We start from the raw sequence: 55,079 nt of genomic DNA, 5'->3' as shown, positions 1-55,079 counted from the left end.
GTGAGCAACGCGATCAGCTACAACGTCCCGGACGGCTGGGTCTCGATCGTGATCGGCGCGACGCCCGCGCTGAGCGTGCGCAATTCCGGGCCCAATGTGGACGGCGGCGCGGTGGCGGGCCTGTTCGAGCCGTTCCGGCGCGGAAAACCGGATCGCACCGGTGCCGCGGACCACTCCGGGCTCGGGCTGTCGATTGTCCGTTCCGTTGCCCGCGCGCACGGCGGGGAGGTGTCCGGAAGGGCAAATCCGAACGGCGGGCTGACCGTAGAGGTGCGGTTGCCCGCTTGATCCTTATCTCGCTTTTATCGTCGTTCAGGGCATGATGATCGAATGCGGGTACTGATTGTCGAGGACGAACCGCTCCTGGCGGATTCGATCGCCGAGGGGCTGCGCCGCCATTCGATCGCGGTGGACGTCTGCTACGACGGCGGCGAAGCGCTCGAACGCGTCGCCGTGCACTCCTACGACGTCGTCGTCCTCGACCGAGACCTGCCGACCGTGCACGGCGACGAGGTGTGCGCCGCGATCGTCGAGGCGGGCGGCGAGACCCGGGTCCTGATGCTCACCTCGGCCGCCGACGTCACCGACCGCATCGAAGGCCTGAACCTCGGCGCCGACGACTACCTCACCAAACCGTTCGTGTTCGCCGAACTGGTCGCCCGCGTGCACGCGCTGGCCCGCCGCGCGCGCCCGGCGCTGCCGCCGGTACTGGAAGCGGCCGGCCTGGTCCTGGACCTCCCGCGCCACCAGGCGTCGCGCGATGGCCGGTTCCTGCCATTGTCGCCGAAGGAATTCGCGGTGCTGGAGGTGCTGATGCGTGCCGACGGGACCGTGGTGAGTGCGGAACAACTGCTGGAAAAGGCGTGGGACGAGCACGCCGATCCGTTCACCAACACGGTCCGGGTCACGGTGATGACGCTGCGGCGGAAGTTGGGATCGCCACCGGTGATCGAGACGGTCGCTGGGGCTGGATATCGGCTGGGTGCTTCGGCTGGTCCCGTTCCGTGAAGGACTCCTTGAGGGAATCTGGTTCCCCCAAGGAGTCCTTCACGGCTTTCGGGCCGGGCGGGCCGTGAGGGGGCCCTTCACGGACCTGGGTTTTGGTGGGTGCTGCTCGGACGGGGTTGAGGCGTGTCTGCCCAGGCCGAAGCGACTGGCTGGCTGCGTTGGCTCGTGCCGGGGCCGTCGCGGGTGGCCGGGAGCGGGGTTTGCCGTCCGTGAGGGGAACCCTGAGGGAATCAGAGTCCGTCAGGGTTCCCCTCACGGACTTGAAGAAGCGGGCATACCGGAATCAAGCGGGCATTTCGCCGACTTTGGTGTCCTTTGTGGACGATCAGTGGGCTGAAACCACGCAGCTTGAGTGCCCGGCATGGGAATTTGATCCCCCAAAGAGTCCTTCACGGACGTTTCGGGACCGGTCCCGCCCCCGCTGCGCTATCTTGGCCGCCTTCTGGTGACGGAGGAGGCATTGGTGGCAGAGCAGACAGTCGAACGGACCAGGCGGATCCCGGTGGGCGCGGTGCTCGCGATCGGGTTCGCGTTGCTGGCGGCGGTACGGGAGACCGTGTTCCTGATCTGGCCCTCCGGCACCGTCCACTCAGTCCGCCCCGGCAACAGTTGGGACGCCCTCGACGCGCTGTCCCTCATCACCATGTACCTGCCCGCCGACGACGGCACCATGTCGGCCAGCATGCTCGGCGGCCTGGTCAGCCAGGTTTTCTGCGGCGTGTGCTGCCTAGCTGGCGCGATGCTGCTGGCACTGCGCAACTCGCTCGGCCGGGCCCTCGTTCTCCTGGGCGCGGGCAGCAGGCTGCTGGTCGTCGTGGTCGCCCTTGTCTTCGCGTTCGTCCCGATCGACGGTACCCGGGTGCTCGACACGTCGGCCGTCGACAGTTCGTCGCTCGTCGGGTTTTTCTTGATCTCGGTCGACTGGGTACTGCCATTCCTGGTGTGTGCCTTCGCGACCGGCCGCCGCGCGAAATCCTGGCTGCGCGCCGGCTAGACGGTCTTGAAGGTGGCCATCATCCCCATGTCCTCGTGCTCGGCGTTGTGGCAGTGGAACATGTACCGCCCGCGATACCCGTCGAACCGGGCGATCACCTCGACCGCCTCGCCGGGCTGAAGGTCCACAGTGTCCTTGCGGCCGACGTCGCGCGGGGCGGGATCCTTGCCGCCGCGGGAAAGCACCTGGAAGTGCACCAGATGCAGGTGGATCGGATGGTGCAGATCCGCGACGAACCGCCAGATCTCGACGTCGCCGAGTTTCGGCTGGGCGGCGATCTTGGTCGGGGTGAAGGCTTCGCCGCCGATGGTCCAGCCGTGCCTGCCGTTGAACTGTCCACTTCGGAACGCGAACTCGCGGGTCACTGTCGCTTGTGTACGGTCGAGTCGTTCCACTTCGGACAGTTTGGCCGGGATATGGCTGTCGTCCTTCGCCCGGCGCGCGACGCGAAAGCGCATTACCTGTGCGGTAGTCCCGGTCCCGAGGCGATTGACCAGCGTGACCTCGGTACCAACGGGATAAGCACCGAAATTGACCACCACGTCGTACCGTTCGGCGGGCGCGATCGGCAGATGCGCGTGGCCGCGCGGGGTATCGAGCAATCCTTGGTCCGAGCCGATTTGCGTGAACATGGGCCCGCTCGGCGGCGGAGGGTCGAGCGCGAGGTCGTAGCGGCGGGCGTTGGAGCCGTTGAGGAATCGCAGCCGGTACCGGGTCGCCGACACTTCCGCGATCGGCCACGGCGCACCGTTCACCAGCAGTACGTCGCCGAGAACCCCGGCGGCGTAAGCGTCTTCGACGCCGGGGACTGTCCGCAATGAAGGGTCGAGCGACGGGTACCGCATCGAGCCGTCCTCGGCGAACGCGCGGTCGGTGATCATCAACGGCAGTTCTCGCTCGCCGCGCGGCAGTGGCAGGGCGTCCTCCTCGTCGTCGCGGACGATGTGCAGTCCGGCGAGTCCTCGATACACGGCCGGACCGGTGAAATCCATCCGGTGGTCGTGGTACCAGAGCATCGCGGCCTTCTGCTGCAACGGATACGTGTACTCGCGGCTGCCGGTGGTGACGACGGCGTCCGGATCGGCCATTCCCGAATGCCCGTGCCCGGCGCCGGCCAGATACCGGCCGTCGGCGGGCAGGACGAGGTCGGTGGCGTATCCGTCGGACTCCGCCGGGGTGCGTCCGCCGTGCAGGTGCACGACCGTCGGCACCGGAAGTTCGTTGCGGTGCCGGACGATCGTGGTCCGGCCGCTGCGGGACTCGATCGTCGGACCGGGGAAAGTGCCTTGATAGCCCCAGATCGGCGTGCGCAGTCCGGGCAGGATCTCCGCGGTGCTCGCCCGTTGCACGATCTCGTACCGGTCGATGCCGCCGTCGCGCGCCACCGGTTTCAGCACCGGCGGCAGCGGCAGCGGGACCTGAAACGGTTGCGGCAGCGGCACTTCGCTGGTCAGCAGCTCCCCGGTGGCGGCGGCGGGCCGCAGCAGCCGCGGGGTGACGAACCCGGCGGTGAGCACCACTCCGGCACCGCCGGCCAACCCGAGAAACCGCCGCCGGGACATCCCGCTCATCGCCGCGCTCCCGTCCGCCAGATGCCGAACAGCGTGCCGAGCGCGATCGCGACCAGCGCGACGCCGAGCGGAATGTGCAGGTCAAGCGCCCCGGCCTGACCGGCGAAGTACTGCGCGGTCTCGCCGCCGGCCAGCAGCAGGCTCGCCCAGAACGGCCATTGGACGCCGCCGCGCCACCAATACAGCGCGGCGGGCACGAGCTGTGCCAGTGCGACGGTCGACACGATGTTCGCGCCGAGTTCGTGCATCGCGAGCATGTCGTAATCGCCGATCAGGTACCGCCCGGCGAACACTGGCTGACCCAGGATCGCGACGGCGTGCACCGTCACGAAAGCCCGCATCACCACCAGCAAGGTTCGCCCGCGTACGTGCTCGGCTCGGGCCGCTTCGGCCACCGTTCCCCCTTGTGCGCGTAAGTCTTCCCCCGAACAGACGCTAAGCTGAAGTTCTCATGCCGTCCAAGACCAAAATCGGCATATACTCATGACCTGGGGGCTATGAGATGGACCTGCTGCAGCTGCGGTACTTCCAGGCGGTCGCCTACCGCGGCCACCTCAGCCAGGCGGCGGCCGAACTGCACATCGCGCAGCCGTCGCTGAGCCGGGCGATCGCGCGGCTGGAAGCGGATCTCGGCGTGCCGCTGTTCGAACGCGCGGGGCGGGGGCTGCGGCTCAACCACTTCGGCTCCGCGTTCCTGCGCCGCGTCGACCGGGCGTTGCGCGAACTCGACGACGCCCGTCAGGAGGTCGTCGACCTGGCCGGTCTGGACCACGGCCGGGTCGCCGTCGCGTCCGAAACCCTGCTCACGCTCACCGGCCTGGTGAGCGCCTTCCGAGCGGAGCACCCCGGCGTCGATCTCCGGCTGTACCAATCGTCGGCGGAAACCATGGCGCAGCAACTGTGCGCAGGCGAGGTGGATCTGTGCTTCGCCTCGCAGCCGCTGCTGCTGCCCGGTTTGCAGGCCCGCGAAGTGCTGCGCGAGGAGGTGCTGGTCGCCGTGCCCGGCACGCATCGGCTGGCGAAGCGCAAACGCGTGCGGATGGCGGACCTCGCGAACGAGCCCATCGTGACGACCCGGCCCGGCTACTGGCCGCGCACCCTCGCCGATCGCCTCTTCGCCGAGGCCGGCCTGGAACCGAACTACGCCTGCGAGAGCGACGAACCCGGCGCGACCGGCCAGCTGATCTCGGCCGGGCTGGGGATCGGCTTCGTGCCGGAGGTCGCCCGCCGCGCCACCATCGGGGACGTCACGGCGGTCGGGCTGGTTCTTGACGTTCCGGACTGCTCCCGGAGCCTGTCGGTGGTCCAGCGTTCGGACTCGTATGTTTCCGCGGCGGCACAGCGCCTCGCGGAGTTCGCGGCGGACTACTTCGCCAACCCCAGTTTCGCGGTGTGAATCATCTTGGACTAATCGTTCCAAGATGGCTACCCTCGAACGCATGACAGCGATCCCGGACGGCTTCCGCAGCGAGTTCGTCACCACCGCCCGAACGCGGCACCACGTCGTGACCGGCGGCGACGGTCCGCCGCTGCTGCTGATCAACGGCTGGCCGCAGACCTGGTACGCCTGGCGGCACGTGCTGCGGCCGCTCGCCGGGCACTTCACCGTCGTGGCCGCCGAACCGCGCGGGATGGGCAAGTCCGCCAAGCCGCGGGACGGCTACGACGCCGGTTCGCTGTCCGACGACCTGGTCGCCGTGATGGCGGAGCTGGGCCACGAGAAGTTCGCCGTGCTCGGTCACGACATCGGGATGTGGATCGGCTACGCCATGGCCGTCGACCATCCCGCCCGCGTGACCCGGCTCGCGGTGGCCGAGGCGGCGATCCCCGGGATCTCCCCGGAGGCCCCGTTCTTCAGCTCCGCCACCACGAACAACCGGCTGTTCCACTTCAGCTTCAACCGGCTCGAAGGCATCAACGAAGACCTCGTCCGAGGCCGTGAGTCGCTCTACTTCGGACACCAGTTCGCCACGAAATCCGCGCCGGACAACGAACTTGAGCCAGCCGCGGTTGCGCACTACGTCGCGTCGATAGCCGAAAGCCCCGACGCGCTGCGGGCGAGCTTCGAGCCGTACCGGGCCATCGAGGTCACCATCGAACAGAACCGGGTCCGCCGCGAGACCCGGCTGACGTTGCCGATCCTCGCGATCGGTGGCGAGACCTCGGCCGGAGCGGCGGCGGGAGAGACGATGGCCTCGGTGGCCGACAACGTCGTGTCACACGTCATCGAAGGCAGTGGCCACTACCCGGCGGAGGAACGTCCAGAAGCCTTCCTGGCTCTGGTGCTGCCGTTCCTGGCCGCCGGGGAGTGAATTCAGGCCGCCGGGAGGAACCGGACGGCGGACTCGAGCGCGACCTGGATTCTCCCGTGCACCCGTGGATTCAACAGCACGGTGCCGTCGAAATCCCCGCCCGAGGCGAACACCGCGACCGGTAGCGTCAGCGCCTGGAAGAACCCGAACAACGGCCGCAGCGCGTGTTCCAGCACCAGTGCGTGGTGGTCGCCGCCGCCGGTCGCGGCCAGCAGCACGGGCTTGTCGACGAGGGCGTATTGGTCGACAAGATCGAAGAACTGCTTGAACATTCCGGGATAAGAACCGCGGAACACCGGCGTCGCCGCGATCAGCAGATCGGCTTCCTCGGCGGTCCGCAACGCAGCCTCGACCTCCGGCGGTGCGTCGGAGCGCTCGATCGTCCCGGCGAGACCCAGCCGGTACACGTCGATCCGGGAGACCTCGATGGGGGTCAGCCCGCCGAGGGTTTCCAGGATGACGTCCACCAGCCCCATCGTCTTGGACGGCTGGCTCGGGCTTCCGTTGACAACGGCCACCCGCAGCCCGCTCACGCCGCGACCTCGCGCCGCACGACCGGGGCAACCTCGGTGCCGAGCCGCTCGATCGCTTCGAGGTGCTCCTTCTGCGGCATCCCGCCGAAACCCAGCTGGATCAGCGCCCGGTTCAGCCCGTAAACCTCGTGGTAGGCAAGCAGCTTCTCGATCAGCTCCGCCGAACTGCCCACCAGCAGCCCCGACCCGGGCGAGGCCTGCGCTTCAAAAGCGGACCGGGAGATCATCATTCCCTCGCCGCGCTGATGGTTGTTCTCCAGCATGCCCTGCGCGAAGTAGGGATACATGGTCTCGCGCGCTTCCTGGCTGGTGCGCCCGACATACCCGTGCACATTGATGCTGATCGGCCCCGGTTCGTGCCCGGCTTCCTGCGCCGCCTCCCGATAGAGCTCGGCGGTCTGCTCGTGCTGGGTCAACCGTCCGAGCAGCAACGCCATCGCCATCGGCAGCCCGCGCCGTCCGGTGCTGACGGCCGAAGCCGGGGACCCGCCGACCCCGACCCAGATCGGCAGGGCGTCCGCACGCGGCGCGATGTCCGCGTCGACCAGCGGTGCGCGGAACTTTCCCTTCCAGGTCAACGGGTTCTCCTCGCGGATCGCCAGCAGGAGGTCGAGCTTCTCGCGGAAGAGATCGGCGTAGTCGGCGAGGTCGTAGCCGAAGAGCGGGAAGGATTCGGTGTACGACCCGCGGCCGGCGATGATCTCGGCGCGGCCGGCGGAGAGCAGGTCGATGGTCGCGAACTGCTCCCACACCCGCACCGGGTCCTCGGAACTCAGCACGGTCACCGCGCTGGTCAGCCGGATCCGCTCGGTGCGCTCGGCCGCCGCGGCGAGCAGGATCGCGGGCGCGGACCCGACGAAGTCGGTGCGGTGGTGTTCGCCGACGCCGAAGACGTCCAGTCCGACCTGGTCGGCGAGCTGCGCCTGTTCGATCGTCTCGCGCGCCCGCTGCCGCGGCGAGGGGAGCGCCCCGGAAACCGGGTCCCTGGTGAGTTCTCCGAAGGTCAGGATGCCGAGTTCGAACGGCCGCTTGGTCTGCGGTTCAGCCATGGTCGGTGCTCCTTTCCGGCATCCGGTCGCGGGCTGCGGCCGGGCCTGCCTGAATTAACCTGTCTGCGCAGACAACTATTTCCGGCGGTGGTCGCGGTCACCCGTTTGCCCGGTCCCGGCTACCGTGTCGCCATGGCGAGCGACGGGCTGCGGGACCTGGAACAGGAGGCGTGGAGCGGGTTCCTCTTCACGCACGAGCGGCTGTGGCGTGCGCTCGCGGAAGGGCTCGCGCCGCTGAACGTGAGCATGGCGGAGTACAGCGTGCTAGCCCTGTTGGCCGAAGCGGGTGATGCCGGCATGCGGATGACCGACCTCGCTCAGCGTCGCCTGATGTCCACCGGCGGCTTCACCCGGCTGGCCGATCGGCTCGTCAGCCGCGGGCTGATCGAGCGCCGCCAATCGGAGGCGGACGCCCGCAGCTTCGACGCGGTTTTGACCGCGCAGGGCCGCGCGCTGATCCGCAAGGCCCGCCGCCGGCACCACGAAGACCTGCGGACGCTGTTCTTCGACCGGCTGGACGACGAGCAGTTGCGCCTTCTGGCGGGCATCTGGCGGGACCTCGGGGACGGCTGAAGCTGCGCAAACCGGGGGAAATGTCCGATTCTCGACCATGGACGGTTGTTGCCCGGTCACGAACTGCTCATGCTGAACAGTTATTCCGCACGAGCAGGGGAAGCCAGATGCAGCAACAGAGCTTGGCGGTCCGGTGGTCGTCGCGAACTGTCCGGTCCGGGCCGTTTCACCGCGCGTTGTCCGAGGCCGTCGATCGGCGCGGGCTGTCCCTTTCCCGGTTGCGCGCGCACCTCGCCGCGCACGGGGTTTCGGTCGCCGAGTCGACGCTGAGTTACTGGCAGCGCGGCTTGCGCAGTCCGTCCGCGCCACGATCGCTCGATGTCGTGCGCGCTCTGGAGTCGGTGCTGAACCTGCCGCCGGACAGCCTGGTGGTGCTGATCGGGCCGCACCGGACCGTCGACGCCGACCGCCGCCCGTCGCTGCCGGAACTCCAGCAGAGCTGGGCCGAGACGTTCGCGCTGCGTGATGAATTGGGCGGGATGCCCGGCGGCGAGGAGAACGCGGACCTCGACGTGGCGACCGTGGTCGACGTGCTGACGCTCGGCGCGCAGGGCCGGACCGAGGAGATCTCGTCGACCATGGTGGTGCGCGCCCGAAGATCCGGACAGGACAGTTTCCTGGTGACGCACCAGGACGAGGACGGCAGCGACGTCACCGCGACCGAGATCGTCGCGGTCGACGGCTGCCGGGTCGGGCGGGTGCGGCGCAGCGTGCAGTCGGCCGGGATGGTGTTCGAGGTGCTCTTCGACCGCGGCCTGGCCGAGGGGGAGACGCACACGTTCGGGTTCACGCTGCGTCCCGCCGCCTCGGTCCGGCCGGGGAGTTTCCACCGGATCGTGCGCTCCCGGATGTCGGCGTACCTGCTGCGGCTGCGCTTCGACCCGGCCGCGCTGCCCGCGCGCTGCCTGCGGACGATCCGGCCCCGGGAGGACCTGGAACTGCTGGTCCGCGAGCCGCTGTTCTGCGGGCCGGGGAACACGATCAGTGCCTACTTCGAGGAACTCGGCGTCGGGATCGCCGGGGTCGATCTCATTTGGGATTGATCCGCCGCCTCGTCCAGCGCCACGCCAGGAAGCCGCCGCCGAGCACCACGGCGGAGCCGAACACGATCAGCCCGACGGTCAGCGATCCGGCCGGGCCGGTGTCCCGCTGCTGGACGGCCTGTTTGAAGCCGATCCCGCCGCCGCGCTGGTATTCCGAACCGGGCAGTTTGTCGGCGTAGCGTTCGTGCACCTGCTGCTGGTAGCTGTCGAGCGGCGTGAACTCGCCGACCGGAGACTGGGGAAGGCTGGCCTGCAGGAGCACGACGCCGTCCCGGCCGAGGTCGTACCATCCGTTGATCTGCGGTTCGTTCAGCAGCACCGAACCGGGGCGGAGCCGGGCGCTGAGTTTTTCTTCGTCGTTGCCGGACAACACGTTCCCGACCGACCAGCCGCTCGGCGCGGCCTGGTCCGGGGCGGAGCGGAGGGTGGCTTTCGCCCCCGTCGCGGAGGTGGCGGTCACCGCGATCGCCCGCAGCACCCCGGCCGGGGCTCCCGGCTTCGCGGCGACGAAGTCGGGATTGAGCGTGTAGACCGGGATTCCCTTGTGCTCCAGCGTGATCCGGCCCGGATCGCCGTGCCCGACCTGCCGGAAGTTCGACTTGGCGAAGCTGATCGCGCGCGCCGTGGCCGCGGCGTTGACCGCGGCCGCGACGTCCTGCTCCGACGGCGGCGCGACCCACGAGGCCCCGGCGGCCTCGGCGGGACCGGCGGACAGGAGCGCCGCGACCGCGATCGCCGCGCCGGCGGCGAACTTCCGGCAGATCTCACCCATGGCGGCTCGTCAGCCCTTCTTGATGTTGACGATGGTGTCGTTCCAGGTGAACTGGCCGTTGCGGCGGTACTGGTTGTAATCCCAGGTCTGGTACCGCTCGTAGGTCGGCCACGGGTCGCCGACCATCAGCGACTGGTTCGAGCTGTCGTATCCGTAGATCACCTCGGCGTGCCCGCCGCCGGAGGTCCAGTAAATGCCGGTCAGGTTCAGGATTCCGGAGTTGACCTGGTTCTGGATCGACGAGTAGCTGATCGGCCCGTTCGCGTCCTGCGCGGAGAACCCGGTGCCCTGGAAGCCCTGCACGATCTCGTAGATCTGCGCTGCTTCGTTCGGGCAGTACCCGCCCGGCGAACCCTTGCCCGCCGCGCAGAACTCCTCCTGCGAGGCGGAGCCGCCCTGCGACTGCTCGATGCTGGCACCGTCGGCGGCCCAGCACCACTGGTCGTTTTCCTGCACCTGCTGGCTGTAGTCGAGCTGCTTCGACGCGGGCAGCGCGTGCGAGGTACGCGCGCCGAGCGGCTGGATCTCGCGCACCTGGGTGTGCGTCGCGGTCTTGATGAGGCCGTTCGGCTGGCTCACGTCGCCGGACGACTGGGCCAGCGCGGCACCCGGCAGCAGCGCGGTGGCAAGCGCGGCCGCCCCGGTCGCCACCGTAATCCGGACAGTCCGCCGGGTGGGTCGGTAAGTCATCGAATCTCCTTGTGCCAGACGGGGAAGGGGAGCTTGCCGGGGTCGACCCGGCCGAGCATCACTGTGTGCTCGCCCGTTCCCGCAGAGCAACGGCCCCGGCACGCGGTGTGAGCGTTCACAGCGGGGTTCGCGGGGAAACGACTAGCACCGCCGCGGTTTCATGTGTCGCGGCGGTCGGTAATTCGCAATATTCACAACGCGTTCACACTCGATGAATCGCGCTGGACGGGGTTGGTCCACAAGGGACCCGGGTTACGGAAGGCTGTTCCGCAGCGCGCTCCGGAGCAGTTCGGGCGGCGTCGATTCCGGCTGCAGCACGGCCTGCATGGTCAGCCCGTCGAGCAGAGCGGACAGCCGGACTGCTTCGACCGTCAGGTTCAGTTGTTTGGGGAGTCGGCCGAGCGCGACGGCTTCGCTGAGGATTCGCGTGATCAGGTCGCGCAGGAACTGGTGCTGCGCGTCGGCACTCTCGCGGAATGCCGGACGCGTACGGGCGGCGACGGTGAACGCCAGCCACGCCACCGCTTCGTCCCGGCGTTCGTCGTCGAGCGGGAGGAATTCGGCGAGCAGATCCTCGACGAGGGTCCGGCGATCGGAGTCGGCGGCGAGCAGCCGTGTCACGCGGACCGCGACGCGCTCGCCGATCCGGTGGCCGAGCTGATCCATGGTGAAGATCATCATCGCCTCGTGGTCGGCGAAGTAATGCCGGATCGACCCGATCGCGAGGCCCGCCTCCTTGGCCACGCTGCCCAGCGTCGCGCCCTCGACGCCGGCCCGCCGGACCACCCGGACCACGGCCTCGCTGACGGCCTTCCGCCGGTCTTCCGGCACCACGATCTTCGGCATGGTTGCGTTTATAGCACGATGGTGCCACGATGGTTTTGGCATGGACGTGCCAAATAGCGGGGGGTCGTGAGTGCTGGTGCCGGTTCTTGCCGGTGCCAGCACTCGCGGGGGCGGGGCGGTGGGGGCTTGCGAGGCAGGGGTCGGTCAGGAGGTGGCTGGGGGTCGTGAGTGTTTGTGCCGGTTAGAACCGGCATTGCCACTCACGAGGCGGTAGCCGGGTCCGGCGTTGCTGTGGCTGGGTCGCGGGCGGCGTGCGGTGCGGGGGGCGTGAGTGGCGGCGCCGGTTCTAACCGGCATTGCCGCGCACGAGGGGGCGGGCCCGGCCCGGCGTCGCTGCGTATGGGTCGGGAGGGGGAGGGGAGCGGGGGCGTGAGTGCTGGTGCCGGTGGGAATCGGTGTGGCCGCTCGCGAGGTGGTGGCTGGGTCCGGCGGTGCCGCGGATGAGTCGGGCTGCGAGCGGAGCGGGGGTGGTGCGTGGCAAGGCCGGTTCCAACTGGCATTGCCACGCACGAGGAGCTGGCCTGGCCCAGCGTCGCTGCGCATGCGCCGGGCGGTGGGCGGAGTGGGGGCATGAGTGCTGGCGCCGGTTGGAGCCGGTGCCAGCACTTGCGAAGGGCGGGGCGGAAGGGCCTTGCGCGGCAAAGCTCGGCCAGGCGCTGGCTGGGGGCGTGAGTGTTTATGCCGGTTAGAACCGGCATTGCCACTCACGAGGCGGTGGCCGGGCCTGGCGTTGCTGTGGATGGGTCGGGGTTGTGTGCGGAGTGGCGGTCGTGAGTGCTGGTGCCGGTGAGAACCGGCGTCAGCACTCACGAGGCCTTGAGCCGGAGGGGGTCCGTGATGAGCGGGTGGGTGCTTGCGGGGTTGGTCGTCGGCGTCGTGGTGATGCTGGTGTTCCGGATGGTCGGGGAGCCGCTGAACTGGCGGGACACGGTCGCGCCGCCGGTGGTGCTGATCGCTATTGGCGTGGCGGGGGTGGTCGGTTACCAGGGGCTGACCGGCACTGACGTGTGGTGGATCGTCGGCAGTTGCCTGGTCGGTCTGGCCTTCGGCGCGGCGCGTGGCACGACTATCCGGTTGTACGAGAAGAAGGGCGAACTGTGGCAGCGCTACCGCAAGTCGAGCCTGGCGCTGTTCGTGCTCGGGGTCGGCGTATCGGCCGGATTCACGGTGCTGGCGGTGAAATGCGGCATGCACGAACAGGCGCGGCCGTATCAGCTCGCGATCGGGGTCAGCTTCGCCGGCGAAGCGCTGGTGCTGATCCCGCGCGGGCTGCTCTCCGACGTGCCGTTCGCGAAGGACAAGGAACGGCCGTGGGACAAGTGGCTCCAGTCCCGGGTCCGGTGAAGTCCGCTCAGAAGAATCGCCCGGAAGAATCGCTCAGGAGAGTTCGGCCTGCCGCCTCCTCAGTTCGTCGATGACCTGGTCGAACACCGCGCGGTGCGCTTCCAGCCGGGCGAGGGTGAGGCTGATCGACTCCTGGACCTGCTCGACGTCCTCGGCGGCGATTTCTAGGTGGTCCGGCCGTTCGGCGGTGGCTGTCCCGGCTCGCACCGGGCGGTCGACGCGCGGGAGGAGCCGGCCCTGCGGTTCCCGGTCGAGCCAGGACGCCATGTCTCGCATCTCGTCCTCCAGCCGCACCGTCCACGACTGCCGCCGCCGGGCGTCGCGGCCTGGGTCTCGGCGTTCCCAGCCTGCGACGACCATGCCCTCGATGGCCTCGGCCGCCTGGTGGCACGCGTGTTCCAGCCGCGGCAAGGGGTCCAGTCCGATCGCCGAGATTTCTTCCAGCAGCGCGCCGCTCGCGGGCCACACCCCGTCGACGGTGTGCGTTTCGGCGACGTCGTGCGCGGTGGCGAGCAGGACCTGGATCGCCTCGCGCACGTTCGCCACGTCCGCCGGGGCCAGGTCCTCGTCGGAGAGCCGGTGCGGGGACTCGGCGCGCGGCGGGCGTTCCCCGACCGGCCAGGAACGCTTCCCGCCGCGCCGCCGATAGTGCTGCTGCATGGCCTGTTTGGACCGGTTCCCGTACTCCGCGCCCAGCTGCTCCCAGGTCCAGCCGTGGTCGAGCACCGATTCGATCAGCGTGACCTCGGCCCGGTCCAGGTCCCGGCGGACGTCCGGGACCAGGTGCAGCGCGTCCGCCGCGTCTTCCGCGCCGAGGTCTTCGCGCTGCCCGTTTCTCGCCGCGCGCAGCAGTTCGTCGAGAAACGGGTTCCGGCGTTGCCGGAAGTATCGGGTGGTCATCTCCTGTACGGGGTCGTCGGCCATAACGTCAACGTACCCGTTGACGCGGCCACCTGTCAACTAATACGTTGACGCCGTCACCAGGTCACCGGCAGCGCATGGACGCCGTAGATGTTCATGGCGGTCCGGAGCGGCACCTCGTCGGCCGGGACGGCGAGTGCGAGCGTCGGGAAGCGGCGCAGCAGCCCGGCGAAACCGGCGCGCATTTCGATCCGGGCGAGCTGCTGCCCGAGGCATTGGTGCACGCCGTGGCCGAACGACAAATGCGTGCGCGCCTTCCGCTCGACATCGAGGGTTTCGCCGTCCGGGAAATGCGAAGGATCGCGGTTGGCGGCCGCCATCGAAACGAGAACGGTCGACCCCTTGGGAATCTTTTCGCCGCCGAGTTCGAGATCCTCGGACGCGTAACGGAAGACGATGTCGACCACCGCGAGATAGCGCATCAGTTCCTCGACCGCGCCGGGAATCAGGTCCGGATCGGCATGCAGCGCGGCCAGTTGCGCGGGGTTCTCCAGCAGCGCGAACGTGCCGAGCGCCAGCATGTTCGCCGTCGTTTCGTGCCCGGCGAGCAGCAGCAGGAACCCGATGCCGACCAGTTCCTCGATGCTGAGGTCGTCGTCGCGGGCCAGGTCGGACAGGATGTCCGAACCGGGTTCCGCGCGTTTGCTCGCCGCCAGTTCGCCGAGATACGACGTGATCGCCGTCCAGGCCGCGATTTTGTCCTCGACGGACTGGTCCCGCTGCATGAATTGCGCGGAATTCTTCTGGAACATGTCCCGGTCCGCATACGGGACGCCGAGCATTTCGCAGATCACCAGCGACGGCACCGGAAGCGCGAATTCCGCCACCAGATCGACCGGCTTCGGACACTGGGCCAGATGATCGAGCTGCCGTTCGGCGACCTCGACGATGTGCTCCTCGAGCCGTTTCATCCGGTTGACGGTGAACGTGCCGGTGAGCTTCTTGCGCAGCCGCGTCTGGTCCGGCGGGTCCATCGTGATGAACAGGCCGGGCACCTGCGGCGACGGGTCGAACTCCTCTTGCGCCTCGGGCATGCTCGGCGTTTCGTAGGGCACGTGCACCGGGCCGAGGTCCTGGCGCGAGCTGAACCGCGGGTCGGCCAGCGCCTGGCGGACCGCGTCGTAGCCGGTGACCAGCCAGCCGTCGTGCCCGTCCGGGAACTTCAGCGGGCTGACCGGGCGGTCCTCCCGCAACCGGGTGATGGCGGACGGCGGAGCGAACGGGCCTGCGTCGCGGTCGAGCGGCAGGCCGGGCGGGCGGGTCATCTTCGGATCCCCTCTCTGTGGTGGTGCGACCAGCGTCACCGCGGCGGCTGACATCCCGCTGATACGGGCCTGCCGAGTCAGCAAGTCCGTTTCGATTACGATCCGGGCATGCCGGATACGCAGTACGAAGACCTGCTTCAGCACGTGCTCGACACCGGGGCCGAGAAGGGGGACCGCACCGGTACGGGCACCCGGTCGATTTTCGGGCACCAGCTGCGCTACCGGCTGGCGGACGGATTCCCGCTGATCACCACGAAAAAGGTGCACTTCAGGTCCATCGCCTACGAACTGCTGTGGTTCCTGCGCGGCGACTCGAACGTGAACTGGCTGCGTGACCACGGCGTCACGATCTGGGACGAATGGGCCGCTCCGGACGGCGACCTCGGCCCGGTGTACGGCGTGCAGTGGCGGTCGTGGCCGACCCCGGACGGCGGGCACGTCGACCAGATCAGCGACGTGCTCCGGACGCTGCGCGAGAACCCGGATTCGCGGCGGATCATCGTGTCGGCGTGGAACGTGGGGGAGATCCCGCAGATGGCGCTGCCGCCCTGCCACGCGTTCTTCCAGTTCTACGTCGCCGAAGGCAAACTGTCCTGCCAGCTCTACCAGCGCAGCGCGGACCTGTTCCTCGGCGTGCCGTTCAACATCGCGAGCTACGCCCTGCTGACGCACATGATCGCCGACCAGGTCGGCCTGGGCGTGGGCGATTTCATCTGGACCGGCGGCGACTGCCATATCTACGACAACCACCTCGACCAGGTGCGCAAGCAGCTTTCCCGGGACGCACGGCAGTTCCCGTCGTTGAGCCTGAAGCCGGCGGACAGCCTGTTCGAGTACCGCTACGAGGACATCGCGATCGAGGGGTACGACCCGCACCCCGGGATCAAGGCTCCGGTGGCCGTCTGATGATCGGGCTGATCTGGGCGCAGTCGGCGAACCGCGTCATCGGCCGCGACAACGCGCTGCCGTGGCACATCCCGGAGGACATGAAGCACTTCCGCACGGTGACCGCGGGCGCGACGGTGCTCATGGGACGACGCACGTGGGAGTCGTTGCCGGACCGCTTCCGGCCACTGCCCGGACGCCGGAACCTGGTGGTCTCGCGCACGCCGCAGGAGGGGGCGGAGACCTTCCCGTCCCTGGAGCAAGCGTTTGCGGCTGCCGACGGCGACGTCTGGGTGATGGGCGGCGCGCGGATCTACCAGGAGTCGCTGCCGTACGCCGACCGGATCGAGGTGACCGAACTCCGCGAGTCCTTCGAGGGCGATGTCTACGCACCGGAGATCGGCCGGGAACCGGACATCGTCGGCGAGTGGCAGGAGTCGAAGAACGGACTGCATTACCGGCACCTGAGCTGGGGGTCGTGAGTGGCAATTCCGGTTAGAACCGGCATCGCCACTCACGACACCACCGGCCCCACCCTCAGCGTCCCGGCCTCCGCGTCCAGCTCCGCCTCCGGCCCCAGCGGCACCGACAACGGCGCGTAACCGTGCCCCACGTCAATGCCCCCAACCACCGGAACACCCAACACCCCCAGCCGATCGCGCAGCACGTCCAGCACCGTCCAGTCCCGGTCCGTGTAGTCCTCGAACCCCGGGAACCGGCCAAGCGCCACCCCGCGCAGACCGCGCAGCGAACCGGACCGCATGAGATGCGTCAGCTGCCGATCGACCTGCCCTAACCCAATCGCGCGTGGGGCTTCGAGGAACAGGATCGCGCCGTCCAGACTCGGCAGCCCGGCGCCGATGAACCCGATGATGGTGCCGAGATGCCCGCCGACCAGGTTCCCGGTGGCCCTCCCCGGAAACGCGATCGCGGCCGTGAGCGCCTCCGGATCCCGGTGCAGCGTCGTGGGTTCGGTCTCGAACAGCAGCCGCCGGGTCGATTCGGCTGAGCGCGCGTCGGCGAGGAAGCCGTGGATCCCGGCGATCCGGCAGTGCCGCCACAACGCGAGGTGCAGGTTGGTGATGTCGCTGAACCCCATGAGCGGCTTGGGATCCGCGCGCACGGCCGCGAAATCGATCCCGTCGGCGATCCGGTACGCCCCGGCCCCGCCGCGCGTGGCGATGACCGCGCGCACGCCGGGGTCGCGGTAGGCGTCGTTGAGGTCGGCGAGCCGGTCCTCGTCGAGCCCGGCCAGGAACCCGTGCCGGTCGAGAGCGTGCTTGCCGATCTCGACGGTCAGCCCCCAGCCTTCCAGCGTCCGCACGGAGTCCTGGAGCATTTCGTCGGTCGGCCAGCTCGCCGGGGACACGAGCCGGACCCGGTCCCCAGCCTGGATTCGCGGCGGCAGCACGACGTCGGTCACGGGTCCACTCTGGCAGACGGCGAAGTAGCGGACACTGGCTGACCGGTTCCTCTGCCACCGTGGCGCGCACACGAAAGGAACCAGCACATGCAGATGCGGCTTTTGGGGCGGACCGGAATCAAGGTCAGCGCCTATTGCCTGGGCACGATGAAGTTCGGCCAGATCGGCAACCCCGACCACGGCGAGTGCGTCCGGATGGTGCACCGGGCGCTCGACGCGGGGATCAACTTCGTAGACACCGCTGATGTTTACGGACCCGGCGGGGAATCCGAGGAAATACTGGGTGCGGCGTTGAAGGGCCGTCGCGACGACGTCGTGCTGGCCACGAAGGTCAACGGCTCGATGGGCGGGGAGCCGAATCGCGGGGGAAGCTCCCGGCGCTGGATCGTCGCGGAGGTCGAACAGTCGTTGCGGCGCTTGCGAACCGACCACATCGACCTCTATCAGCTCCACCATCCCGACCCGGACACCGATCTGGAGGAAACCCTCTCCGCGCTGACCGATCTGGTGCGCAGCGGCAAGGTGCGCGCCATCGGGTCGTCGAACTTCCCGGCGTCCGAGATCGTCGAAGCGCAGTGGGTGTCGCAGCGCGCGGGGCTGGCCCGGCCGCGGACCGAGCAGCCGACGTATTCGCTGCTCAACCGCGGGATCGAGAGCGAAATCCTGCCGGTCTGCCAGCGCTACGGCATGGGCGTGCTGGTGTGGAGCCCGCTCGCGATGGGCCTGCTGACCGGCCGCTACCGGCCCGGCGGCGAGAAGCTTCGGGAAGCACAGCTGCGCTTCGTGCCGCAGCACATGAGCGACGAACGCAAACACGCCGCGGTCGAAAAGTTCGCGCGGGTCGCTGAGGAAGCGGGGCTTTCGCTGGCTCAGCTCGCGCTGGCGTTCGCGGTCCACCACCCGGCGGTGACGTCGGCGATCATCGGGCCCCGGACGTTGCCGCAGCTCGAAGACCTGCTGGCCGGAGCCGACACCCGGCTGGACGACGAGCTGCTGGACTGGATCGACGAGATCGTCGCGCCGGGCACCGACGTGGGCCCGATCGACGTGGCCTACGTTCCGCCGTCGCTCACCGACCCGGCGCTCCGCCGGCGGCCTGCCGGTTGATCCGGCCGCGGACGATCGGCGGCACGTACCCCGTCGCGACCACCTCACCGTCGAACCAGGCGGTCAGCTTCTCCGCCTCCGCTTCCAACGCCGCCGCAGCAGCCCGCGAAAGCGGTTCGATCGGCACGACCTCCACCGTTCCGTCCGGTCGCTGGGTCCAGGTCCCGACGATCCGGCCGTTCCACCACGCGGTCGGGCCGGCGTTGCCCGCGCCGTCGAAGAGCAGCGGAGCGTGGCCGCCGAGGTAGAAGTCGCGGCGGCGCCAGCCCATGGTCGTCGGGTCGAGGGTCGGCAGGAGGGCGGCCCAGTCCCCGTCGAGGCGGACCTCCTCGTCGTCCAGGGGATGCAGCCACGCCGGGGTGCCGTCCTCCAGTTCGGCGGGCGCGGCACCGACGTCGTCCAGCGCCCGCCGGACCGCGGTTTTCGTCGCGCCGAGCCACCACACCAGGTCGTCCTCGGTCCCCGGCCCGAACGACCACAGCCACCGCCGCACCAGCTCCCGGTAGCCCTCGCGTTCGTCCAGGACGCCCGGATCCTCGCCGAGCCACTGCTCGACGGCGGTCCACACTGGACGCGACGTCTGCCATTTGCCCGCGTTGTCCCCGCGGACCACTGAGCCGCTGGCCGCGAGCACGGTGAGCACGCGCGAGCCGACCGGAGCCAAGACGGTGGGCCGTCCTTCCGCCGCGATCCGTGTGCTCAGCTCGGGAACGCGGGCGCGTAGCTGGACCGTGGTCCCGGGTTCCTCGCGGATCGCGGCAAGCGCCTCGGCACACCTCTCCGCGACCCACGCCGCGCCGTCGCTGATCCCGGCGAGTTCGGCGTCCTTGACCAGCCGTGCGGTCAGTTGCCGCGCGACCCGGGCCGCCGCGCTTCCCCGTGCGGCGGCGAACAAATCGGCCGGAAAGGCGAAGACGGTCCGGCGCATCGCCAGCTGCCGCACGACGGTCCGGCGGCCGAACAACGCGTCCGAAATGGACTCTCGATCAGCGCGGGACCGGGCGTACGCGGACAGGTAGATGCTGCTGGCTTCGGTGGCGTGCAAGCAGGCGACCGCGCGGACGGCGTCCTCCACTCCAGCCGTGGCGGCCGCCAGTGCGTGCCGCAGTCCGATCCGGTCCCGTCGCTCGTCGTCGGTCACTTTTCGCATGGTTCCGATCATGCCGGAAATAGCGGTCACTGCCTGACCTCTACTGCTGCGAACCTCGGTTCCAGTGCCGGAACGAGTCCGGCGCGGGAACCGAGGAGTCGAAATCATGGCAGTGCACGCCGTCGCCCATCTGAACTTCCGGGGCGAGGCTAGGGAGGCGCTCGAGTTCTACCGGTCGGTGTTCGGCGGGGAGGTCCGGATCGCGACGTACGGCGACTTCGGCATGCCGAAGGACGTGCCGGGCGCGGACCGTGTCGTGTTCGGGCAGGTCACCGGGGACAACGGGTTTCAGGTGATGGCCTATGACATCCCCGGTGCCGCTGGAGCCGCGCCTGCCGGCGAGACCACCCGTGAGAACGGCACGACGATCACCACGGAGAAGTTCTTCCTGTCCGTGAGCGGCGATTCCGTCGACGAGGTCGGCGAGTTCTGGAAGAAGCTGTCCGAGGACGCGAAGATCATCGAACCGTTCGGCCCGTCGCAGTGGGCCCCGGCGTTCGGCATGCTCCAGGACCGCTTCGGCGTCACCTGGATTCTGCAGGTCGCCGCCTAGCCCGCCGGTCTGCGGCCGGAGTCCTGCGCCGGCCGCAGACCGGCTTTCACACCGGGCGCGGCGAGAGACCCTGCTCGAACGCGAGCACCCCACTCGGGTCGTACTTCGCCGCGACCGCCCGGAGCGCCCGAAGATTCACCCCGTAGTACGCGGTGGGCCAGTCCTTCTGGTCGTCGTTGAGGTAATTGACGTACGCGCCGCCGGTGGCGAATTTCGCCAGCCGCGCCTGGACGTCGTTCACTTCGCGCTTCGCCGTTTCCCGGTCGACGCCCGGGTCGGCGCTGAGGTAGACCTGCACGTCGCCGAACACGCCGCGGTGGGCGAAGGCCGTGTCCGTGGGGCGGACGTCGGAGACCGCCGCGTCGAGCGGGTTCACCTCCAGCGCCACCTTGGTGTCGCCGGTGACCAGTGCGCTCAGCTGTGCCGGGTCCGCTTTCGTTGTCAGCACCCGGGAAGCTGCCATGAATCGGCGCCGCCCGAGGTTCCCGGACCAGAAATCCATCGCGCCCAGGTAGTCCGTCTCCTGGAAGCCGGTGACCGTGCCCTGGACGCCGGCGCGGCGCTCCAGATCGGCGATGAGGTCGCGCGCCTGCTGCGCGCCGCCGAGGAGACAGCCGGGGACGCCGGCGGCCGGGCGGGGGCCGCCAAGCACCGAGATGTTCGACCAGAACTCGCGTGGCGCGGCGGTGACCCAGTCCTGCCAGGCACCGTAGACGTCGGTGCCCGAGCCCTCGGGGAAGTTCACCACGAACACGGTGACCCGCGGCGGCGCGGGCACGGTGCGGAAGGTGAATTCCGTGGTGACGCCGAAGTTTCCGCCGCCTCCGCCGGTGAGCGCCCAGCCGAGGTCCGAACCCGGGTCGACCGAACGCAGCCGCAGATCGCGCGGCGTCACCACCTTCGCACTGTCCAGGTGGTCGCACGTCAGCCCGTATTTCCGCATCAGCACGCCGATTCCGCCGCCGAGCGCGAGCCCGGCGATGCCGACCGAACCGCAGGTGCCGCCGGGCAGCGCGCGGCCTTGCGCGGCCAGCGCGTGGTAAACGTCGATCAGCCGCGTGCCCGCGCCGATCACCGCGGTGCCGTTCCGGCAGACCTCGACGCGGTTCATCAGCTTGAGGTCCGCGACCAATCCGTCGCCGGGCGTGGAATACGCGACGTAACTGTGCCCGCCGCTGCGGGCGGCGAACTTGATGTTGTTTTCCGCCGCGAATTCCACGCACTTCCGGACGTCGTCGGCATCGGTGCAGCGGGCGATCGCCGGTGGGTAGCGATCGTCGTAGAGGAGGTTGAACGGCGGGCGGATTTCCTCGTAGCCCGTATCGTTTCGCTGCAGTAGAGCGCCGTGCAGCTTTCGGCGCAGCGCGGCCCAATCCGGTTTTTCGGCGGCTTCCGCGACGGCCCCGGTGCCGACCACGGCCGCGCCCGCCGCGACCGCGGACAACTGCAAAAGACGACGACGGCTCAACGGCATGGATCGACCCCTCCACGGCCCGGCGGCTCGGTTGCGCCCGCCCGAGATTCCCCTTGTCCGACAGCGCCAGCATAGACTAATCTTTCCGAAATAGAAGACGTATCTACGGTATCTCGTAAATACGTGATTCGGGGGCTCTCCGATCAGGAGGTGCGGGCGTCATGCACTCAGACGGCTCGGACTCGCCCGGCCCGGCTTCCGCACGCTCCGCGCGCCGGTCCGCGGTGCTGGCTTCCAGCATCGGCACGTTGCTCGAGTACTACGACTATTACCTGTTCGGTCTAGCCGCCGCGGTCGTGTTCCCGGCGGTGTTCTTCCCGGCCGCGGATCCGCTCACCGGCCAGCTGTCGTCGTTCGCCACCTTCGCCGTCGGATTCGTGCTGCGCCCCGTCGGCGGCATCGTGATCGGCCATCTCGCGGACCGGTTCGGCCGCAAGAACGCCTTGATCCTCACCATCGTGCTGATGGGGGTCGCGACGATTCTCATCGGCGTGCTGCCCGGATACCGCCAGATCGGCGTCGCCGCCCCGATTCTGCTCGTGCTCCTGCGGTTGCTGCAGGGCTTTTCGACCGGCGGCGAAATGGGCGGCGCGATCTCGCTGGCCGTCGAGCACGCCCCGCCGCGCAAACGTGGTCTCTACGGCGCCCTGCTGCTGTCTGGGGCGGGGGTCGCGTTGCTCATTTCCTCCGGGCTGATGGCGTTGTTCGCGACCCTTCCGGACCGGGACTTCCTGGCGTGGGGCTGGCGGATCCCGTTCCTGCTGAGTTTCGTGCTGCTGGTCGCCGGCTTGATCATCCGGATGCGCGTGGGCGAAACGCCGGAATTCGAACGCGCCCGGAAGAAGGGGGCCGGCGCGCGTATTCCGCTGCTGGCCGTACTGCGCCGGCCGCGCAATTTGATCTACGGCGTGCTGTTCGGTTTCGCCAACAGCATCGGCGGCTACGTCATCACCACCTATGGTGCGTCGTACGTCAAGAAAGATCTCGGCATGCCCGCGTCGGTGGCGCTCACCGCGACAATGGTCGCCGCGGGCGCGCAGATATTTCTCGCGCCGACGTGGGGCGCGCTGTCCGACCGGATCGGCCGGAAACCGGTGTTCCTCGGCGGCTGTGTCGGGCTCGCCGTGGTGATCTTCCCGGTGTTCTGGCTGTTCGAAACCAAGAACCCGGTCCTGGTGGCGGTCGCGATGGTGCTGGGCTTCTCGGTCTTCGTGATGGCGATGTCCGCGCTGTCCCAGACAATTCTGTCCGAATTGTTCGATACGCGCTCGCGCGTCACCGGCGTTAACCTGGGCTATCAGCTCACCGCGGTGCTCGGCGGCGGATTCGCCCCGTACCTCAGCGCTTTGCTGGTCGGCGCGACCGGTGCGGTGTGGGGCGTCGGCATCTACGTGATCGCCGGCTGCGTGCTCAGCGCGATCGCGATGCTGTTGTTGCCCGAACGAGCCGGACAACCGCTGCCGGAACCGGCCGATGAACCGAAAGCCGCGACAGTATGACCTTGCTGGGATATGTCAGCGACGAACGCTATCTCGCCCTGCCCGAGGTCGCCGTCGAGATCAGTAACGGCGATTCGCACTGGACCGCCCGAACCACCGCGACCGGCGCGATCCACGCCGACGTGCCGCCCGGCGACTACCGTGTCACGCTCGCCAAAGACGGTTACGGAGCCAAACACGTCGACGTCACGCTCGGGTTCCCGCATCAGTTTCGGCTGCTGTCAGATCAGCTTTACGGCTATATCTGGCCGAAATGGGTCCGCAGCGGCGATGAGGGGGAGTTCCGGATACACAGCCCCGAGCCGTACCGGCTGAGCCTGTGGCGACACGGCGCGGCGGCCGAGGAAACGGCACTGATCGGCTGGTTCGACGAACATGCGCCCCGCGCGACCGTGCAGGTGACGCCGGACGGTGACTACACCCAAACCGGCGTGCGTTTCAACGAAAAGGGCTACGTCGATCCGTCACACCGCCAGTACGTCACCGCGCCCGACCGCAGTGGCCTGTACTACTTCCATGTCGAAGGCGAGTCCGGCGCGCGATTCTCGTTCCCGTGGGTAGTCGCGCCGCGTGAGCCGACCGCGCCCATTGCCGTAGTCGCCTCCACGAACACCTGGAACGCCTACAACAATTTCGGCGGCCGCAGTAACTACATCAACGCCTCCGGACTTCCTTCAGCGCCGGTTTTGGTGCCCCGCCTGGAAATGCCCCGCTATCTCGAATCAAGCTTCAGCGAACACGCGCTGCCAGACGACGCGTACCCGCCGCTGTCCTTCGAACGCCCCGAACCACTGAACCAGGTCAGCGCCGACACCCAGCCGGACGACCCGATCCGCGGGCGGCAACCGTGTCACCTGGCCGCCGCGGAATGGCGCTTGCTCAGCTGGCTGGAACGCAATGGCTACGACTACGACCTCTACTCGGACGCACACCTCCACGACGGCACTCTGCCGCTCGACAGCTACCGCGTCCTGGTCCTGAGCACGCATCCGGAGTACTGGTCGCGGGAGATGTACTCCACGGTCCGCTCCTGGGTGCACGACCGCGGCGGAAAGCTGGCCAACTTCGGTGGCAACGTAGCCGACTGCGAGGTCGAATTCCCTTCGCCGGATCTCTTGCATTTCCGTACCCAGGTAGCCGCCGGACCGTACGAGAGCAGGATGCACCGCACCTTCCGGCCGACGTCGGAACTGTTCGGCGTCGTGTTCACCAGCGCGGGCGCGATGACCGGCGCTCCGTACGAGGTGATCGACCCCGGACACTGGGCGTTCCACGGCACCGAATTGGCGAAGGGAGACCTGTTCGGCGTGCGAAGCCTGCACGAACGATGTCCAGGCGGCGCTTCCGGCCACGAAACCGACAAGACCGGGCCACACAGTCCACAAGGGATACACGTCCTCGCCCGAGGCTTGAACCCTGGCGACGGCGGCGGCGAAATCGCGCACTACTCGACGGCCAGCGGCGGCGAGGTCTTCTCGGTCGGGTCGATCGCGTGGACGTCAGCGGTGCTCGTGGACGACGGCGTGTCCGCGGTGACCGCGAACGTGCTCGACCGGTTCAGCGGACGCTCGTGAACCTGATGTCGTCGGCCACCTCGACTCCGAGCCCGGGGGCGTCGCCGAGCCGGATAGTCCGCCCGTCGCTGTCCAGCGGTGTCTTGAGGATGTCCCGTTCGTAATAGTGCGCGCCGATAATGTCGGACGGAATCCTCGCCGACAGCCCCGGCGCGGCACACGCGGCATGCAGCTGCGCCGCCGCGCCAATGCCCAGCTCCCCATTGGACCCGAGCACGACGTCCAGCCCGAACGCATTCGCCAGATGGGCCATCGACACCACCCGGCCTGGCCCACCCGCCTTGCCGATATACAAGCTGACCGCGTCCGCAGCCTCCGCCCTGAGCACGGACACGAGGTCTTCGGTATCGAACACGCTTTCATCGGCCACAATGGACAGACCGCGCCCGCGCAGCGCGGACATCGCGGCGAGATCCTTGGCAGCCACCGGCTGTTCGAGAAACGCCGGATCCTGGTCACGCATCAACTCGATCGCCCTCGCCGCGTCGGCAGGCCGGTAACCGCCATTCGCGTCCAGTCCGAGGAACGTGTCCGCTCCCACGAGCGCGCGGGCCTCGGCAAGCCGCCGAGCGTCATCGACCGGATCAAAGCCAATTTTCAGCTTATAACTCCGGAAACCAGCCTCGTAGGCAGCCTGATACACGTCACGGAGCCGCTCACCACTACCGCTGAGCGAACACTTCACCGGAACCTCAGTCCTTAATGGACCACCCAACGCCACCGCCAGCGGAACCCCGAGCGTACGTGCATACGCGTCCCACAACGCAGTCGACATCCCCGCTTTGGTAAACGGAGCACCGGCAGTCGCATGGTCCATCCGCCGCTCAAGATCAGCGACCGGCACGAGCGGCCGCCCGAGGACCGCCGGCGCGAGCGCGCGTCGGATCACATACTCCGCCGTGCCAGCGTCCTCACCACTCCATTGCAGAGTCGCGCTGACCTCGCCCACCCCGGTCGCTCCGTCCGAAGTGGTCACCCGGACCAGCAGAAAGTCGGACCGGTCATGCGTCCCGCGAGCCCCCGCCACCACCAGCTCCGGCCGCACGATCGGGCTGATCGCGGCGATCTCGATGTCTTCGACCGTATTCACAGCAGATCGCGGAACTCGTCGAGAAACCGGTCGATCATCCGGATGTCCTCAGCGTCCAGCCGGTGCGCGGGCGCACGGCAGTACGGGCTGGCGAACAGCCCACGCCGCACCGAAATCAGCTTCTCCGTCGCGATGATCCGCTCAGTGTCCAGCATCCAGTAGGAAATGTACGGCAGCAACCTGCGGTGCAGCTCATCCCCGCCCGCGTCGTCGCCCTCCTCGAAGCGTCGCCAGATCTCGACATAGATTTCGGTGAACGAACACCCCGGCTGCGTCCCGACCGCCCCGCGCCGGATCGCGTCCGGCAACTGCACGCCCGCATACCCTTCGACCGCCGGAATCGGCGGATCCCCAGCGGCCAGCTCAGCAATCAACGGCCCCGGCGGACTCGATTCGACCTTCACCAGCCGTAAATTGGCATGCTTAGCCGCGATCGCCCGAAGCACGTCCGCGTCCAGACTGGTCCCGGTCTCACTGGGCGCATACTGCAACACCACCGGCGTCGGAGCCACCGCATCAAGCACTTCCCGAATATGCTCGACCAGCGCCCGCCGGGAGGGTTGCAGATAATGCGGTGGCAGCAGATTGATCAAATCCGCCCCCGCAGCGACCACCTCGGTCGCCCGCTTCACCGCGAGCTTCGTCGCGTGATCCTGAACCGCGACAATGGCTTGCACATCCGACCGCGGCACAGTCTCCGCCAGCAACACCTCAGTGAGGCATTGCCGTTCGCCGTCGGTCAACTTGTAGAACTCCGACGCGAACCCCGGGAACATCACACTGCCGACCCCGGTCCCGAGCACATGCCGGACCACCCGGCGGAAACCGGAAACATCGATCTCGCCGTCGTCGGTAAAGGGCACTTCGAGCACGGGAGACACCCCGTGAATCGGCGTCATCGCTTCCCTCTCTGAAGCCCCAGCGCGGCAAGCGAATCCGCGTGAATGATCCCCTCGATCAGTTCGGAAGAGATCTTCGGCAACGCAGTACCCGCGACGATGTCGTTGACCCGCCGGATCCCCGCGATCGCCTCCGCGGTGGTGGCGATCGGGAAATCCGACCCCAGCAAGAGCTTGTGCGGAACACCCCACTCCTGCGCCGCCAGCAGCGATTCATAACAGACCCAAGGCCGGAGATAGATCGACGAGACGTCGGCGTAGACGTGCGGATGCTTGCGGATCGTCACCACCGTCTCGCGTCCCCACGGATGTCCCATGTGCGCCATGACGATCCGCAACTCCGGGAACTGCAACGCGACTTCATCGGTGACCAGCGGATACGTGTAGCGCAACGGTGCCTGCCGAATCGGCGACGCCCCCTGATGAAACAAGATCGGCAACCCGTTCCGCTCGCAGTACGCGTAGAACTCCAACGCGGGTTGCCCCAGTGGATCGAAGTTCTGGTAATTCGGCCCCAGCTTCACCCCGACCAGCCCCAGCTCACGACACCGATCAGCCTCTTCGAACACCCCCGGCGCAGTAGGATTCACCGACATGAACCCGATCCGCCGCTCCGGGTCGGCAGTAGCGAACGCCGCCGTCGCGGTATTGGTGTCCTCCGGCCGATACGGCAGCCCCGTGGCCTCCTCCGGCTTCTCGACCGCGATGTTGAACACAATGGACAGATCGGCAGCCTCGGTCGCCTGGTCGTAATCCGCCCAAGAATTAGTCGTGACCACAGCGCGGTCCGTGCGCCACCCGTCATAGCTGCGCCGCTCGCCCTCCGGCACCGCCGCTTGGTGGGTCGGAGTATGCGTGTGCACGTCCACGATCATGGCTTCACAACACCTTCGCCAGCGCGACAAACCGCTCCGCAAGCCCGCCGGCGATCCTCTCGAACCACCCACGTCCTTGCGCCTCGGTAGCTAACCCCGGCTGATCGGTGTACCCGTCAATACTTCGCCAGACCTGTCCGGAATGGATGTCCACATCAGACACCCGCTCGGTCTGCGGCGCTGCACGTGGAGTCACCTCACGAACCAGCTCTCCATGTACTGTCAGCATCATCGACGTCTCGAACTCACCAGCGTGCCCAGGAACAATGTCCTCCGGTTCGAGCACACGCCAGTAATCGGTATGCGCCACCGCAAGTCCGTGCTTCGTAGACGCGGCCCCCGCGAACGCATGGCAGACACCCACATTGCCACCGTGCCCATTGACCACCACCATCCGCCGCCCACCCTGCACCGCGATCGACCGCGCCAGGTCGTCCAGCACCTGCAACAAGGTCTGCGCCGAAAGCGAAAGCGTGCCATTGAAGGGAAGGTGATGATCAGAAGCCCCGTAGGGAATCGGCGGCGCGAGCAACAACGGCCGCTCCGCCTCCGGTGCCGCCAGTTCGGCCGCACGCTCGCAGACGGCAGCCGCGAGAAACGCATCCGTCCCAGTCGGCAAATGCGGCCCGTGCTGCTCGGTAGCGCCGATCGGCACCAGGACCAGCGCCTCGGCAAGCACCCCACGCACCGTGGCGCGGTCGGCCTCCGCCCAGCGCAACAGTGCGCCCACGACGTCTCCCCGATACTCCGGTTGGCCTATCTTCCGGTATTTCGTAGAAGTCTTCCTGATTCAGGAAGATAGTCGATCGGCCGGGGAGACGCAATGGTGCTGGCGAGGGGCAAGAAAAAGCCCGGCCGCAGGTAGAGACGCAGCCGAGCTAGGAGGGGGTCTGCCGATCAGCCGGATCCTTGATCACTAGCAACGGTGGGCTCCGTTGTGACGGTGACGCGCGGCAACTGCCTGCGGGCACCAAAAAGCGCCCCATGGCCCAGGCTTCGGCAGCGTCACCCCGCAAACCCCAACCGCCGTGAGACCTCCTGCCCCACCTGCACCACTCCCCGCGCCGCAGCCTTCCGCTTTTCCCCAACCAACTGCCGCGCAAACCCCGTCACCCCCACGGCCCCAGCAACCGCCCCCTCGGCATCAAAGAACGGTGCCGCAAGACAGGCGATCTCCGCCTGCTCCTCCTCGCTCTCGATCGCATACCCATCCGCCCGCACCTTCGCCAGCAACGCAAGAAACCGCCCCGCGTCAGGAGCGACTGCGTTCGGCCCAACGCCCCGGGAAAGGCGAGACAGCAACGGCTTAAGCTCAGCCTCCGGCAGATGCGCGGCAATCGCACGACCCAAAGCAGTCAGATCGAACGGCGCGACCTTCCCCCGGTAAGTATCGAACTGCACAAAACCAGGCGTAGAAGCCTTGGCCACATAAACCACCGAAGCATCCTCCAGGATCCCGACATGCGCGGGCATCCCCAGGCTCTCCGCAAGACGGCGCAGGTCCGCCTGCACAAGAGACGGCAGGTCGACCTTCCGGACCAGTTCGATGGCCAGTCCGTAGAGCCGCAAGGTGGGACGCCAGAAGTGACTCCGCCCGACGACCCGCCGCACGGCATACCCCCGCTGCTCCAGCGTGTACGCGATAGACGCGCAGGTCGCGAGCGGCACCCCGGCGGTCTTCGCGAGCGCAGTAAGCGTCAACGGCTCCTCGGCCCGCATGAGCGCCTCTAGAACAGTCAGCGTCCGGTCCGCGGCCGGCGACGCTGCTTTGCCCGATGCGTCGCTCATCCGGCATCAACCTTTCGGATACCTGTAGTCATCTTCGGAACACGGTAGCGTCCGGTCAGCGACCTGGCTCGATCCGCTCGATCGTCTGCTCCGCCCAGGACCGGATGGCCGAGGTCTGCGCGGGGGTCAGCGAGTCCAGGAAGTGGCGGCGGATGTTGTTGCCGTGCACCACGAGGGCATCCTGGACGCTGGACCGGCCCTGCGACGTGAGGCTGACCCCGGTCCTGCGGCCGGAGGCGCTGCGAGCCGGGGCGACCAGGTCGCGGGCCTCCATCCGGGTGAGCTGGTGCGAGACGCGGCTCTTCTCCCAGCCGAGCGCTTCGACCAGATTGGCGACACGCAGCTCGTGCCCGGGCGTCCGCCACAGTGTCACCAAGACGCTGAACTCGGTCTTCGTAATGCCGCATTCCCGCTGCAGTCCGCGGTCGAGTTCGCGCGTGAGCAGGCGTTGCGCGTGGACCCAGGCGTTCCACAGCTCCCAGTCGTCGGGCGTCATGGGCGGCAAGCGTACCGGGGCAGTTGACTCGTCAACTCGCGCGACCCTAGAGTTGATGTATCAACTTCGACGCAAAAGGGGGCACGATGCGGACTTTGCTGCGCGGCGGGATGGTGGTCAGCCTTGACCCGGCGGTGGGGGACTTCCCGCGCGGGGACGTGCTGATCGAGGACGGAAGGATCGCGGCAGTCGGCACAATCGGAGACGTTGACGCCGAGATCGTGGACGCCAAGGGCAAGATCGTCCTGCCGGGCTTCGTGGACACCCACCGGCACACCTGGCAGACGGCGTTTCGCGGGATCGGCGCGGACTGGACGTTCGCTGAATACCGCGCCGCCATGCACGGCACGCTCCGGCCGCACTATCAGCCGGAGGACGTGTATCTCGGCAATCTCCTCGGCCGCCTCGAAGCGCTCAACTCGGGCGTGACGACGATGCTCGACTGGTTTCACTGCTCGGACCGGCCGGAGAATGCCGACGCGGCGATCGACGCGCTTGAGGAGGCTCCGGGGGAGTCGATCTTCTGTTACTGCGCAATGGATCCCGAGGACACGACCAGGGTGCGGAAGCGGCTGACCGGCGACGAGATGGCGTTCGGGTTGCGCGGGCCGATTCTGACCACAATGGACACGATGGTCGCCGACGTCGCGTTGGCGCGGGAGCTTGGGCTGCGGGTGAGCGTGCACGTCCACGGAGCGGCGTGCGCCTCGATTCCCGAGATGCGTGAGCGTAACCTGCTTGACGACCGGACGACAATCGTTCATGGCAACGGTCTCACCGACGAACAGCTGGCGATCCTCGCGGACGCGGGCTGTTCGGTGACGGTCAGCCCGGACGTCGAGGCGAAGATGGGGTTCGGGTGGCCGGAAACCGGACGGCTGCTGGGTGCTGGGATCCGGCCGTCGTTGTCGATCGACGACTGCCCGTCAGTGGGAGGTGACATGTTTTCGGCTATGCGTACGGCATTCGCGACGCAACGTGGTCTCGACGGCGGCCTCGTCGCGCGCGATCTGCTGGAGTTTGCCACTGTGGACGGTGCGCGAACCTGTGGCCGAGAAAGCCGCGCGGGCAGCATCAGCGTTGGCAAGGACGCGGATCTGCTTCTCCTCGACGCGGAGGACTTGTCGGTGTTTCCGGTCAATGACCCGGTGTCCACAGTGGTCACGGCGGCGCATCCGGGGGTGGTGGACAGTGTTTTCGTTGGGGGACAGGCGGTCAAGCGGGACGGCAAGCTCCTGGGGGTCGATCTGCCCCGGCTCAGGGACCGGCTGCTGGAATCGCGTGACCGGGTCGCGGCGGCTGCGGGGATGACGGCCCGGTGAAGTTCCTGGAGACGGATCGGTTGCTGCTGCGGCAATTCACCGAAGCCGACACCGACCACCTGGTCCGGCTCGACAGCGACCCGCGAGTGATGCGTTTCCTCACCGGCGAGCCGACGCCTCGAAGCGAGATCGAGCACCAGGTGCTGCCCGCCATCCTCCAGGATTACGCGAAAGGGCCAGCCGGACGCTGGGCGGCGATCGAACGGGAGACGGGCGAGTTCATCGGCTGGATTTCCCTGCAGCCACCGGAAGACGGCAGCACGACGGAGCTGGAACTCGGCTACCGGCTGATGGCGAAAGCCTGGGGCCGGGGATACGCGACGGAGGGCGCGCGAGCGGCGATCCACAAAGGATTCACCGAGCTGGGCACGCAACGCGTGTGGGCGCAGACGATGGCGGTGAACACTCCGTCCCGCCGGGTGATGGAACGGGTCGGATTGCGCTATGTCCGCACGTTCCACGTCGAGTTCGACGATCCGCTGCCGGGCACCGAGCACGGCGAGGTCGAGTACGCCTTGACCCGGGACGAATGGGCAGCCGGGAAGTAGCGATCGGGCAACGCGGGGTGAGCGAGCACGGCATCCTTTTCGTCCGGAATACACTCGCCGGGTGATCAACCTCCGGCGGGTCTCGAAGCACACGGTATTCCCGTTGATCGGCCTGCTGCTCTTCGTCGGATCGCTGCTGCCGTCCCTGCAGACGTTCGGGACCCAGTTCGGCGGGCTGCCCTCTCGGCCGTACGACGCGCTGGCCGTCGTGGCGGTCGCGTTGCAGGCGTTGTCGCTCGCGGGGTGCCGCCGGTGGCCGATCGCCGTGCTCACGCTGGTGGTGGCCGGGTTCGCGATCGACCAGCTGAGTGGCTACCACTCGTTCGCGGGCTCGGCGTTGCCGGCCGCGGTGCTGAACGCCGGCTGGCGGGCGGACCGGGGCCGGCGTGCTGCGGCGATCGGGTGCACCGGGGCGTATCTGGCGTTCGTGGCGGCGTTTCCGCTGCGTGGCGGCGGTGAGCCGGCGGCGGGGGTGGTCGCGTTCTACCTGTCGCTGGTCGTCGTGTGGGGGATCGGCGCGTGGCTGCGCTCCACCCGCGTCGCGGAGGCGGAGCGGCGTCGCCGGGTCGCTGAGGAAACGCGCGCCGCCGAACGGGCGCGGATCGCCCGCGAACTGCACGACGTCGTGACCCATCACGTGACGGCGATGGTCGTGCAGACCGAATCGGCGCGCTATCTCAGCGGCGATCGGCTCGACCAGACCCTCGCCACGGTCACCGGCACCGGCCGGCAGGCCATCGCCGAGCTGCGGAATCTGCTCGACGTGCTCAACCCCGGCGTCCAGCCCGACCTTGCGCTGGGCACTCTGGTCGAGCAGACGCGGCGAGCCGGGCAGCCGGTGGAGTTCACCGAGGTGGGCCCGCCGGTGGAATCGGGGGTGGCGTACCGGGTGGTGCAGGAAGCGCTGACCAACGCGCTCAAGCACGCGCACGGCAGCCCGACTTCGGTCCAGGTCCGGCACGGCGACGAGGACATCACTGTGGAGGTCCGCACCGACCGGGAGGCGGACGCGGGAGTCGGTGGCGGCGGGCGCGGGCTGGCCGGGCTCCGCGACCGGGTGGACGGCGTCGGTGGCGATTTCAGCGCGGGCCGTGGCGAGGGTGGCGGGTTTTACGTCCGGGCACGGATCCCGGCATGACCGCGCCGTTGCGGGTCCTCGTGGCCGACGATCAGGTCCTGGTCCGCACCGGGCTGGTGACGATCATCGACGCGCAGCCGGACCTCGAAGTCGTCGGCGAGTGCGGCGATGGCCAGGCCGCGGTCGACCTGGCCCGCGAGCTGCGTCCGGACGTCGTGGTGATGGACGTGCGGATGCCGGTCCTCGACGGCATCGCCGCGACCGGTCTGCTGGCCGGAGCCGACGTGCCGCGGCCGGTGAAGGTGCTGGTGGTGACCAATTTCAACCTCGATGAGAACGTCTACCAGGCGTTGCGCGCCGGTGCCGCCGGGTTCCTGCTCAAGGACGCTCCGCCGGACCAGCTGCTGCACGGGATCCGGACCGTCGCGTCCGGCGCGGCGCTGCTGGATCCCGAGGTGACGCGCCAGCTCGTCGGCCGGTACGCCACCCGGATCCGCCCCGCTGCCGCGGATCCGGGTGACCTCCCGCTGGCCCCGCGCGAGCTGGAAGTCCTCCGGCTGGTCGCCGAGGGCCTGTCCAACAGCGAAATCGCTGCGACGCTCGTGCTCAGCCAGGAGACGGTGAAGACTTACGTTTCACGGATGCTCGCCAAACTCGGCGTCCGCGACCGGGTGCAGGCGGTCGTTTACGCGTATCGGCACGGACTGGCGGATTAACCGGCGGCTCGCGCGGCGACGTCCTCGATTTCCTGAACGGCGAGATCGGGCTGGTCGACGTAAATGTAATGCCCGCTGTTTTTCGCGACAGTCAGCTTGGCCCGGCTGGAAATCCCGAGCCATTTCTGCTGTCCTTCGGTCCACGCTCGTTCCAAGCCCGGTCCGTACTGCGGCAGTTGCGCGAGGTATTCCTGGCCGTGCTTGATCACCTCGACCGGAATGGCCCCGGCGGATTTCACGTCCGCGTCGGTGACGACCAGCTTTTCCGGGCTTTCCCCCTTGAAGACCGCCATGGTCTGCGCGCGGAGATCGGCCGCGTCCCCGGTGGCGTCGGCCGGGATTTCCTTGGTCAGGTCGGCGTTCTGCGTCGGCGAGGTGGCGTCCATCAGCACCAGGCCCTTCACCTTGTCCTGGTGCTCGGGTGCGTACCGGGCGGCGATCAGCCCGCCGAGCGAATGCCCGGCCAGCACGACCGGGGAGTCCGCGGCGAGCTGGCCGATAACGCCGGTCAGCACCTTTCCGGTGGTCTCGAACGTCTGCGGGCCGTCCGGCTGGGAACTGCCGCCCGCGCCGAGCCGGTCGTAGGAGCACACCCGGTTCTTCTTTCCGAGCGTTTCCTGCAGGCTGGCGAATTTGTCCAGTGCGTCGCCGCCGCCGTGCAGCAGAATGACGACCGGTTTGCCTTTTTCGAGCGTGCCCGCGCAGGATACGTTCACCGATTTTCCGTCGACGGTGAGCTTCTTCACCCCGGTGAATGCGGCCTGGCTTACCGGTGCGCTGCTCGGCGCCAAATCCGGGTCTGCTTCCTCGTCGCATCCCGTCAGCACCAGACAAGCCGCGATCGCCGCGAGTCCCCCGACCTTACGCATCGAATACCCCTCCATCACCGGAAACCCGGACCGCGAAAGACCGCGCCGGGACGGCGGAAACGCTACTGATCCGCGGCCGGGAAAACGTCCCCGCGCGGTGGACACTGTCGGGTAGCTCGCACGGGGGACACTAAACTCCCGGTATGTCTTCGGGGGCCGCGGGAACCGGCCGGGACGGTGCGGAGCGCGAGCCCGGGTCCCGGCTGGAGTTCGCGGTGCTCGGGCCGGTCCGCGGCTGGTACGGCGGGCGGCCGCTGGAACTCGGGCCGGTGCTGCGTACGACCATGCTGGTCGCGCTGCTCCTGCGGCCGGACGTGACGGTCAGCCGGGCCGAACTGGTCGACCGGGTGTGGGGCGAGCATCCGCCGGAGAGCGACGGCGTGCCCGGCTACATCTACCAGCTGCGGAAGTCCCTCGCCGCGGCCGGCGCGGACGCGAAAGCGGTGCTGCGGACCGACCCCGGCGGGTACCGGTTCGCCGGCGCGGGCGTCGGCGTGGACGCGGTGCGCGTCGAGGAGATCGCCGCCCGGGCGAAGAAGGCCGCCGCGTCCGGTGCGGTCGCCGCCGCGGCCGACGGCTACGGCCAGGCGCTGGCCTTCTACGAGGGCGTTCCGCTGGCCGGACTGCCCGGTCCGTTCGCCGAACGGGAACGGCGCCGGTTCGCCGAACGCCGGATCGGGCTGGTCGAAGGCCGGACGGACGCGCTGATCCGGCTGGGCGACTACGAGTCGGCGATCGGCGAAGTGTCGGCGCTGCTCGCCGAGCACCCGGACCGCGAACCGCTCACCGGGCTGCTCATGCGGGCCCTCTACGGAGCCGGACGGCAGACTGACGCGCTCGACACCTGGCGTGAGTTCCGCGTCCGGATGCTCGATGAGCTGGGCCTCGAACCCAGCGAAGACCTGCGCCGCGTGCATGAAGCGGTGCTGCGCGGCGACGACGGGACACTCGGCCTCGCGGCCCGGCCAGCGCCGCCGCGGATCCGGGACGAGCTGCCCGCCGACGTCGGAGAGCTGGCTGGCCGCGACGACGAACTGGCCCGGCTCGCCGCGCCCGGGAGCGCGGTGTCGGCGGTCGACGGGGTGCCCGGTGCCGGAAAGACGGCGCTGGCCGTGCGCGCGGCTCAGCTGTTGCGCGACGAACATCCCGACGGCTGCCTGTTCGTCGGCCTGCACGGGCACAGCACCAGCCGCGCGCCGCTCACCCCGGTGCGGGTGGTGCGCCGGCTGCTGCGTTCGGCTGGGGTCAACGACCAGAACATTCCGGACGACCTGGACGAACTGTCCGCGAACTGGCGCGCGGCCACCGCTCCGCTGCGTTTGGTGCTGGTGCTGGACGACGCCGTCAGCGCCGAGCAGGTCCGCCCGCTGCTGCCCGGCGGCACCGGAAACCGCGTGCTGATCACGAGCCGTCGCCGCCTGCCCGGACTGGACGTCGAACGCCGGATTTCCTTGGGACCGTTGACTTCCGACGCCGCGACTGGCCTGCTGAGCCGGATCGTCGGCCCGGCGCGCGCGGGGCAGGAACGCGAGGCCGTGCGCGAGCTGGCCAGTCTGTGCGGACGGCTTCCGCTCGCCCTGCGCATCGCGGGAGCCCGGCTGCAGAACCGTCCGATGTGGACTTTCCGCGACCTGGCCGACCGGCTCGCCGACGACACGGGCCGGCTCGGCGAGCTGACCGCCGAGGAACGCAGCGTCGAGGCCGCGTTCCGGCTTTCCTACGAGCAACTTCCGGCCGGCACGCAACGCGCCTTCCGCACCCTCGGCCACGCGCCCGCGCCGGAATTCGACGAACTGGTGCTCGCCGCGATGCTCGGCTGCTCCCGGCGCGAGGCGGAAAGCGTGCTCGAGGACCTGGTCGACGCCAACCTCGTGCAGGCACCCGCCGCGGGCCGGTACCGGATGCACGACCTGGTCGCCGTCTACGCGCGCCGCCTCGCCGGGGAAGAACCCGACGTCACCAGCGGGCTGGGCGTGTACCTGCACGCCTGCCGGGCCGCGAGCGAATGGGGCGAACCGGGCTTCCCCAGCGGCCCGGCTCCCACCGAGTCGCCCTTCGCCGGTCTGATGGACGCTTCGGCGTGGCTGGATCAGGCAGGAGACCTGGTGGAAGTGGTTTCGTCCGCGGTCGCGGCGGGCCACTCGGACTACGCGTGCTGGATCGCCGAAAGCGCGGTCGACTACCTCGTGCGGCGCATCCGGTACCGAGAATGCGTTGCCCTGCTGGAAGTCGCACTGTCCGAAGCGGACACTCTGGCCGACCGGCGGATGGCGACGGCGCTGCGTTTCGGGCTCGGCTGGGCGCATCTCGCGCTGGGCGAATCCGTGGAAGCCAGGCGATGGTGCGAGGAAGGGCTGCGGATCAGCCGGGAGACCGGCGACCGGCGGGAAACCGCGCGGGGCCTGTGCGGGCTGGGAATGGTCACGATGCTCGCCGGTCCACTCGACGAAGCGGAAATGGTGCTGGCCGAGGGAAAGGCGCTCGCCGAGGAAGTGGCGGACAGCTGGCTGATGGAACGGGCGGTGTCCGGGCTCGGCTACGTGCATTTCAAACAGGGCAATTACGAACGCTCGCTCGCCGCGTTCGCCGAATCGCGGGAAGTCGCGGTCAAGACGGGCAATCCGGCGATGCTGGGCCGCGTCTTGAGCCACATCGGCAGCGTCCGATTGCACCTTGGCCGGTCCGCCGAAGCCGCGGAACCTTTGCGTGAGGCGGCTTCCTTGGCCGAGCGAGTGGGCGACCGGCTGCTTTCGGTGAGTTCGCTGTCGAGACTCGGTACTGCGGAACAGGAATTGGGCAGGCTGGATATCGCGCTTGCGCACCATCTGCGGGCATTGAGCGCGTTGACCGATCAGATGTCGCCGTGGGCGGAAATCGAAGTCCGGAATCGGCTTGGCGCGTGCCGGCAGGCTCGGGGTGAGGACGAAGCGGCGCGGGAACAGTTCGAGCTGGCCGCCGCGGTGATGGCTGACGCCGAGGCGCGCTGACCGATTGGCGCGGCCGGGTTTCCGGCCGCGCCGCTCAGTCAGGAGCGGATCGCCTCGACCTCGAGGGCGAGTTCGATCTCCTTGGAAACGAGCAGGCCGCCCGTTTCCAGCACCATATTCCAGACCAGACCCCAATCCTCGCGGTTGATCTTGCCGCGCGCGGAGAACATCGCACGGTCGGATCCCCACGGATCGCGCGCGTGGCCGAGATACTCCACGGCGAGGCTGACCGGATGCGAGACGTCCTTGATGGTCAGGTTCCCGACCATGACCGCCTCGCTGCCGGTCACGGTGACCGAGGTCGATGCGAACGTGGCACGCGGATGACTTTCCACGTCGAAGAAATCGCCGGAACGGAGATGGTCGTCCCGGGTCTGGTCCCCACTGTCCACAGTGGCCATTTCAATGACCGCGGTGACTGTGGTGTCCTCGATCCGCTCGCCGATTTCCAGTGTCGCGTCCACGCCGGTGAAACGGCCGCGGACCTTGGTGAGCATGAAGTGTCTGCCGACGAAACCGACCTCGGCGTGTCCAGGGTCGACCTTCCAGGTGCCCGCCGCGGGAAGTTCCACTCCGGCGATTACCCGGGTGGCCGCTGTCGTGTCTGTCATGGGTTTCAGTCCTTTCTCACTGGCCGGATTCGGTCGGCAGGCCGGCCGCGATCCAGTCGGCTTTGCCCTTGTCGTAGTCGAAGACCTGGGCGTAGCCGAGTTCCTGAAGGTGCTTCGCGACGGTGCCGGAGTTCTGGCAGGGCGAGTCGGCGCAGTAGACGATGACCGCGGAATCCTTGTGCGGCAACAGGGCGGGGGCGAGTTCCGCGACGTCGTCCACCGGCAGATTGAGCGCGCCGGGAAGATGCGCCTTCGCGTAGTACTCGGACGGCAGCGCCTCGACGACGATCGCCGTGCCGGCGTCGATCCGCCGTTTGACCTCGTCCCGGGTGATGGGCTTGACCATCAGTCCTCCTCGGACCATTTAGGTGCGTACGCACGCACTCTACATATTAGGTGCGTACGCACGCAATGGCCTAGACTGGCTGCCGTGAGCGATCCGAAGATCGGCCTGGAGGCGTGGCGGGCGATGCTGCTCGCGCACAGTACGGCGGTGCGTGCCATCGAAACCGACGTGCGACGCGGCGGCACTGTGCCGCTGGCCTGGTACGACGTCCTGCTGGAACTGAACGCGGCCGGCGCGAAGGGGCTGCGGATGCGGGAGGTCGCCGACCGGGTCGTGCTCAGCCGCACGCGGGTGAGCCGGCTGGTGGACGAGCTAGTGCGCGCCGGGCTGGTGACGAAGCGCCCGGAGCCGGACGACCGCCGGGTCAGCTGGGCGGTGATCACCGACGAGGGCGTCCGCGCGCTGCGCGAGACCGCGCCGGTCTACCTGCGGAGCATCGAGCAGCACTTCTCGGCGCACGTGACCGACGAGGAGGCGGCGGTGCTCGGGAAGGCGTTGCTGCGGGTTGCGGAACATGGGCAGTCCTTGCGGCTGGATTGACCTAACGCAGCCGTCGCCGGTGGTCAGCGCCCGCTACCAGGACGAATCACACGAAGCTCCCCATAACCCGACAGCAGACCCGCCAAATCGCCAGACCCCTTGCGCAGCACCGAATCCAAGAACCCCAGCGTCGCCTCCGCAACAACACGCGGACTCTCGACCCGCCCCAACGACCCGACAATCGACGGCACCGGCGGCAGATACAACGGACCATCCGTAAAGGTCAGGTGCGCGGCACCCGGAATAGTGAGCCGGTAGTTCGTCGCCGTACCCCGGGCCAGCACCTCAGTAAGCCGAGGCAGGTACCGCGGATCAGTAGCCGGGGTAATGGCCTGAGTGAGCGCGAGCGTCGGCTGTTCGAGCGCGGGCGACAGGGGCCCGCGAGGGTAGCCGTCCAGGTCGATGACGGCGTCGAACCGATGGTCACGCCTGGCTGCCTGCAGTGCAGCAGCCCCGCCCATGGAGTGACCGGTCGCGGCGACCCGGCTGGTGTCCAGGTGCCCGGCCAACGGGTCGCCCCCGAGTCCTTCCAGCCTGGTCAGAGTGAAGCTGAGGTCGGCGGCCCGGATCGCCGCCCAGTCGTCGGCTAGCCGGTCGTCCTCGTCGCGGTCGCCGGTGGAGACGGTCGCGGTGGTGATCGTTCGGCCGTCGGCGAGTACGACGGCGGCGGAGTCGTACGGGTGGTCAAGCGCGGCGACGACATAGCCGTGGCTGGCGAGTTCCTCCGCCCACGCGGTGTTCTGGGTGCGCACTCCGCTGGACCCCGGCGAGAACAGCACGATCGGGAACCGTCCTCCCGCGACGGGGGCGTCGGGAATCGCGTGGGTGCGGGCGCGCGGAACACTGTCGAGCAGGAAACCCGGCAGGCCGACTCCGCTGGCGAGGGCTTCGGCGACGGTGCGCGCCTCGTCCTCAGTGCGTCCGAGGTATTGGGCACGCGGTACGTCAGGGCCGTTCGTCGCGGGGTACCAGAGCTGAGCCACGACGGTGCGCCGGTCGCGCGGATCGGCGGTGAAGGTCTCGGGGCGGTCCGGGTCGGTCCACTGCAGCACCCGGGTGCCGACCGCGAAACTGCCGGAAGGCACGGGGAACACGGGGACGGGAAACGCCCACGCCGTAAGGGAACCGGTGAGGATCAGGCAGGCGCAGACCGCCGATCCCGGTAACGCCAGCCACCACCGGGCCCGCCGAGCGCGGCTTCGTACCAGCGGGGAGAAGGCGAACGGTGCCGCGACAATGGCACCCGCGAGCACCGGCAGCAGTTGCCAGCGGAGCCCGGTGACGCAGAGCGAGATCGCGGACAGCAGGAACACCGCCCCCGCCACGATGGTGCCGCGCGGGCGGGCGGCGGCGGGCAGCCAGCGCGCCACGACCAGCGCGAGGGCACTGAGCAACGTCAGGATTTCCAGCGGGGACAGGTTCAGTCCCGTGATGATCTCGGTCACCCGGCCATATTCGGCTCTGGACCTGCGCGGACGCATCGCTCTCCGGGCCCGATCCGGGTGCCGTCGCCAGTGGCAATCGAGCACCCGGGAGAGCGGCCGGACTGCGACCACGGGAGGTATCGGGACTCCTGCTGCGGTCGCAATCCGGCGCGCCGCGGTCAGCCTGCGGGTTCATGTGCGCGGCGCGCCGTCGGCTTACGATCGCGGGGTGATGACCGAGCGGCGCTGGGCGTCCCGGCTGCCGCCGATGGCGTGGGACTCGCTGCTGCCCGCACTTCTCCTGCTCAACGTCCTGACGATGTGGGCACCGGCGGAGTTGCCGGTGGCCGTCGCGCTCACCGCCGCGCTCGCGGTGCCGTTGGTGTGGCGGCGACGCGCCCCGCGCACGGTGTTCGTTGCGGTCGTGGCGGCGGCCTTCGTCCAGTGGCTGGTCGGCGTCCAACTGCCTGCGGACGTCGCACTGCTGGTGGCTCTCTACACAGTCGCCGCGAACTCGGGAAAGCGCGAGACGCTTGTCGCGGTCGCCGTCGTGGAGATCGGGGCCGTCCTCGCCTGTCTGCGCTGGGCGACGGACGGTGCGTTCCTGACACCGTTCGTCGCGCTCACCGCGATGGTCGTCGCGGCGGCTGTCCTCGGGGTGAACGACCGGACCACTCGTGCGTACCTGGAAGCTCGGCGGGAGCGGGCTGTCACCGAGGAACGGGCCCGGATCACCCGGGAGATGCACGACATCGTCACCCATAATCTGTCTGTCATGGTCGCGCTCACCGATGCCGCCGTCCACGCGCAGCCACGGTCGCCGGACAAGGCCACCACCGCGATGCTCCAGGTCGCCGAAACAGGCAGGCAGGCACTGACCGACATGCGCCGCACCCTCGGCGTCCTGCGCCCCGACGAACCGGACGCGGCGCGCCACCCGCTGCCCGGCATCGCGCAGCTGGAAACCCTCGTCGGCCAGATGTGCGCCGCCGGGCTCCCGACCAGCCTCCACCTCGACGGCGACCACGCGCATCTCCCCGCCACCGCGCAACTGACCGTCTACCGCCTGGTGCAGGAAGCCTTGACCAACACTCTTAAGCACACCCCCGCCGGCACCCGCGCAAAGGTCCGGATCGAATGCGCCGCCGAGACCGTCACCGTGGAGATTACAGATACCGGCCCGCCGGTTTCTTTTGTTGCCCATTCCGGCAATGGCATCGCCGGAATGCGCGAACGTTCGGCTGGCTACGGCGGAGAATTGCGCGCCGGGCCGCTTCCCGGCGGCGGCTGGGAAGTACACACCCGCCTCGTCTTCGGCGGCGCAACGGAGTCCGCATGACGATTCGCATCCTGATCGCGGACGACGAGGCGTTGCTGCGCATGGCGTTCAGCATGGTTTTGGAGGCCGAGCCGGACCTGGCACCGGTCGGCGAAGCCGAGGACGGAGCCGCCGCCATTCGGCTCGCCGCCGAACTGCGTCCCGACGTAGTCCTGATGGACGTCCGGATGCCGAAGACCGACGGAATCGAGGCGACCCGGCAGATCATCCAGAACTGCCCGCAGGCCAGGGTCTTGATCCTCACCACCTTCGACCTGGACGAGTACGCCTTCGCCGGGCTCAAAGCCGGAGCCTCGGGCTTCCTGCTCAAGAACACCAGACCGGAGGAATTGCTCGCCGCGATCCGCACGGTGGCCGCCGGCAACGCGGTGGTTTCCCCGCGTGTTACCCGTCGCCTGCTGGAGAAATTCCGCCCGCACCTTCCCGACCCCGCCGCCACCGTCCGCGACGAACGGCTGAACCGGCTCAGTGCCCGCGAACGCGAGGTGCTCGTCCAGGTGGGTTCCGGCTTGTCCAACGCCGAAATCGCCGCCGCCCTGCATCTCGCGGAGGCGACCGTGAAGTCCCATTTGGGGCGAATCCTGCACAAACTCGAACTACGCGACCGGATCCAGGCCGTGATCTTCGCGTACGAAAGCCGCCTCATCCATCCCGCGTGAGGAAGGTGTGAGCACCGCGAGGCAGGCGTTGGACGCATGGGCGTCCGGTGAGAGATGACCTCACGGCTGGCCTAGATGAACGATTGCCAACCGGGGATCTCGTCTGCGACAGTGTTAACACGGTCGGAGGTGGACGACTCGGGCATCTTGGGGTGGGGGAAACGATGTCGGATTCTGTATCGCTGGACGCGTTGAAGCTCGCCGACTCGCCGCGGCTCGACGGGGAGGACCCGAAGCACGTCGAATTGCTCGCCGGCGCGGGTGCGCGGCTGCCGCCGGTTCTCGTGCATCGGTCCACGATGCGAGTGATCGACGGGACCCACCGAATCCTCGCGGCCCGCCGGCGCGGAGACTCGGAAATCGCAATTACCTACTTCGACGGTACGGATTTCGAAGCATTCGTGCAGTCCGTACAGTCGAATGTGCGGCATGGCCTCCCGCTGACCCGCGCGGATCGCGAGGCGGCGGTCCTGCGGATCCTGGCGGCGCGGCCGGCTTGGTCGGATCGGGCGGTCGCCGAGGTGACCGGGTTGAGCGCGCCGACGGTCGGGGCGATCCGAAACCGTGCGACTGGCAATTCCTGTCAGTCGCACGCACGGATCGGCAAGGACGGCAGGATCCGGCCGCTGACCACCGCGGAAGGGCGAAGGGCAGCCGCCAAGATCATCGCAGAACGGCCCGACGCCTCGTTGCGCGAGATCGCGAGCACGGCCGGAATCTCGACGGGGACGGCCCGCGACGTCCGCGACCGGCTGCGCCGCGGCGACGATCCGGTGCCGATGAAGTACGCGAAAAACGCGGTGATCCCGGTGCCGCGCCGGCCGGACTCGGCCGGTCCGGACTTGCAGGGCCTGCGCAAGGATCCTTCGCTGCGGTTCAACGCCGTCGCGCGGACCCTGCTGCAGTGGCTCAGTATCTGTGACATCAACGACGACCAGCGGAACAATCTCATCCAGGGTGTCCCGGAATATCGCCGCGACAACTTCGCCGAACTCGCCCTGGTGTGCGCCGAACAATGGCGAAATCTCGCCCAGGAACTGAGACAGCCGAATCGCAATACCGGATAGCGGTGGTTTTGTGCTAAGCGGGAGCCCGGCCATTGGCCGGGCTTTTTTCGCTGCCGGGTGCCGGCCTGGGCGGATCCGGGACCAAGATCGCACATTCGTTTTTGGTGAGTCAACACGACTGTTGCCGCGAGCGTTTGGTGTCCGCTACGTTAGATAACCATGATCTTCCTGGGGATAACGATCGTCACAAGCATGCCCGCCGCACCTCCCGGCCCCGCTTCTTTGCTGGTGGACCGGCGATGACCGGGAGTATTTCCGATTCGCCCGTTTATGAGGTCTTCGCCCTGCGCTACGCGTCGCACTACGGCCGGAAGAGTGCCGCCAATTTTCTCGGCGAGGATCCGCTCCACGGGTCGGAAATGCCGCTCGACTTCTTCGTCTGGCTCATTCGCGGGGAAGGGCGCACGATCCTGGTCGACACCGGTTTCACCCCGGAAACCGCGGTCCGGCGCGGCCGGCACTACCACGCGCATCCGGTCGATCTGCTGGGACGGCTGGGCGTCGCCGCGCACGACGTCAGCGACGTGATCGTGACCCACCTGCATTACGACCACGCGGGAAACATTTCCGCGTTTCCCGGCGCACGGATTCATCTGCAAACCACCGAGATGCAATTTTGTACCGGGGGCAGCATGCGGCACCCGGAATTGCGGAAGAACTACGAGGTCGCCGACGTGGCCGCCGCCGTGCAGACGCTGTATGAGGGCCGGCTGCACTTCGTCGACGGCGAAGAGGAGATCGCGCCCGGCATCTCGGTGCACCTGTGCGGCGGCCATACGCAAGGCCTGCAGTTCGTCACCGTCGCCACTGCGCGCGGGGAGATCGTCCTCGCCAGCGACGCCCTGCACTATTACGAAAATATCCGTCGCGGCGTTCCCTACCCGAGCTTTGTCGATCTCGCGGAATACCTCGACGCTTACCAGCGGATCGCGGCGCGCGCCCAGGACCTCGACCGCATCATCCCGGGACACGATCCGCTGGCTCTGACCGCGTTTCCGCGCTCTCCGGCCAGCCCGGACATCGCGATGGTGCACGCCAGTCCGGTCACCCGGCTGGCCTTCGAAGACGCGCGTGCGGACGCGGCCAATGTCTAGCTTCCGGCTCGCCATCATCGGCGGCGGGCCCCGGGCGCTCACCATCCTTGAGCGGCTGGTGGAGCACCGGACCCGGCTGCCCGACCACATCAGCCTTGAGGTGGTGGTGATCGACCCGGGAAACCTCGGCGAGGGAAGCCATCCCACGGATCAGCCCGGCCATCTTCTGATCAACACCCTCGCGTCTCAGGTCACGGTCCGCCCGCCGGTGAGTTCCGTCGGAGACGACAGCACGCCATCGGTGCTCGACTGGGCCGCTCAACAGCACTACCGCCGAGAGCTGCCAGCGGCGGAGCGAAGCCACCTTCCCCGCGTCGTCCTTGGCGAGTACCTGGCTGCCTTCGGCCGAGAGGTCGTTTCCGCGCTGCCGCTCAATATCCAGGTCCAGCACGTACGTGCACGGGCGCTCGACGTGCGGTTCGAGAACGACGGGTACGCGATCGATCTCGACAATGGGCAGACCGTTTTCGCGCGCTATTCCGTGCTCGCCATGGGACACGGGCAACGCGCGCAGACCGCTGAGGATCGGCGGCTGTCCGCCTTCGCGCACGATAACCGAGCCGCGAATCCGCACCTTGCCTACTTTGCGTCTCCCTATCCGATCAGCAAGCTGGACGCGATCGAAAGCCAGGCGCGGGTGGCGGTTCAGGGCCTCGGTCTTACCGCGCACGATGTGGTTTCGGCGCTCACCCTGGGGCGTGGCGGCACGTATCGGACTGAGCAGGGCAAGCTGGTGTACCAGGCCTCCGGACGTGAGCCGCGAGTCTGGCTCTGCTCCCGTCAGGCTTTGCCTTTCGCAGCCCGCGGGATCAACCAGAAGGGGCAGACCGGACGCCACATCTGCCAGTTCTTCACGCCGCAAGCCGTGGCCGGGCTTCGTGCCCGGGGCGACACACGGGTCGACTTCAAGGCTGATCTGCTACCGCTGCTCATTACTGAAATGGCCTACGCCTATCGGATCGCGGAAGGTGGCGAGCATGTCGAGCCAATCGGCTTCACACCGACGCCGGAGGTAATCCGGCTGATCCGGAAGATCCTGTGGCCGCTGGAAGACGAGCACTTCGAGTCGCCAGCGGAGTTTCGCCGATGGTTCCTGGCATACATGGCGAACGACCTCGCCGAAGCGTACCGGGGCAACCGCACCAGCGGCGTCAAGGCCGCGACGGACGTCCTGCGGGATGCCCGCGAGGCGTTCCGCGCGGCGGTGGAGTACGGCGGCTCGACGCCGGCCTCGCATCGCTATTTCGTCGAGCAATTCGACCCGATCGTCAACCGGGTCGCCTTCGGCCCTCCGCTGCGCCGCAACGAGGAATGGCTGGCTCTGTTCGAAGCCGGAATTCTCGAGGTCGCCGGTGGCGCGGCCAGCAGGGTCGAGACGCCCGATCATGAGCCCAGCTACCGGATCTCGCTCGATTTCCCCGACGGTCCGGTAGCGATCGCCGCTGACGTGGTGATTTCCGCGAGGCTCGACAAGTACTCGCCCTGCACCGACTCCTCTCCGCTGTCCGCGAATCTCGTGCGGCGAGGTCTGGTCCGGCCGTTCAGGAACGGGGAGTACCACCCGTCCGGAATCGACATCGACGAGAACCTGCGGGTAAAGAAGGCCGACGGCCGGGTGCACCCCCGGATGTGGGCCGTCGGATTCGTGGTCGAAGGGCCGCACTTCTATACCCACGCCTTGCCGCGGCCGGGAATTATGTCGAGGCAGACGGTGGATGCCGAACGGGTCGTGCTCGGGGTTTTTGACGATATCGCCGCAGCGGGCACCACGCGCGCGACGGCTACGCCTGACATTCGTTCGGAGGCGGTTCGATGACCAGCGAAAACTACGTATCTGAGCTTACCTTTCCGGAGTATCTGCGGGAGATTCGCGCGAAGCACCCCGGACTGTCCGAACTGCTCGACCCGGAGCGCATCGAGACCGGGGCGATCGAGCCCTACCTCAAAGAACTGAACACGTTGTCCTGGGAGTTCGAAGACCAGGACAACGGAGGCCGCGGACTGGCGTGGAGTCAAGCGCAGAACAGTTCGAACAGCAGGCGAGGCGGCATGATCAGCCTCCTGGAACGGTTCTCTCCCGGATCAGCCCTTCGGGTGCTGGACGTCCTCGGCGGCAGTGGCACCATCGCGCGATTGGCCGCGACCCTCGGAGACAATGTTCCCACGATTATCACCGCTGATATCTCCAACCTGATGATAAGCTCTTGTCGCGCAAGCGGTCTGCCCTATATCCGCCAGTCCGCGGCGAGAAGCCTGTTCCGGGACGACTCGTTGGACGGCGTTCTCATCGGCTATGGCACGCAGCTGCTGAGCCCGCAGGTCCGGCGGCTGGCGGTGATGGAAGCGCACCGCACGCTCAAGCCCGGATCCCCGCTGGTGCTGCACGCCTTCGAGGCAGGCCAAGGCGCCGCGCGGTTCTTCGAAGAGGTCGTGCATCCCTATTCGCGCACGGGACACCCCCACGAACACCTCACCCGCGAAGAGATCAGCGGCCACTTCGCCAACGCCGGCTTTGCCGATCTGCGAATCCACGAGATGGATGACTCGTTTTTGGTGCGAGGGCAGACGGCCGAGGAAGCGAAAAGCAACGCGCTGCGGCATTTGTACAGCGCATACGACCTCTGCAAGATTTCGGGCGAACCGGACGAAATCGAAGCGCGGCTCGCGCCTCTCGTCGAGGAGACACTCGGGCCAATCTCGGTTCGGCGCGAGCAGGAGCACTACCTCGCGGAAGTCCCGCGCGCCGCGCTGGCGGCAATTGGGGTGAAGTAGCAGTACCCGCGTAGTGGCTGACCAGAGAATGCAGAAAACCGCACTAGGAGGAGTAGCATGCCAGACGTCGAAGCATCCACCGAGACACCGGCCAGTGCAGTGCACGTCCAGGGAGGCATCAAGCGGACGCTTTTGCAGAAGACCGAGTTTCCCAACGGGCACATCATCAACACGAGCATCATCGAGGTCCCGGCCGGTACCAGTGCGTCCCCGCACACCCATCCCGGCATCGAGACCGGCTATGTGCTCGGCGGCGAGTTCTACTTGTGCGTCGAAGGCAAGCCCGACCAGCATCAGGTCCTCGGCAGTTCCTACACGGTTCCCGCGGACGCGGTGCATTACGCGAGGGTGCCCGGCCCTGATCCGCTGAAGGTGCTGTGCTTCTTCGTCGTCAACGAAGCCGAGCCGCTCGCTACCGTGGAAAGGGCCGCTCCGTAACGGAGCGAGGCTCACTGGAGTTCCATCCGATCGCGTCTTGAGGTAATGGACAGTGGCAGCAGGTCTACCCCCGAAAACTGAAGTCAGTCGAAGGCGAATGTGGAGGGAGGTCATCACGGCGCTGGGCTTGTCCGGGGGCGCGGCGGTCGCCCTGGGGCTCTCCCGGTTCGCCTACGGCCTGCTGCTGCCGCCCATGCGCGCGGATCTGGGATGGACGTATGTAGAAGCCGGTGCGATGAATACCGCGAACGGCGTGGGTTACGTCGTGGGCGCACTGGTAGCGGCATGGCTGGCTTATCGCTGGGGCATGGCCCGTACGTTCCTCCTGGGTTTCGCCGTAAGCGTCGTGATTCTGCTGGTCACCGCGGCCACCACGAATCTGTTCGCCCTCGTGGCGTTGCGGACTATCGGGGGTGCTTCGACGGCGCTCACCTTTATCCTTGGCGCCGCATTGGCCTCCGCGATCTGCCCGGCGGAGAATCCGCGCCGGCGCGGAACACTGGTCGGTCTCTACGTCGCAGGCGTCGGGGTCGGCATTGTCCTGGCTGGGGTGGCCATTCCGATCGTGCTGGCCAGTGGTGTGCAGCAGTGGCCGGCGGGGTGGATTGTGCTGGGCCTCATCGGTGCCGTGAGCCTGCCGGCAGTGTGGTGGGCCGCCCGCAATGTGCGAGAGCCGGCGGGCGGCCGCATCGCCTTGTTGCGCGGCCCGGAATTCCGCAAGGTCGCGCCCACGTTCATCGGGTACGGGCTCTTCGGGGCCGGCTATGTCGGCTATATGACGTTCATTATCGCGCTGTTGCAGGAACAGGGACGCAGCAGCGGACAGGTGATCTGGTTCTGGTCGGTGCTGGGACTGGTGTCGGCCGTGGCGACCATGCTGTGGGGAAAGGTGCTCGGAGTCATCCGGGAGTCGCGGGGGCCGTCCATGGTGTTCGCGACGGTCATGCTGGGCACGTTGCCGGTTCTCCTCTTTCCGTCGAGCCCGGCGGCCATGTTCGTGTCCGCGGTCCTTTTCGGCGGCAGCTTCCTGGCCGGTCCGACCGCGATCACCATCGTGGCGCAGCGGCAGTTGCCGGTCTCGTCGTGGACGGCGGCCATCGCGCTGCTGACGGTCGCGTTCGCGTTCGGGCAGGCCGTCTCCCCGGTGCTGGCGGGCGCGATCTCCGACGCCACCGGCAACATCTCCGCGGGCTTCTGGGTGTCGCCGGTCATGCTGGCGATCGCCGCCGGGGTGAACTTGCTGCAGCGTCCCGCCGCTGATCAGATGAGCCGGTCGTACGACGGAGCCAGCGGTCGGCCCACCTGACCACCGACGCCCAGGAGGAACGCCATGCCCTACGAATACCTGCTCACCAGCGAGCACGGCGAAGGCCCGCTGAAGACCGGTCTGATCCAGCTCAACCGGCCGAAGCAGATGAATGCGCTGAACGACCAGGTCATGGACGAACTGGGCGCGGCGCTGCTGGCCTTCGACGAGGACGAGAACATCGGCTGCATCGTGCTGACCGGCACCGGCAAAGCCTTCGCCGCCGGGGCCGACATCGCGGCGATGAAGGACTACGACTTCATGCACGCCTGCAAAACCAACTTCATCTCGCGCAACTGGGAAACGATGCGCCAGGTCCGGAAGCCGGTCATCGCCGCGGTCGCCGGGTATGCCCTCGGCGGGGGCTCCGAGGTGGCGATGATGGCCGACTTCATCATCGCCGCCGAGACCGCCAAGTTCGGCCAGCCCGAGATCACGGTCGGCATCGTGCCGGGTGCCGGCGGGACGCAGCGGCTTCCGCGTGCGGTCGGCAAGGCCAAGGCGATGGACATGGTGCTGACCGGCCGGATGATGGACGCCGCCGAGGCCGAGCGCGCCGGGCTGGTGTCGCGGGTGGTGGCGGCCGATCAGCTGCTGCCGGAGGCGCTCGCCGCCGCCGACACCATTTGCGGCCTTGGCATGCCCAGCGTGATGCTGGCCAAGGAATGCGTGAACCGGGCGTTCGAAAGCCCGCTGTCCGACGGGCTGGCCTACGAGCGGCGCATGTTCCACGCGTTGTTCGGCACGGAAGATCAGCGCGAAGGCATGGACGCTTTCCTCACCAAACGCACACCGCAGTTCAAGCACCGCTAATACCGAGCCGGTTGGTCTGGCTCGGCCGAATGGGGGACATGTGAGCCGAGACGCTTTCCAGTAGCCGAAATGTGGGGCTTTCGGCCATAAAAGCAGGGCGCTGATTCCTTTGCGGCGGATATCGCGCCGGGTTTCTTGACGCCCTTTTTTCGAGGAGAAACACGACGAAGAGGGCTTCGCGGCCTTCGGCAACGGAGTGAAGGTACGCACGTGACTCTGATGGATACTGCCCAGACAACCTCGACGAACCGCGGATTCCGCGCCTTCACCGCGAGACATCTCGACCGGCTGACCGCCCGCGCGGGGTTGTCGCCGGACGAGCGGCTGGCGGTGCGAGCGGTGGCGGAAGTCCTGCCGTTCCGGACGAACAACTACGTGGTCGACGAGCTGATCGACTGGTCGGCGGCCCCGGCCGACCCGATCTACCGGCTGATGTTCCCGCAGAAGGACATGCTGCCGGAGGAGGACGTCGACCACATCGCCGGCCTGCTGCGCCGCGACGCACCACGCCAGGAGGTCCAGCAGGCCGCCCATCGGGTGCGGATGCGGCTCAACCCGCACCCGGCGGGGCAAATGCAGCTCAACCGGCCGGTTTTGGACGGACACGTGCTGGAAGGCGTGCAGCACAAATATCGCGAGACGGTGCTGTTTTTCCCTCGCCAAGGCCAGACCTGCCACGCCTATTGCAGTTACTGCTTTCGCTGGCCGCAATTCGTCGGCGAACCCGGTTTGCGCATCGCGGCCGACGACGGCGGCTCCCAGGAACTCGTCGATTACCTGCTCGCCCACCCCGAGGTCACCAATGTGCTGATCACCGGCGGCGACGCGATGATCATGAGCGCGGCGGTGTTGCGGCAGCAGGTGGCACCCCTGCTCGCGCTAGAACAGATCGAGTCCATCCGGATCGGCACGAAGGCACTCGCGTTCTGGCCGCGCAAATTCGTGACCGACCCGGACGCCGGAGACCTGCTCGCGCTGTTCGAACAGGTCGTCCGCGCGGGCAAGAACCTGGCTGTGATGGCCCACTTCTCCCATCCGCGCGAGCTGGAAACCCCGATCGTCGAAGAGGCGATCGCCCGGATCCGGGGCACCGGGGCCGTCATCCGCACCCAGGCGCCGCTGATCCGTTCCATCAACGACGCGGCGGAGGTGTGGGAATCGATGTGGCGCAAGCAGGTGCGCCTCGGCATGGTCCCGTACTACATGTTCGTGGAGCGCGACACCGGTCCCGCGGACTACTTCGCGGTGCCGCTAGCACGCGGGTACCAGATCTTCCGCGACGCCTACGCCGCGGTCTCCGGCCTCGCGCGGACCGTGCGGGGACCATCCATGTCGACGACGGCGGGGAAGGTCTGCGTGGACGGGGTGGTCGAGCTGGCGGGCCGGAAGGTCTTCGCCCTGCACCTGATCCAGGCGCGCAATCCCGACCTGGTCGGCAGGCCGTTCTACGCCGAATACGACCCCGCCGCGGTCTGGCTGAGCGATCTCAAACCGGCCTTCGGCGACCGGTTCCCGCTGGAGGAAAGCCCTGATCCCGAAGAGCCGGTCTGCTAGACGGATCAACGGACTGGCCTGCCCACCTCCATCAGGCTAAAGCAACGAAAAGTTGCTATAGTCGCCCCTGGGGAACGTGGATCAAGGGAGAGGAGGCCAGGATGCGGATCCTGGTGAGCGGGGCAGGGGTGGCGGGACTCAGCGCGGGCATCGATCTGACGCGTGCCGGGCACACGGTCGAGATCGTCGAGCGTGCCGGGCATCTGCGGACGAACGGTTCGCCCATCGACGTGCGCGGGGACTCCGTCGGGGTGATCGAGCGGATGGGGCTGCTGGACGAGGTGCTCCAGCATTCGATCACGATGACCGAGGGGGCGAAGTTCGTCGACGAGAACGGCGCTGTCGTCGCCCCTCAGCCGATGTCGGAGACCAATGATTCCGATGCGGACATCGAGATTCCCCGTGAAGACCTGATGCGGATTCTGCGGGAGGCGTTGCCGGAGGGAGCCCAGCTGCGTTTCGAGGACTCCGTGCGGACACTGTCCGACGACGGCGGCCAGGTCTCCGTCGGGTTCGATTCGGGGCGGGAAGACCGGTACGACCTCGTGGTCGGCGCGGACGGCGCGCACTCGAACGTGCGACGGCTGGTGTTCGGTCCGGAGCGGGAGTTCTCCCGGCATCTCGGCCTGTACGTCGCGATCGGCGCCGCGCCCGCGGAGGCGGTCTCGGAAGGCGTGCCGCATTCGGTGCACATCCTCAATCTGCCGGGGCGGATGGCGTGCCTGGGCCGGTACCGGGACAAGGCGCTCGCGATCTTCACCTTCCGCTCGGAGAAAATCGAGTACGACCACCACGATCTGGCCGCGCAGAAACGCATTCTCGCCGATTTCTACGGCAAGGACCGGCAGTGGCGGATTCCTGAACTGCTGGCCGCCGCCCAGGCGGACCCGGAGCTGTACTTCGACGCCATCGCCCAGATCCACCTGCCGACGTGGCATCAGGGACGCGTCGTCCTCCTCGGCGACGCCGCGCACTGCGCGACTCCGATGGCCGGACGCGGCACCTCCCTGGCACTGACCGGAGCATGGCTCCTGACCGAAGAACTCGCCCGCCACGATGGCGACCACGCGGCGGCGTTCACCGAATACGAGCGGCGTCAGCGGCCTTACTCGGACAAGGCGCAGGCGTCCGCGAACAGCGGGGCTGCTCTCCTGGTCCCCGCGACGTGGGAGGACATCGAGCGGCGCAACGCGCGGCTGCTGCTCGCGCAGTAGGGCGGTACGGCATCATGCACCCGGGGGCCGGACCGGCGGCACCGTCCCCCGGGTGCCTGGTCGACCAGCCGCCGCGCAGCGAGTCTTCAGGGGTGAGTGACGGTGGCCGACCACAGCGGGGCGGGCAAAGACGCCGGGAGCGCGACGCCGGCCCGCCGGCCGGGCGGACGGAACGCTCGCGTGCGTGAGCGCGTGCTGGCCGCGGCCACCGAACTGGTGGCGCGGGACGGCATCGAAAGGTTCCGCTACGAGGAAGTGGCCGAACTCGCCAAGGTGAACAAGACCACCGTCTACCGGAACTGGCCGGACCACGTCGAGCTGGTGATCGAAGCGCTGTCCTCGTACGACGCGGACAGCGTGGTGCTCAAGGACTCCGGTGACCTCCGTGTGGACCTGGCCGAGTTCCTCGTGGCTCTCGCCGATTCCCTGTCCACTCCGCGAGGCCGCGCGCTGTCGAACGTAACGGCGTCGGCTCCGGAGAACGAAGAAGTGACCGCGATCGTGGACGCCGCGCACGAACGGCGGATGGCGACCATGCGCGAAAGACTGGACAAAGCGTTCGAACGCGGCGAGCTGCCGCCGGTGGACGTCCATTTCCTCACCGAAATGCTGTCCGGCCCGGTGCATTTGCTCCTCCGCCGGGGCCGGCGATCCTTCACCCGCGAAGACGCGGATCAGGTCGTCGACATCATTCTGGCGGGTATTCACGCGGTGCACGCGGAATAGCGCCGCGACGCGGTCTACCGCGGAGAAGCCAGGATGAAGTCGCGAACCAGCGCGGCCACCTCGTGCTTGGCCTCCAGCGTGATCCCGTGCCGCATACCGGGAAGCACCTCAAGGCGGGCACCGGGAATCGACTCGGCAATCTGCTGTCCGTACGCGACTTTGCCGAGCGGATCGTCGGAGCCGTAGATCAGCAGGGTGGGTGCGGTGATCTCGACAAGACGGCCAAGGACGTCGAACTCACGGATCGCGTCCATCCGGCGTTTGTCCGCCCCGGCAGGTCGGTGGAGGAGAATTCGCCGGGCCTCGGCGAGCAATTCGGGTGACCGCCGCCCGTTCCCGGACAGGACGGCGTCGAGCATTTTGGCCGCGCGATCTTCCGACGCATGAGTGAGGTTCTGTGTGGAGGCCGGTGCCGCGGAGAACCGCGGAATCGCGGTTCCGACGGTCAGCGTCCGCACGACCTCCGGCCGGCTGATCCCGACCTGCAAGGCGATGGCTCCGCCGTAGGAGGCGCCGAAGACGTGCGCGCGTTCGTAGCCGAGCCCTCGGATCAGGGCCGCGCAGTCGTCGGCGAGATCCTCCATCCGGTAAGGCTCCGCGGGATTCGTGGAGCCGCCGGTGTCGCGCTGGTCGTAGGCGATGGCCCGGATCCCGTCGCCGAGCACCGGCCGGAACGTGTCGTACTGGACGAGGCCGCTCTCCCCGCCGTGAAGCAGGATGAGCGGTTCGCCCGAGCCAGATTCTTCGTAGGCGATCGTGACGGCGCCGTGGGAAATGTGCTGAAGCATGGTCAGTCCCGTCGTTCCTGGCCGCGCCGGTCGGTCAGCTGTCCCCGGTCGTTGGCGACCCCCGGCAGTTCCGCCGGGCTGGGGGACGGCTCACTGATCAGCTCGACGATGTAATGGGTGACGCTGCGGTCCTCGAGGTTGCGAATGCGGTGCGGGCGAAGGGGTCCGCCGCGCCCGACCGTCTTGAACATCGCGAAGCCCGGCGTGACATCCAGGGAAAGCGACCACTCGGGATCACCGAGTTCCTGGCCTTCGGCCCGTCCGGCGTCCGGCCACAGAACGAGGTGGTCGTGGTGGTGCTGATGGAAGTCGAACATGCCGCCGGGAGGCAGGGTCATCGCCCAGACCCGGACCCGGTCGTTCTCGAACACCAGCGTGTCGCCCGGGTCGGGCGGATAAACCTGGTCTGTCATGACTGCTCCCGGATCCGGCGATACCGGGGCCCGAAGGCGGATGCCCCCGGAGACGCCGCCGTCGAAGCGGCGAACCCCTCATGATCTTTCCTACTCCGAACGGCAGCTTCGCGCAACTATTAGTTGCTTTAGCGGCGTCGGGGAGGCGGTGCCTGGCACGTCGTGCAGCTGAACGGGACACGGCGGATCGGTGTGTGTGGTCCGTACCCCTGGGTGCGCTGGACTGCCTTTCTGGGACCGGCTTTCGATGGCGTGCTGGCATATCTGATGCGCAAACGCGGAAACGAGAACGGCGGAGACGTCATATTTGACATCTCCGCCGTTCCCGTATTCGAGTGTGCCCTCGGCAGGATTCGAACCTGCGACACCTGCCTCCGGAGGGCAGTGCTCTATCCCCTGAGCTACGAGGGCTCGCTTTCGCGACTGAACAGAGCCTAGCGCATGCCCCTCAACGGCCGCGCACAGAGGGTGCTTAGCGCGGTAGCGTCGAACCATCGAGACGGAGGGAGGCGGCGGTGCGCGCCGAGCCGTTCCAGGTCAGGGTGGCTGTTGAGGACATCGACGACGTGCGGGCGCGGTTGCGGCGCACCCGGTGGCCGGAGGCGGAGACCGTCGGCGACTGGTCGCAGGGGCTGCCGCTCGCCTACGCGCGGGAGTTGTGCCGCAGCTGGGCCGAGGACTACGACTTCGGCTTCGCTGACCGGCTCAACGTCTTCCCGCA

General features: G+C 68.1%; 57 protein-coding genes and 1 tRNA gene (2 of these 58 cut by a window edge). 33 read left to right on the top strand and 25 right to left on the bottom strand.

The window, feature by feature from the left end; genetic code table 11:
- From ACFSVL_RS26095 to ACFSVL_RS26085, 3 genes are all read left to right on the top strand, one after another.
- Window positions 1-288, top strand: the 3' portion of a protein-coding gene (locus tag ACFSVL_RS26095) for a sensor histidine kinase (RefSeq protein WP_449224387.1). 891 nt of this gene lie to the left of the window's left edge; the window shows 288 of its 1,179 coding nt (coding positions 892-1,179); the start codon falls outside the window, past its left edge; the stop codon is at window positions 286-288.
- Window positions 289-330: 42 nt separating this feature from the next.
- Window positions 331-1,008, top strand: coding sequence for a response regulator transcription factor (locus ACFSVL_RS26090; RefSeq protein ID WP_378308179.1), 678 nt, complete (start codon window positions 331-333; stop codon window positions 1,006-1,008).
- A gap of 463 nt (window positions 1,009-1,471) precedes the next feature.
- Window positions 1,472-2,002 carry a hypothetical protein gene (locus ACFSVL_RS26085; RefSeq protein ID WP_378308178.1) on the top strand — a complete coding sequence of 177 codons (531 nt, stop codon included), beginning with the start codon at window positions 1,472-1,474 and terminating at the stop codon, window positions 2,000-2,002.
- Here ACFSVL_RS26085 and ACFSVL_RS26080 read toward each other — a convergent pair.
- Complete coding sequence (locus ACFSVL_RS26080) at window positions 1,999-3,573, bottom strand: multicopper oxidase family protein (RefSeq protein WP_378308177.1); 1,575 nt, start codon at window positions 3,571-3,573, stop codon at window positions 1,999-2,001. The genes ACFSVL_RS26085 and ACFSVL_RS26080 overlap by 4 nt on opposite strands.
- Window positions 3,570-3,968 (bottom strand): hypothetical protein, encoded by a 399-nt coding sequence (locus ACFSVL_RS26075; RefSeq protein ID WP_378308176.1) that lies wholly within the window; start codon window positions 3,966-3,968, stop codon window positions 3,570-3,572. The genes ACFSVL_RS26080 and ACFSVL_RS26075 overlap by 4 nt, the downstream gene beginning before the upstream one ends.
- Before the next feature lie 107 nt (window positions 3,969-4,075).
- Here ACFSVL_RS26075 and ACFSVL_RS26070 point away from each other — a divergent pair, with 107 nt between their 5' ends.
- Together ACFSVL_RS26070 and ACFSVL_RS26065 are read left to right on the top strand one after the other, a co-directional pair.
- Entirely contained in the window at window positions 4,076-4,969 is an 894-nt protein-coding gene (locus ACFSVL_RS26070) for a LysR family transcriptional regulator (RefSeq protein WP_378308175.1), read from the top strand.
- Window positions 4,970-5,012: 43 nt separating this feature from the next.
- Window positions 5,013-5,885, top strand: a complete 873-nt coding sequence (locus tag ACFSVL_RS26065) for an alpha/beta fold hydrolase (RefSeq protein WP_378308174.1) — start codon at window positions 5,013-5,015, stop codon at window positions 5,883-5,885.
- Between the two features lie 2 nt (window positions 5,886-5,887).
- On the opposite strand, the gene ACFSVL_RS26060 is transcribed toward ACFSVL_RS26065, so the two are convergent.
- Window positions 5,888-6,418: an NAD(P)H-dependent oxidoreductase gene (locus tag ACFSVL_RS26060; RefSeq protein ID WP_378308173.1), complete on the bottom strand. Its 531-nt coding sequence runs from the start codon at window positions 6,416-6,418 to the stop codon at window positions 5,888-5,890.
- Window positions 6,415-7,467: an LLM class flavin-dependent oxidoreductase gene (locus ACFSVL_RS26055; RefSeq protein ID WP_378308172.1), complete on the bottom strand. Its 1,053-nt coding sequence runs from the start codon at window positions 7,465-7,467 to the stop codon at window positions 6,415-6,417. Before ACFSVL_RS26055 ends, ACFSVL_RS26060 begins: the two co-directional genes overlap by 4 nt.
- A gap of 132 nt (window positions 7,468-7,599) precedes the next feature.
- On the opposite strand from ACFSVL_RS26055, the gene ACFSVL_RS26050 reads away from it, so the two are divergent.
- Both ACFSVL_RS26050 and ACFSVL_RS26045 read left to right on the top strand, forming a co-directional pair.
- The gene (locus tag ACFSVL_RS26050) at window positions 7,600-8,040 is read left to right on the top strand and encodes a MarR family winged helix-turn-helix transcriptional regulator (RefSeq protein ID WP_378308171.1); all 441 of its coding nucleotides are present in this window, start codon (window positions 7,600-7,602) and stop codon (window positions 8,038-8,040) included.
- 107 nt (window positions 8,041-8,147) lie between these two features.
- Complete coding sequence (locus tag ACFSVL_RS26045) at window positions 8,148-9,083, top strand: XRE family transcriptional regulator (protein ID WP_378308170.1); 936 nt, start codon at window positions 8,148-8,150, stop codon at window positions 9,081-9,083.
- On the opposite strand, the gene ACFSVL_RS26040 is transcribed toward ACFSVL_RS26045, so the two are convergent.
- From ACFSVL_RS26040 to ACFSVL_RS26030, 3 genes are all read right to left on the bottom strand, one after another.
- Window positions 9,070-9,855, bottom strand: coding sequence for a hypothetical protein (locus ACFSVL_RS26040; RefSeq protein ID WP_378308169.1), 786 nt, complete (start codon window positions 9,853-9,855; stop codon window positions 9,070-9,072). The genes ACFSVL_RS26045 and ACFSVL_RS26040 overlap by 14 nt on opposite strands.
- Window positions 9,856-9,864: 9 nt before the next feature.
- The gene (locus ACFSVL_RS26035) at window positions 9,865-10,545 is read right to left on the bottom strand and encodes a papain-like cysteine protease family protein (protein WP_378308168.1); all 681 of its coding nucleotides are present in this window, start codon (window positions 10,543-10,545) and stop codon (window positions 9,865-9,867) included.
- Window positions 10,546-10,797: 252 nt separating this feature from the next.
- Entirely contained in the window at window positions 10,798-11,391 is a 594-nt protein-coding gene (locus ACFSVL_RS26030) for a TetR/AcrR family transcriptional regulator (RefSeq protein ID WP_378308167.1), read from the bottom strand.
- A gap of 837 nt (window positions 11,392-12,228) precedes the next feature.
- Between ACFSVL_RS26030 and ACFSVL_RS26025 the strand changes: the two genes are divergently transcribed.
- Window positions 12,229-12,735 carry a DUF1453 domain-containing protein gene (locus ACFSVL_RS26025; protein ID WP_378308166.1) on the top strand — a complete coding sequence of 169 codons (507 nt, stop codon included), beginning with the start codon at window positions 12,229-12,231 and terminating at the stop codon, window positions 12,733-12,735.
- Window positions 12,736-12,768: 33 nt separating this feature from the next.
- Here ACFSVL_RS26025 and ACFSVL_RS26020 read toward each other — a convergent pair whose 3' ends face one another.
- Both ACFSVL_RS26020 and ACFSVL_RS26015 read right to left on the bottom strand, forming a co-directional pair.
- Window positions 12,769-13,659 carry a hypothetical protein gene (locus ACFSVL_RS26020; RefSeq protein ID WP_378308165.1) on the bottom strand — a complete coding sequence of 297 codons (891 nt, stop codon included), beginning with the start codon at window positions 13,657-13,659 and terminating at the stop codon, window positions 12,769-12,771.
- Window positions 13,660-13,712: 53 nt separating this feature from the next.
- On the bottom strand, window positions 13,713-14,921 hold the full coding sequence (locus ACFSVL_RS26015) for a cytochrome P450 (protein ID WP_378308164.1): 1,209 nt from the start codon (window positions 14,919-14,921) through the stop codon (window positions 13,713-13,715).
- Between the two features lie 108 nt (window positions 14,922-15,029).
- Here ACFSVL_RS26015 and ACFSVL_RS26010 point away from each other — a divergent pair, with 108 nt between their 5' ends.
- Both ACFSVL_RS26010 and ACFSVL_RS26005 read left to right on the top strand, forming a co-directional pair.
- On the top strand, window positions 15,030-15,827 hold the full coding sequence (locus tag ACFSVL_RS26010) for a thymidylate synthase (protein WP_378308163.1): 798 nt from the start codon (window positions 15,030-15,032) through the stop codon (window positions 15,825-15,827).
- Window positions 15,827-16,288, top strand: a complete 462-nt coding sequence (locus ACFSVL_RS26005) for a dihydrofolate reductase (RefSeq protein WP_378308162.1) — start codon at window positions 15,827-15,829, stop codon at window positions 16,286-16,288. The genes ACFSVL_RS26010 and ACFSVL_RS26005 overlap by 1 nt, the downstream gene beginning before the upstream one ends.
- 32 nt (window positions 16,289-16,320) lie before the next feature.
- On the opposite strand, the gene ACFSVL_RS26000 is transcribed toward ACFSVL_RS26005, so the two are convergent.
- Window positions 16,321-17,229: a S66 peptidase family protein gene (locus ACFSVL_RS26000; protein ID WP_378308161.1), complete on the bottom strand. Its 909-nt coding sequence runs from the start codon at window positions 17,227-17,229 to the stop codon at window positions 16,321-16,323.
- Window positions 17,230-17,316: 87 nt separating this feature from the next.
- Here ACFSVL_RS26000 and ACFSVL_RS25995 point away from each other — a divergent pair, with 87 nt between their 5' ends.
- Entirely contained in the window at window positions 17,317-18,336 is a 1,020-nt protein-coding gene (locus tag ACFSVL_RS25995) for an aldo/keto reductase (RefSeq protein ID WP_378308160.1), read from the top strand.
- Here the strand turns inward: ACFSVL_RS25995 and ACFSVL_RS25990 are convergent.
- Window positions 18,299-19,486, bottom strand: coding sequence for a winged helix DNA-binding domain-containing protein (locus ACFSVL_RS25990; RefSeq protein ID WP_378308159.1), 1,188 nt, complete (start codon window positions 19,484-19,486; stop codon window positions 18,299-18,301). The genes ACFSVL_RS25995 and ACFSVL_RS25990 overlap by 38 nt on opposite strands.
- Before the next feature lie 106 nt (window positions 19,487-19,592).
- Between ACFSVL_RS25990 and ACFSVL_RS25985 the strand changes: the two genes are divergently transcribed.
- Entirely contained in the window at window positions 19,593-20,039 is a 447-nt protein-coding gene (locus ACFSVL_RS25985) for a VOC family protein (RefSeq protein ID WP_378308158.1), read from the top strand.
- Between the two features lie 46 nt (window positions 20,040-20,085).
- On the opposite strand, the gene ACFSVL_RS25980 is transcribed toward ACFSVL_RS25985, so the two are convergent.
- Window positions 20,086-21,513 carry an FAD-binding oxidoreductase gene (locus tag ACFSVL_RS25980; protein ID WP_378308157.1) on the bottom strand — a complete coding sequence of 476 codons (1,428 nt, stop codon included), beginning with the start codon at window positions 21,511-21,513 and terminating at the stop codon, window positions 20,086-20,088.
- Between the two features lie 161 nt (window positions 21,514-21,674).
- Here ACFSVL_RS25980 and ACFSVL_RS25975 point away from each other — a divergent pair, with 161 nt between their 5' ends.
- Together ACFSVL_RS25975 and ACFSVL_RS25970 are read left to right on the top strand one after the other, a co-directional pair.
- Window positions 21,675-23,012 carry an MFS transporter gene (locus tag ACFSVL_RS25975; protein ID WP_378308156.1) on the top strand — a complete coding sequence of 446 codons (1,338 nt, stop codon included), beginning with the start codon at window positions 21,675-21,677 and terminating at the stop codon, window positions 23,010-23,012.
- Window positions 23,009-24,586 carry a N,N-dimethylformamidase beta subunit family domain-containing protein gene (locus tag ACFSVL_RS25970; RefSeq protein ID WP_378308155.1) on the top strand — a complete coding sequence of 526 codons (1,578 nt, stop codon included), beginning with the start codon at window positions 23,009-23,011 and terminating at the stop codon, window positions 24,584-24,586. The genes ACFSVL_RS25975 and ACFSVL_RS25970 overlap by 4 nt, the downstream gene beginning before the upstream one ends.
- Here ACFSVL_RS25970 and ACFSVL_RS25965 read toward each other — a convergent pair.
- From ACFSVL_RS25965 to ACFSVL_RS25940, 6 genes are all read right to left on the bottom strand, one after another.
- The gene (locus tag ACFSVL_RS25965) at window positions 24,570-25,676 is read right to left on the bottom strand and encodes a mandelate racemase/muconate lactonizing enzyme family protein (protein ID WP_378308154.1); all 1,107 of its coding nucleotides are present in this window, start codon (window positions 25,674-25,676) and stop codon (window positions 24,570-24,572) included. The genes ACFSVL_RS25970 and ACFSVL_RS25965 overlap by 17 nt on opposite strands.
- On the bottom strand, window positions 25,673-26,575 hold the full coding sequence (locus ACFSVL_RS25960; RefSeq protein WP_378308153.1) for a dihydrodipicolinate synthase family protein: 903 nt from the start codon (window positions 26,573-26,575) through the stop codon (window positions 25,673-25,675). Before ACFSVL_RS25960 ends, ACFSVL_RS25965 begins: the two co-directional genes overlap by 4 nt.
- Complete coding sequence (locus ACFSVL_RS25955; protein WP_378308152.1) at window positions 26,572-27,450, bottom strand: amidohydrolase family protein; 879 nt, start codon at window positions 27,448-27,450, stop codon at window positions 26,572-26,574. The genes ACFSVL_RS25960 and ACFSVL_RS25955 overlap by 4 nt, the downstream gene beginning before the upstream one ends.
- A 4-nt stretch (window positions 27,451-27,454) precedes the next feature.
- The gene (locus ACFSVL_RS25950; protein WP_378308151.1) at window positions 27,455-28,180 is read right to left on the bottom strand and encodes a creatininase family protein; all 726 of its coding nucleotides are present in this window, start codon (window positions 28,178-28,180) and stop codon (window positions 27,455-27,457) included.
- Window positions 28,181-28,455: 275 nt separating this feature from the next.
- On the bottom strand, window positions 28,456-29,238 hold the full coding sequence (locus ACFSVL_RS25945) for an IclR family transcriptional regulator (protein WP_378308150.1): 783 nt from the start codon (window positions 29,236-29,238) through the stop codon (window positions 28,456-28,458).
- A gap of 55 nt (window positions 29,239-29,293) precedes the next feature.
- A complete protein-coding gene (locus tag ACFSVL_RS25940; RefSeq protein ID WP_378308149.1) occupies window positions 29,294-29,734 on the bottom strand; it encodes a MarR family winged helix-turn-helix transcriptional regulator in 441 nt (146 codons plus the stop codon).
- 86 nt (window positions 29,735-29,820) lie between these two features.
- Between ACFSVL_RS25940 and ACFSVL_RS25935 the strand changes: the two genes are divergently transcribed.
- The 4 genes from ACFSVL_RS25935 to ACFSVL_RS25920 all read left to right on the top strand — a co-directional run bounded on the left by ACFSVL_RS25935 (window position 29,821) and on the right by ACFSVL_RS25920 (window position 33,398).
- Window positions 29,821-31,056: an amidohydrolase family protein gene (locus tag ACFSVL_RS25935; protein ID WP_378308148.1), complete on the top strand. Its 1,236-nt coding sequence runs from the start codon at window positions 29,821-29,823 to the stop codon at window positions 31,054-31,056.
- Window positions 31,053-31,604, top strand: coding sequence for a GNAT family N-acetyltransferase (locus ACFSVL_RS25930; RefSeq protein WP_378308147.1), 552 nt, complete (start codon window positions 31,053-31,055; stop codon window positions 31,602-31,604). Before ACFSVL_RS25935 ends, ACFSVL_RS25930 begins: the two co-directional genes overlap by 4 nt.
- A gap of 61 nt (window positions 31,605-31,665) precedes the next feature.
- Window positions 31,666-32,742, top strand: coding sequence for a sensor histidine kinase (locus tag ACFSVL_RS25925; RefSeq protein ID WP_378308146.1), 1,077 nt, complete (start codon window positions 31,666-31,668; stop codon window positions 32,740-32,742).
- Complete coding sequence (locus ACFSVL_RS25920; RefSeq protein WP_378308145.1) at window positions 32,739-33,398, top strand: response regulator; 660 nt, start codon at window positions 32,739-32,741, stop codon at window positions 33,396-33,398. Before ACFSVL_RS25925 ends, ACFSVL_RS25920 begins: the two co-directional genes overlap by 4 nt.
- On the opposite strand, the gene ACFSVL_RS25915 is transcribed toward ACFSVL_RS25920, so the two are convergent.
- Entirely contained in the window at window positions 33,395-34,267 is an 873-nt protein-coding gene (locus ACFSVL_RS25915) for an alpha/beta fold hydrolase (RefSeq protein ID WP_378308144.1), read from the bottom strand. The two genes, ACFSVL_RS25920 and ACFSVL_RS25915, sit on opposite strands and share 4 nt — an antisense overlap.
- A 143-nt stretch (window positions 34,268-34,410) precedes the next feature.
- On the opposite strand from ACFSVL_RS25915, the gene ACFSVL_RS25910 reads away from it, so the two are divergent.
- Complete coding sequence (locus ACFSVL_RS25910; RefSeq protein WP_378308143.1) at window positions 34,411-37,254, top strand: AfsR/SARP family transcriptional regulator; 2,844 nt, start codon at window positions 34,411-34,413, stop codon at window positions 37,252-37,254.
- 38 nt (window positions 37,255-37,292) lie between these two features.
- Here ACFSVL_RS25910 and ACFSVL_RS25905 read toward each other — a convergent pair whose 3' ends face one another.
- Together ACFSVL_RS25905 and ACFSVL_RS25900 are read right to left on the bottom strand one after the other, a co-directional pair.
- A complete protein-coding gene (locus tag ACFSVL_RS25905; RefSeq protein ID WP_378308142.1) occupies window positions 37,293-37,865 on the bottom strand; it encodes a YceI family protein in 573 nt (190 codons plus the stop codon).
- A gap of 16 nt (window positions 37,866-37,881) precedes the next feature.
- On the bottom strand, window positions 37,882-38,211 hold the full coding sequence (locus ACFSVL_RS25900; protein ID WP_378308141.1) for a rhodanese-like domain-containing protein: 330 nt from the start codon (window positions 38,209-38,211) through the stop codon (window positions 37,882-37,884).
- Between the two features lie 84 nt (window positions 38,212-38,295).
- Here ACFSVL_RS25900 and ACFSVL_RS25895 point away from each other — a divergent pair, with 84 nt between their 5' ends.
- A complete protein-coding gene (locus ACFSVL_RS25895; RefSeq protein ID WP_378308140.1) occupies window positions 38,296-38,751 on the top strand; it encodes a MarR family winged helix-turn-helix transcriptional regulator in 456 nt (151 codons plus the stop codon).
- Between the two features lie 23 nt (window positions 38,752-38,774).
- On the opposite strand, the gene ACFSVL_RS25890 is transcribed toward ACFSVL_RS25895, so the two are convergent.
- On the bottom strand, window positions 38,775-40,196 hold the full coding sequence (locus ACFSVL_RS25890) for an alpha/beta hydrolase family protein (RefSeq protein ID WP_378308139.1): 1,422 nt from the start codon (window positions 40,194-40,196) through the stop codon (window positions 38,775-38,777).
- A gap of 211 nt (window positions 40,197-40,407) precedes the next feature.
- Between ACFSVL_RS25890 and ACFSVL_RS25885 the strand changes: the two genes are divergently transcribed.
- From ACFSVL_RS25885 to ACFSVL_RS25830, 12 genes are all read left to right on the top strand, one after another.
- A complete protein-coding gene (locus tag ACFSVL_RS25885) occupies window positions 40,408-41,514 on the top strand; it encodes a sensor histidine kinase (RefSeq protein ID WP_378308138.1) in 1,107 nt (368 codons plus the stop codon).
- Window positions 41,511-42,173, top strand: coding sequence for a response regulator (locus tag ACFSVL_RS25880; RefSeq protein WP_378308137.1), 663 nt, complete (start codon window positions 41,511-41,513; stop codon window positions 42,171-42,173). Before ACFSVL_RS25885 ends, ACFSVL_RS25880 begins: the two co-directional genes overlap by 4 nt.
- 245 nt (window positions 42,174-42,418) lie before the next feature.
- Window positions 42,419-43,240: a ParB/RepB/Spo0J family partition protein gene (locus ACFSVL_RS25875; protein WP_378308136.1), complete on the top strand. Its 822-nt coding sequence runs from the start codon at window positions 42,419-42,421 to the stop codon at window positions 43,238-43,240.
- 32 nt (window positions 43,241-43,272) lie between these two features.
- Window positions 43,273-44,334 carry an N-acyl homoserine lactonase family protein gene (locus tag ACFSVL_RS25870; protein ID WP_378308135.1) on the top strand — a complete coding sequence of 354 codons (1,062 nt, stop codon included), beginning with the start codon at window positions 43,273-43,275 and terminating at the stop codon, window positions 44,332-44,334.
- Window positions 44,327-46,150, top strand: coding sequence for an FAD/NAD(P)-binding protein (locus tag ACFSVL_RS25865; protein ID WP_378308134.1), 1,824 nt, complete (start codon window positions 44,327-44,329; stop codon window positions 46,148-46,150). The genes ACFSVL_RS25870 and ACFSVL_RS25865 overlap by 8 nt, the downstream gene beginning before the upstream one ends.
- Window positions 46,147-47,106: a class I SAM-dependent methyltransferase gene (locus ACFSVL_RS25860; RefSeq protein ID WP_378308133.1), complete on the top strand. Its 960-nt coding sequence runs from the start codon at window positions 46,147-46,149 to the stop codon at window positions 47,104-47,106. The genes ACFSVL_RS25865 and ACFSVL_RS25860 overlap by 4 nt, the downstream gene beginning before the upstream one ends.
- Window positions 47,107-47,163: 57 nt before the next feature.
- Window positions 47,164-47,544 (top strand): cupin domain-containing protein, encoded by a 381-nt coding sequence (locus ACFSVL_RS25855; RefSeq protein WP_378308132.1) that lies wholly within the window; start codon window positions 47,164-47,166, stop codon window positions 47,542-47,544.
- A gap of 97 nt (window positions 47,545-47,641) precedes the next feature.
- Window positions 47,642-48,850, top strand: a complete 1,209-nt coding sequence (locus ACFSVL_RS25850) for a YbfB/YjiJ family MFS transporter (RefSeq protein ID WP_378308131.1) — start codon at window positions 47,642-47,644, stop codon at window positions 48,848-48,850.
- Between the two features lie 24 nt (window positions 48,851-48,874).
- Window positions 48,875-49,663: an enoyl-CoA hydratase gene (locus ACFSVL_RS25845; protein WP_378308130.1), complete on the top strand. Its 789-nt coding sequence runs from the start codon at window positions 48,875-48,877 to the stop codon at window positions 49,661-49,663.
- 210 nt (window positions 49,664-49,873) lie between these two features.
- Window positions 49,874-51,217, top strand: a complete 1,344-nt coding sequence (locus tag ACFSVL_RS25840; RefSeq protein ID WP_378308129.1) for a KamA family radical SAM protein — start codon at window positions 49,874-49,876, stop codon at window positions 51,215-51,217.
- A gap of 101 nt (window positions 51,218-51,318) precedes the next feature.
- Window positions 51,319-52,431: an FAD-dependent monooxygenase gene (locus tag ACFSVL_RS25835; RefSeq protein ID WP_378308128.1), complete on the top strand. Its 1,113-nt coding sequence runs from the start codon at window positions 51,319-51,321 to the stop codon at window positions 52,429-52,431.
- 180 nt (window positions 52,432-52,611) lie between these two features.
- Window positions 52,612-53,157 (top strand): TetR/AcrR family transcriptional regulator, encoded by a 546-nt coding sequence (locus ACFSVL_RS25830; protein WP_378308127.1) that lies wholly within the window; start codon window positions 52,612-52,614, stop codon window positions 53,155-53,157.
- Window positions 53,158-53,171: 14 nt separating this feature from the next.
- On the opposite strand, the gene ACFSVL_RS25825 is transcribed toward ACFSVL_RS25830, so the two are convergent.
- From ACFSVL_RS25825 to ACFSVL_RS25815, 3 genes are all read right to left on the bottom strand, one after another.
- Window positions 53,172-53,945: an alpha/beta fold hydrolase gene (locus ACFSVL_RS25825; RefSeq protein ID WP_378308126.1), complete on the bottom strand. Its 774-nt coding sequence runs from the start codon at window positions 53,943-53,945 to the stop codon at window positions 53,172-53,174.
- A 2-nt stretch (window positions 53,946-53,947) separates the two neighbouring features.
- Entirely contained in the window at window positions 53,948-54,358 is a 411-nt protein-coding gene (locus tag ACFSVL_RS25820; RefSeq protein ID WP_378308125.1) for a hypothetical protein, read from the bottom strand.
- Window positions 54,359-54,696: 338 nt separating this feature from the next.
- Window positions 54,697-54,769 (bottom strand) — tRNA-Arg (locus ACFSVL_RS25815).
- 104 nt (window positions 54,770-54,873) lie between these two features.
- Here ACFSVL_RS25815 and ACFSVL_RS25810 point away from each other — a divergent pair.
- On the top strand, window positions 54,874-55,079 hold the 5' end (the start) of the coding sequence (locus ACFSVL_RS25810; RefSeq protein ID WP_378308124.1) for an epoxide hydrolase family protein. 916 nt of this gene lie beyond the right edge of the window; 206 of the gene's 1,122 nt are visible here — the first part of the coding sequence; its start codon is at window positions 54,874-54,876; its stop codon lies off the right edge, out of view.

The organism is Amycolatopsis silviterrae (assembly GCF_042684085.1).
Classification (GTDB): Bacteria; Actinomycetota; Actinomycetes; order Mycobacteriales; family Pseudonocardiaceae; genus Amycolatopsis; species Amycolatopsis silviterrae.
The sequence above is the reverse complement of the archived record's forward strand: the minus strand, read 5'-3'. Positions and strand labels throughout refer to the sequence as shown.

Coding starts and splice junctions, on each gene's coding strand:
- ACFSVL_RS26090 (WP_378308179.1), top strand. CDS start 331: ATGCGGGTACTGATTGTCGAGGACGAACCGCTCCTGGCGGATTCGATC.
- ACFSVL_RS26080 (WP_378308177.1), bottom strand. CDS start 3,573: ATGAGCGGGATGTCCCGGCGGCGGTTTCTCGGGTTGGCCGGCGGTGCC.
- ACFSVL_RS26070 (WP_378308175.1), top strand. CDS start 4,076: ATGGACCTGCTGCAGCTGCGGTACTTCCAGGCGGTCGCCTACCGCGGC.
- ACFSVL_RS26065 (WP_378308174.1), top strand. CDS start 5,013: ATGACAGCGATCCCGGACGGCTTCCGCAGCGAGTTCGTCACCACCGCC.
- ACFSVL_RS26055 (WP_378308172.1), bottom strand. CDS start 7,467: ATGGCTGAACCGCAGACCAAGCGGCCGTTCGAACTCGGCATCCTGACC.
- ACFSVL_RS26050 (WP_378308171.1), top strand. CDS start 7,600: ATGGCGAGCGACGGGCTGCGGGACCTGGAACAGGAGGCGTGGAGCGGG.
- ACFSVL_RS26045 (WP_378308170.1), top strand. CDS start 8,148: ATGCAGCAACAGAGCTTGGCGGTCCGGTGGTCGTCGCGAACTGTCCGG.
- ACFSVL_RS26040 (WP_378308169.1), bottom strand. CDS start 9,855: ATGGGTGAGATCTGCCGGAAGTTCGCCGCCGGCGCGGCGATCGCGGTC.
- ACFSVL_RS26035 (WP_378308168.1), bottom strand. CDS start 10,545: ATGACTTACCGACCCACCCGGCGGACTGTCCGGATTACGGTGGCGACC.
- ACFSVL_RS26030 (WP_378308167.1), bottom strand. CDS start 11,391: ATGCCGAAGATCGTGGTGCCGGAAGACCGGCGGAAGGCCGTCAGCGAG.
- ACFSVL_RS26025 (WP_378308166.1), top strand. CDS start 12,229: ATGAGCGGGTGGGTGCTTGCGGGGTTGGTCGTCGGCGTCGTGGTGATG.
- ACFSVL_RS26020 (WP_378308165.1), bottom strand. CDS start 13,659: ATGGCCGACGACCCCGTACAGGAGATGACCACCCGATACTTCCGGCAA.
- ACFSVL_RS26015 (WP_378308164.1), bottom strand. CDS start 14,921: ATGACCCGCCCGCCCGGCCTGCCGCTCGACCGCGACGCAGGCCCGTTC.
- ACFSVL_RS26010 (WP_378308163.1), top strand. CDS start 15,030: ATGCCGGATACGCAGTACGAAGACCTGCTTCAGCACGTGCTCGACACC.
- ACFSVL_RS26005 (WP_378308162.1), top strand. CDS start 15,827: ATGATCGGGCTGATCTGGGCGCAGTCGGCGAACCGCGTCATCGGCCGC.
- ACFSVL_RS25995 (WP_378308160.1), top strand. CDS start 17,317: ATGCAGATGCGGCTTTTGGGGCGGACCGGAATCAAGGTCAGCGCCTAT.
- ACFSVL_RS25990 (WP_378308159.1), bottom strand. CDS start 19,486: ATGCGAAAAGTGACCGACGACGAGCGACGGGACCGGATCGGACTGCGG.
- ACFSVL_RS25985 (WP_378308158.1), top strand. CDS start 19,593: ATGGCAGTGCACGCCGTCGCCCATCTGAACTTCCGGGGCGAGGCTAGG.
- ACFSVL_RS25980 (WP_378308157.1), bottom strand. CDS start 21,513: ATGCCGTTGAGCCGTCGTCGTCTTTTGCAGTTGTCCGCGGTCGCGGCG.
- ACFSVL_RS25975 (WP_378308156.1), top strand. CDS start 21,675: ATGCACTCAGACGGCTCGGACTCGCCCGGCCCGGCTTCCGCACGCTCC.
- ACFSVL_RS25970 (WP_378308155.1), top strand. CDS start 23,009: ATGACCTTGCTGGGATATGTCAGCGACGAACGCTATCTCGCCCTGCCC.
- ACFSVL_RS25960 (WP_378308153.1), bottom strand. CDS start 26,575: ATGACGCCGATTCACGGGGTGTCTCCCGTGCTCGAAGTGCCCTTTACC.
- ACFSVL_RS25955 (WP_378308152.1), bottom strand. CDS start 27,450: ATGATCGTGGACGTGCACACGCATACTCCGACCCACCAAGCGGCGGTG.
- ACFSVL_RS25945 (WP_378308150.1), bottom strand. CDS start 29,238: ATGAGCGACGCATCGGGCAAAGCAGCGTCGCCGGCCGCGGACCGGACG.
- ACFSVL_RS25940 (WP_378308149.1), bottom strand. CDS start 29,734: ATGACGCCCGACGACTGGGAGCTGTGGAACGCCTGGGTCCACGCGCAA.
- ACFSVL_RS25935 (WP_378308148.1), top strand. CDS start 29,821: ATGCGGACTTTGCTGCGCGGCGGGATGGTGGTCAGCCTTGACCCGGCG.
- ACFSVL_RS25920 (WP_378308145.1), top strand. CDS start 32,739: ATGACCGCGCCGTTGCGGGTCCTCGTGGCCGACGATCAGGTCCTGGTC.
- ACFSVL_RS25915 (WP_378308144.1), bottom strand. CDS start 34,267: ATGCGTAAGGTCGGGGGACTCGCGGCGATCGCGGCTTGTCTGGTGCTG.
- ACFSVL_RS25910 (WP_378308143.1), top strand. CDS start 34,411: ATGTCTTCGGGGGCCGCGGGAACCGGCCGGGACGGTGCGGAGCGCGAG.
- ACFSVL_RS25905 (WP_378308142.1), bottom strand. CDS start 37,865: ATGACAGACACGACAGCGGCCACCCGGGTAATCGCCGGAGTGGAACTT.
- ACFSVL_RS25900 (WP_378308141.1), bottom strand. CDS start 38,211: ATGGTCAAGCCCATCACCCGGGACGAGGTCAAACGGCGGATCGACGCC.
- ACFSVL_RS25885 (WP_378308138.1), top strand. CDS start 40,408: ATGACCGAGCGGCGCTGGGCGTCCCGGCTGCCGCCGATGGCGTGGGAC.
- ACFSVL_RS25880 (WP_378308137.1), top strand. CDS start 41,511: ATGACGATTCGCATCCTGATCGCGGACGACGAGGCGTTGCTGCGCATG.
- ACFSVL_RS25865 (WP_378308134.1), top strand. CDS start 44,327: ATGTCTAGCTTCCGGCTCGCCATCATCGGCGGCGGGCCCCGGGCGCTC.
- ACFSVL_RS25860 (WP_378308133.1), top strand. CDS start 46,147: ATGACCAGCGAAAACTACGTATCTGAGCTTACCTTTCCGGAGTATCTG.
- ACFSVL_RS25855 (WP_378308132.1), top strand. CDS start 47,164: ATGCCAGACGTCGAAGCATCCACCGAGACACCGGCCAGTGCAGTGCAC.
- ACFSVL_RS25850 (WP_378308131.1), top strand. CDS start 47,642: ATGTGGAGGGAGGTCATCACGGCGCTGGGCTTGTCCGGGGGCGCGGCG.
- ACFSVL_RS25845 (WP_378308130.1), top strand. CDS start 48,875: ATGCCCTACGAATACCTGCTCACCAGCGAGCACGGCGAAGGCCCGCTG.
- ACFSVL_RS25835 (WP_378308128.1), top strand. CDS start 51,319: ATGCGGATCCTGGTGAGCGGGGCAGGGGTGGCGGGACTCAGCGCGGGC.
- ACFSVL_RS25825 (WP_378308126.1), bottom strand. CDS start 53,945: ATGCTTCAGCACATTTCCCACGGCGCCGTCACGATCGCCTACGAAGAA.
- ACFSVL_RS25820 (WP_378308125.1), bottom strand. CDS start 54,358: ATGACAGACCAGGTTTATCCGCCCGACCCGGGCGACACGCTGGTGTTC.